Source organism: Mastigocoleus testarum BC008, assembly GCF_001456025.1.
GTDB lineage: Bacteria > Cyanobacteriota > Cyanobacteriia > Cyanobacteriales > Nostocaceae > Mastigocoleus > Mastigocoleus testarum.
The window spans coordinates 1-57,671 of the sequence record NZ_LMTZ01000091.1 but is presented as its reverse complement, the minus strand read 5'-3'; the positions used below and the strand labels follow the sequence as shown (position 1 = coordinate 57,671).

Annotated in this window: 44 protein-coding genes; 20 read left to right on the top strand and 24 right to left on the bottom strand. The window is 37.6% G+C overall.

Annotation, left to right across the window (positions count from 1 at the left end):
• Positions 1-163: 163 nt before the first annotated feature.
• Positions 164-310, top strand: coding sequence for an RNA recognition motif domain-containing protein (locus BC008_RS49540; RefSeq protein ID WP_161938130.1), 147 nt, complete (start codon positions 164-166; stop codon positions 308-310).
• A 305-nt stretch (positions 311-615) separates the two neighbouring features.
• Entirely contained in the window at positions 616-810 is a 195-nt protein-coding gene (gene rpsU / locus BC008_RS17915; protein WP_058183744.1) for a 30S ribosomal protein S21, read from the top strand.
• Between the two features lie 287 nt (positions 811-1,097).
• Here rpsU and BC008_RS17910 read toward each other — a convergent pair whose 3' ends face one another.
• The 3 genes from BC008_RS17910 to hetZ form a co-directional block, all read right to left on the bottom strand.
• Positions 1,098-3,446, bottom strand: a complete 2,349-nt coding sequence (locus BC008_RS17910; RefSeq protein WP_027841047.1) for a DUF3488 and transglutaminase-like domain-containing protein — start codon at positions 3,444-3,446, stop codon at positions 1,098-1,100.
• 258 nt (positions 3,447-3,704) lie between these two features.
• The gene (locus BC008_RS17905; RefSeq protein ID WP_027841048.1) at positions 3,705-4,685 is read right to left on the bottom strand and encodes a hypothetical protein; all 981 of its coding nucleotides are present in this window, start codon (positions 4,683-4,685) and stop codon (positions 3,705-3,707) included.
• Positions 4,678-5,868 (bottom strand): heterocyst differentiation protein HetZ, encoded by a 1,191-nt coding sequence (gene hetZ / locus BC008_RS17900; RefSeq protein ID WP_027841049.1) that lies wholly within the window; start codon positions 5,866-5,868, stop codon positions 4,678-4,680. Before hetZ ends, BC008_RS17905 begins: the two co-directional genes overlap by 8 nt.
• Positions 5,869-6,078: 210 nt before the next feature.
• On the opposite strand from hetZ, the gene BC008_RS17895 reads away from it, so the two are divergent.
• Positions 6,079-6,552 (top strand): hypothetical protein, encoded by a 474-nt coding sequence (locus tag BC008_RS17895; RefSeq protein ID WP_027841050.1) that lies wholly within the window; start codon positions 6,079-6,081, stop codon positions 6,550-6,552.
• 649 nt (positions 6,553-7,201) lie between these two features.
• Here BC008_RS17895 and sds read toward each other — a convergent pair.
• Entirely contained in the window at positions 7,202-8,173 is a 972-nt protein-coding gene (sds, locus tag BC008_RS17890) for a solanesyl diphosphate synthase (RefSeq protein WP_027841051.1), read from the bottom strand.
• 1,234 nt (positions 8,174-9,407) lie between these two features.
• On the opposite strand from sds, the gene BC008_RS50560 reads away from it, so the two are divergent.
• Positions 9,408-9,569 (top strand): hypothetical protein, encoded by a 162-nt coding sequence (locus BC008_RS50560; protein WP_201026141.1) that lies wholly within the window; start codon positions 9,408-9,410, stop codon positions 9,567-9,569.
• 576 nt (positions 9,570-10,145) lie between these two features.
• On the opposite strand, the gene murI is transcribed toward BC008_RS50560, so the two are convergent.
• The 5 genes from murI to BC008_RS17865 all read right to left on the bottom strand — a co-directional run bounded on the left by murI (position 10,146) and on the right by BC008_RS17865 (position 19,136).
• Entirely contained in the window at positions 10,146-11,027 is an 882-nt protein-coding gene (gene murI / locus BC008_RS17885; RefSeq protein ID WP_027841052.1) for a glutamate racemase, read from the bottom strand.
• 139 nt (positions 11,028-11,166) lie between these two features.
• On the bottom strand, positions 11,167-13,062 hold the full coding sequence (locus tag BC008_RS17880; RefSeq protein WP_027841053.1) for an N-acetylmuramoyl-L-alanine amidase: 1,896 nt from the start codon (positions 13,060-13,062) through the stop codon (positions 11,167-11,169).
• A gap of 1,163 nt (positions 13,063-14,225) precedes the next feature.
• Positions 14,226-16,145 (bottom strand): N-acetylmuramoyl-L-alanine amidase, encoded by a 1,920-nt coding sequence (locus tag BC008_RS17875; protein WP_027841054.1) that lies wholly within the window; start codon positions 16,143-16,145, stop codon positions 14,226-14,228.
• A 990-nt stretch (positions 16,146-17,135) separates the two neighbouring features.
• A complete protein-coding gene (locus tag BC008_RS17870; protein WP_027841055.1) occupies positions 17,136-18,596 on the bottom strand; it encodes a cation:proton antiporter in 1,461 nt (486 codons plus the stop codon).
• 126 nt (positions 18,597-18,722) lie between these two features.
• On the bottom strand, positions 18,723-19,136 hold the full coding sequence (locus BC008_RS17865; protein WP_027841056.1) for an EVE domain-containing protein: 414 nt from the start codon (positions 19,134-19,136) through the stop codon (positions 18,723-18,725).
• A gap of 244 nt (positions 19,137-19,380) precedes the next feature.
• On the opposite strand from BC008_RS17865, the gene BC008_RS17860 reads away from it, so the two are divergent.
• Positions 19,381-20,163 (top strand): SIMPL domain-containing protein, encoded by a 783-nt coding sequence (locus BC008_RS17860; RefSeq protein WP_027841057.1) that lies wholly within the window; start codon positions 19,381-19,383, stop codon positions 20,161-20,163.
• A 1,016-nt stretch (positions 20,164-21,179) separates the two neighbouring features.
• Here BC008_RS17860 and BC008_RS17855 read toward each other — a convergent pair.
• Positions 21,180-21,542 carry a single-stranded DNA-binding protein gene (locus BC008_RS17855; protein ID WP_027844293.1) on the bottom strand — a complete coding sequence of 121 codons (363 nt, stop codon included), beginning with the start codon at positions 21,540-21,542 and terminating at the stop codon, positions 21,180-21,182.
• Between the two features lie 369 nt (positions 21,543-21,911).
• On the opposite strand from BC008_RS17855, the gene BC008_RS17850 reads away from it, so the two are divergent.
• The 4 genes from BC008_RS17850 (at position 21,912) to ribD (ending at position 26,101) form a co-directional block, all read left to right on the top strand.
• On the top strand, positions 21,912-22,919 hold the full coding sequence (locus tag BC008_RS17850) for a rod shape-determining protein (protein WP_027844292.1): 1,008 nt from the start codon (positions 21,912-21,914) through the stop codon (positions 22,917-22,919).
• Between the two features lie 126 nt (positions 22,920-23,045).
• Entirely contained in the window at positions 23,046-23,831 is a 786-nt protein-coding gene (gene mreC, locus BC008_RS17845; RefSeq protein WP_027844291.1) for a rod shape-determining protein MreC, read from the top strand.
• Between the two features lie 88 nt (positions 23,832-23,919).
• Positions 23,920-24,501 (top strand): rod shape-determining protein MreD, encoded by a 582-nt coding sequence (mreD, locus tag BC008_RS17840; protein ID WP_058183743.1) that lies wholly within the window; start codon positions 23,920-23,922, stop codon positions 24,499-24,501.
• A gap of 532 nt (positions 24,502-25,033) precedes the next feature.
• Positions 25,034-26,101: a bifunctional diaminohydroxyphosphoribosylaminopyrimidine deaminase/5-amino-6-(5-phosphoribosylamino)uracil reductase RibD gene (gene ribD, locus BC008_RS17835; RefSeq protein ID WP_235595889.1), complete on the top strand. Its 1,068-nt coding sequence runs from the start codon at positions 25,034-25,036 to the stop codon at positions 26,099-26,101.
• 104 nt (positions 26,102-26,205) lie between these two features.
• On the opposite strand, the gene BC008_RS17830 is transcribed toward ribD, so the two are convergent.
• Complete coding sequence (locus tag BC008_RS17830) at positions 26,206-26,424, bottom strand: hypothetical protein (protein ID WP_058183742.1); 219 nt, start codon at positions 26,422-26,424, stop codon at positions 26,206-26,208.
• Positions 26,425-26,761: 337 nt separating this feature from the next.
• On the opposite strand from BC008_RS17830, the gene BC008_RS17825 reads away from it, so the two are divergent.
• Both BC008_RS17825 and BC008_RS17820 read left to right on the top strand, forming a co-directional pair.
• Positions 26,762-27,928 carry a pyridoxal phosphate-dependent aminotransferase gene (locus tag BC008_RS17825; RefSeq protein ID WP_027844288.1) on the top strand — a complete coding sequence of 389 codons (1,167 nt, stop codon included), beginning with the start codon at positions 26,762-26,764 and terminating at the stop codon, positions 27,926-27,928.
• Positions 27,929-28,020: 92 nt separating this feature from the next.
• Positions 28,021-28,461: a secondary thiamine-phosphate synthase enzyme YjbQ gene (locus BC008_RS17820; RefSeq protein WP_027844287.1), complete on the top strand. Its 441-nt coding sequence runs from the start codon at positions 28,021-28,023 to the stop codon at positions 28,459-28,461.
• A gap of 36 nt (positions 28,462-28,497) precedes the next feature.
• Here BC008_RS17820 and BC008_RS17815 read toward each other — a convergent pair whose 3' ends face one another.
• From BC008_RS17815 to BC008_RS17800, 4 genes are all read right to left on the bottom strand, one after another.
• Positions 28,498-29,859: a 4Fe-4S binding protein gene (locus BC008_RS17815; RefSeq protein WP_058184117.1), complete on the bottom strand. Its 1,362-nt coding sequence runs from the start codon at positions 29,857-29,859 to the stop codon at positions 28,498-28,500.
• Positions 29,860-30,811: 952 nt separating this feature from the next.
• On the bottom strand, positions 30,812-32,275 hold the full coding sequence (locus BC008_RS17810) for a glycoside hydrolase family 13 protein (RefSeq protein WP_027844286.1): 1,464 nt from the start codon (positions 32,273-32,275) through the stop codon (positions 30,812-30,814).
• Between the two features lie 225 nt (positions 32,276-32,500).
• The gene (locus BC008_RS17805; RefSeq protein WP_027844285.1) at positions 32,501-33,271 is read right to left on the bottom strand and encodes a circadian clock KaiB family protein; all 771 of its coding nucleotides are present in this window, start codon (positions 33,269-33,271) and stop codon (positions 32,501-32,503) included.
• Between the two features lie 368 nt (positions 33,272-33,639).
• The gene (locus BC008_RS17800; RefSeq protein ID WP_036266208.1) at positions 33,640-34,971 is read right to left on the bottom strand and encodes a type IV pilus twitching motility protein PilT; all 1,332 of its coding nucleotides are present in this window, start codon (positions 34,969-34,971) and stop codon (positions 33,640-33,642) included.
• A 786-nt stretch (positions 34,972-35,757) separates the two neighbouring features.
• Between BC008_RS17800 and BC008_RS17795 the strand changes: the two genes are divergently transcribed.
• On the top strand, positions 35,758-36,129 hold the full coding sequence (locus BC008_RS17795) for a hypothetical protein (RefSeq protein WP_027844283.1): 372 nt from the start codon (positions 35,758-35,760) through the stop codon (positions 36,127-36,129).
• Between the two features lie 431 nt (positions 36,130-36,560).
• Positions 36,561-37,667, top strand: coding sequence for a non-hydrolyzing UDP-N-acetylglucosamine 2-epimerase (wecB, locus tag BC008_RS17790; RefSeq protein WP_027844282.1), 1,107 nt, complete (start codon positions 36,561-36,563; stop codon positions 37,665-37,667).
• Between the two features lie 500 nt (positions 37,668-38,167).
• Here wecB and glgA read toward each other — a convergent pair whose 3' ends face one another.
• Positions 38,168-39,589 carry a glycogen synthase GlgA gene (glgA, locus tag BC008_RS17785; protein WP_027844746.1) on the bottom strand — a complete coding sequence of 474 codons (1,422 nt, stop codon included), beginning with the start codon at positions 39,587-39,589 and terminating at the stop codon, positions 38,168-38,170.
• A gap of 145 nt (positions 39,590-39,734) precedes the next feature.
• The gene (hemC, locus tag BC008_RS17780) at positions 39,735-40,706 is read right to left on the bottom strand and encodes a hydroxymethylbilane synthase (RefSeq protein ID WP_027844747.1); all 972 of its coding nucleotides are present in this window, start codon (positions 40,704-40,706) and stop codon (positions 39,735-39,737) included.
• A 1,921-nt stretch (positions 40,707-42,627) separates the two neighbouring features.
• Here hemC and BC008_RS17775 point away from each other — a divergent pair.
• The 3 genes from BC008_RS17775 (at position 42,628) to BC008_RS17765 (ending at position 44,634) form a co-directional block, all read left to right on the top strand.
• Entirely contained in the window at positions 42,628-43,398 is a 771-nt protein-coding gene (locus tag BC008_RS17775; protein WP_027844748.1) for a pentapeptide repeat-containing protein, read from the top strand.
• A 63-nt stretch (positions 43,399-43,461) separates the two neighbouring features.
• Complete coding sequence (locus BC008_RS17770; protein ID WP_027844749.1) at positions 43,462-44,100, top strand: TenA family protein; 639 nt, start codon at positions 43,462-43,464, stop codon at positions 44,098-44,100.
• 354 nt (positions 44,101-44,454) lie between these two features.
• The gene (locus tag BC008_RS17765) at positions 44,455-44,634 is read left to right on the top strand and encodes a hypothetical protein (RefSeq protein ID WP_027844750.1); all 180 of its coding nucleotides are present in this window, start codon (positions 44,455-44,457) and stop codon (positions 44,632-44,634) included.
• A 334-nt stretch (positions 44,635-44,968) separates the two neighbouring features.
• On the opposite strand, the gene BC008_RS17760 is transcribed toward BC008_RS17765, so the two are convergent.
• The 4 genes from BC008_RS17760 to BC008_RS17745 all read right to left on the bottom strand — a co-directional run bounded on the left by BC008_RS17760 (position 44,969) and on the right by BC008_RS17745 (position 48,917).
• Positions 44,969-45,946 (bottom strand): glutathione S-transferase family protein, encoded by a 978-nt coding sequence (locus BC008_RS17760; protein ID WP_027844751.1) that lies wholly within the window; start codon positions 45,944-45,946, stop codon positions 44,969-44,971.
• 277 nt (positions 45,947-46,223) lie between these two features.
• Positions 46,224-46,580 carry a nuclear transport factor 2 family protein gene (locus tag BC008_RS17755; protein ID WP_027844752.1) on the bottom strand — a complete coding sequence of 119 codons (357 nt, stop codon included), beginning with the start codon at positions 46,578-46,580 and terminating at the stop codon, positions 46,224-46,226.
• A gap of 469 nt (positions 46,581-47,049) precedes the next feature.
• The gene (locus tag BC008_RS17750) at positions 47,050-47,499 is read right to left on the bottom strand and encodes a MarR family winged helix-turn-helix transcriptional regulator (protein ID WP_027844753.1); all 450 of its coding nucleotides are present in this window, start codon (positions 47,497-47,499) and stop codon (positions 47,050-47,052) included.
• Between the two features lie 413 nt (positions 47,500-47,912).
• On the bottom strand, positions 47,913-48,917 hold the full coding sequence (locus tag BC008_RS17745; protein ID WP_027844754.1) for an isopenicillin N synthase family dioxygenase: 1,005 nt from the start codon (positions 48,915-48,917) through the stop codon (positions 47,913-47,915).
• Between the two features lie 606 nt (positions 48,918-49,523).
• Between BC008_RS17745 and BC008_RS17740 the strand changes: the two genes are divergently transcribed.
• Together BC008_RS17740 and BC008_RS17735 are read left to right on the top strand one after the other, a co-directional pair.
• Positions 49,524-50,336: a glycosyltransferase family 2 protein gene (locus tag BC008_RS17740; protein WP_058183740.1), complete on the top strand. Its 813-nt coding sequence runs from the start codon at positions 49,524-49,526 to the stop codon at positions 50,334-50,336.
• A 221-nt stretch (positions 50,337-50,557) separates the two neighbouring features.
• Complete coding sequence (locus tag BC008_RS17735) at positions 50,558-51,847, top strand: hypothetical protein (RefSeq protein ID WP_058183754.1); 1,290 nt, start codon at positions 50,558-50,560, stop codon at positions 51,845-51,847.
• 201 nt (positions 51,848-52,048) lie between these two features.
• On the opposite strand, the gene BC008_RS49535 is transcribed toward BC008_RS17735, so the two are convergent.
• Entirely contained in the window at positions 52,049-52,264 is a 216-nt protein-coding gene (locus tag BC008_RS49535; protein ID WP_161938129.1) for a hypothetical protein, read from the bottom strand.
• A 252-nt stretch (positions 52,265-52,516) separates the two neighbouring features.
• Between BC008_RS49535 and BC008_RS17730 the strand changes: the two genes are divergently transcribed.
• Entirely contained in the window at positions 52,517-53,368 is an 852-nt protein-coding gene (locus BC008_RS17730) for a DUF547 domain-containing protein (protein WP_027847085.1), read from the top strand.
• 268 nt (positions 53,369-53,636) lie between these two features.
• Here the strand turns inward: BC008_RS17730 and BC008_RS17725 are convergent, their stop codons facing one another.
• Both BC008_RS17725 and crtO read right to left on the bottom strand, forming a co-directional pair.
• Positions 53,637-54,131 (bottom strand): DUF2243 domain-containing protein, encoded by a 495-nt coding sequence (locus tag BC008_RS17725; protein ID WP_027846615.1) that lies wholly within the window; start codon positions 54,129-54,131, stop codon positions 53,637-53,639.
• Positions 54,132-54,312: 181 nt separating this feature from the next.
• Entirely contained in the window at positions 54,313-56,007 is a 1,695-nt protein-coding gene (gene crtO, locus BC008_RS17720) for a beta-carotene ketolase CrtO (protein WP_027846616.1), read from the bottom strand.
• Between the two features lie 260 nt (positions 56,008-56,267).
• Between crtO and BC008_RS17715 the strand changes: the two genes are divergently transcribed.
• A complete protein-coding gene (locus tag BC008_RS17715; protein WP_027846617.1) occupies positions 56,268-57,569 on the top strand; it encodes a PDZ domain-containing protein in 1,302 nt (433 codons plus the stop codon).
• Positions 57,570-57,671 lie beyond the last annotated feature (102 nt).

The following is a 57,671-nucleotide window of genomic DNA, read 5'->3' as shown; positions in this document are numbered from 1 at the left end:
TTTTTATCTTTTTTGTAATCATCTTGAATAAAAGTTTCAAAGTTTTTCCATAATTGCTATATACTGGAACGATAAGGATTAATTCGGTTGTGTAAATCGTATAAATCTTTGAAGCGTTTCTCCGAAGCTAAGTCTCTACAACACACCATATTGGAATCACTGAATGTCAATTTATTTTGTTAACTTATCTAAGCAGGTTACAGAAGATTATTTAGAAGAAGTATTTGTAAATCGTGCTAAGGTTAGTCAGGTTCAGTTTGTAACAGATATGGAAATGATTGGAAGACTGGGTCTTGCTCCTTTATCTTAAATAGATTTCAAGAGGAAGAGAATGCAGTAACTGAGGCATAAAATCGTGCTTTGTGGATCGATAGACAATTCAAAAGTAAATTAAGCAAGACCTCATTACAGATATGGGAGGTCTATCACGGGGTAAAATAAGCGATAATCATCGCTTTGAGAATATGAACTTCTCAAGCAATATTTATCTAGAAACTCCAGCAGCTTAAAGTTTAAGCTAGACACTGCTGGAAATATTTTTTCGCTCTGATTTTAGGTGTGATATTTTAAAAAGCTCAGGCTTTTGAACGGTAAAAAATATAAGGATTAACAAGAATGACGCAAGTAGTATTAGGTGAAAATGAAGGGATAGATTCAGCTTTGCGTAGATTTAAGCGCAAAGTATCACGTGCAGGAATTTTCCAAGACATGAGGAAAAATCGTCACTTCGAAACTCCACTAGAGAAACAGAAACGTAAAGCAGTTTCTCGACAAAGACAGCGTCGCCAACAACGTTCCCGACGTAAATAAACGTCAAAAATTAGTTATAACTTGATACTCTGGTTGTAAGATACTCTAGTTATAACTCTACATCGGCGAGGCTTTCGATTGGAATATACCTAGATGAAATGCTGAATTAGATTATGAGTTACGAAATACACTTTAATCTATCATGTAGCTTTTTCAAGTGTTTTTCCCAATTGAAACACCAGATAAAGATTCGAATGACAATCAGTGGGATCTTTATTTTTATGCAATCAATGTCACCACAGTTGATTGCATAGAAATTTTGCATTTTCGTATGATGTGATTTTTTTTTAATTTCTCTTCAAGTGCTGGGAAACATCTTTAAGATCTCTTTGCAACTGTTCGAGTTTTTGTTGTATTCGATTCAGATCGGGATTACAACAGCCATAACGCCATTTTACATAGCTCTGACATATATCCTCAATTAATGTTGTAATTGCTGGTGGATAATATGTGGAAATAATTTGAGCATACTCTAAAGAAGTTTGTGCAGAATGTTTTTTGAAACCTTTTTTTGCCATTAACTGCAACATTTCTTGATATAAGCGTTCCATCAATGGTAGTTTCTTCAGAGCAATTTGGTTGCACCAATATCTCCACAACAACCAACTAAACCAACTAAATAAACTAACTCCAGTCGCAAGGATTAAAAATGTTAAAACCCCAAGCCATCCTTGGAAAAATAAATTAATCAGCCAAGAGAAAAAATATGTTATGGCACCAAATATAATTCCAAATATGTAATTGAGCCAACCTGTTACTGGTGACGGTAACCAACCCGCAACCCAATTCCAAAACTGACGTAAAACAGTAAAAGTTTGAGTTTCTTCTATGGAAGGAGGAATTAAAGGGTGAGATGGAATTGGGTCAAATGGAAACCAGCCATATTTGGGAAAGTAAACTTCAGTCATTGCGTAGGCGTCAGTATTTCGAACAACATACATTCCAGTAAAAGGGTTAAAACTTCCAGAGCTAAAACCTGCAACTAAACGAGTTGGAATACCAATAGAACGCAACATGACAGTAAGCACTGTAGAGAAATGATCTGGATAACCACCTTTGTACTTAAACAAAAATGCTTCCACTAGATCTTCCTCTTCTCCTAAGTAAGGTAAGTTTAAAGGGTTTTCTGGAATTGTATAATTCTGTTTTAAATACTGGGCTAAGTAAAGAGCTTTTTCAGAGACTGAATTTAAAGTGTCATCTGATTTCCCAACTTGATCGCGGTTGTAGTTGGCTAAAATTTCTTCGGTACGAATTCTAACTTTTTCTGCAATTGACTCCGGTATTTGTAAATAGGATTTTTTGATCGGATCTGGATATTTTGTTGAAGCTTTTCTTAAAACAGTGCGATCGCGATAAGGGACTTCAGAAACAACAGTATAGGTCAAACCTTCAGATAACCCCACAGGAGAGCGTAAAGAACCCTCAGGGTCTACAGCTACAGTTGGTGTCGGGAAGTAAATTTCTTTAGGATAAGCCATTGCAGGAATCACATTAGGCAAATCTGACACAACCGTATAAGTCTGTACTACTTCTTTTGTTGGAGTAATGAAATTACCAAGAGAAAGAAGAGTTTTGTAAGACCAAGGAGAACGTTTTATTGTTTTTACCTGGTCATCACGAGTAATTTCCCACCCTTTCCCCGTATAGCGATCGAATGCAAGTACCCGCCAAAAACCTTCCACTTGCGATCTTACTCGCATTACTACTTTGGGGGTCATTTTACCCCGTAGATTTTGATTAATCGAAGAGTTAAAACCGTAATAAAAAGAATTATCAATTTTTCCTGGTTTTCCGATTTTTCCTTGACCGAATTTACCATTATTATCCAGGTCGTTATCTTTACCTTGGCGAACATAGCCAGGATTATAAATTCTTTTCCCAGTCAAATTTTCTTTGATTTGAATTGGGGAACTAACTGGAAAGTTACGCAATTGATAACCAGGAAATCTAGGTAAAATAGCAAAAATACCTAAACCCAATCCAACAATCAAAATAAAAAGTAAAAAATAAGAAGGTAGCGACCCAGGTTTCTGTTTAACTCTAAATTTTAGTTCTTGAGTTTTAGTTTTAAAATCTCCTAAGCCCAAACGGGAACGATAATCAAAAACTAAAGTCGGTAGTGCAATTGCTAAGAATATTAGCAATATTGGAGCAAAAGCCAATGTTTGACTCACTGAAGCTGCAACACCCAGCAAAATTAAGCCAATTGTAACTGAGTAACCCAAATCTTTACGACGGGGTAAATCAAAACTATGAAGTATTTGAAGTTGAATTAACAATTGGGCTAGTACTAGGCGAGTATCATTAAAATGACCTACCAAACGCCTAAAGAAGGTTCCTAATGCCACTAACATCCCAATGGCAATAAAAAACTTAATTGTTATATTGCGTTGATGGCGATGGTAATAACTCCAAATTGCACCAACTATTGATAAAGGCAAACCCCAAAAACTATATGTTGTTTTAGCGGCGGTATCAATCGCAATGATTGCCACAATTACCAACGCTAGGACAAGTACCCGCAAAGTCACAGAATCTTCAACTTGCTTTGGGGGTGACTTCTGACTATGCTGCTGCCAAAAATTATTCAATGGTAGACGCCAAAACCTGGTTATCCTGGAAAAATCGAACATCGTGATGAGAAGACAGCTTATGTGTATACAAGTAAAGCTGCAATTTATAGGTCTTTTGGCTCATCCGAGCGAAGGAATAAATTCGATTCCTTTGTCAAGCAAATCAATACATATTAAACTGGTATTTTGCTTAATTAATCGGTCCGAGCACCTGCCCTAATAACTGCTTTACTAAAAAATCAAAGGAAGTTTCAACATCAGGATAACCTTTTATACACAAAAATTATTTATTCAGTAGTCTAGCGTTGGTAATTTTATTTAAACAATCGGTAAAATTGCGATGAATAATGGCTTTTTGTCAAATTCTGGACAATCAAGCTCCAATGTATAAAAATCATCCAATTGCTGCTGTTTCAAATCTATACTCAAACATCCAGAAGTGGCCGAATGTATGATTTCTTCAAAATCACCGGAGAGCAACTTTAAAGTACTTGCTGCTGGTAGGTGGTACTCAATACAAAGCTTAGTGTATTCAGCTTGATACTTGTACTCAACTCTAATATTTACTAATCCTGCGGTGGTTTCCCATTCTCTTTCAACAGTAGGATGGGTAGTAGAAACTTTTAGAGTCATGTTCTCTAACAGTTCCTTAGCTGCTAGCAAAGATAAGGCCATTTTTTGAGATAGTTGCAAATCAGAGTAATTATTCTCCAAATTTGGTACAACATCTAGAGTATCTACGGAACGATATGGAGTTCTGAGTACTAATCCAGCCAAATCGTTAAGCGCCTGTGGTTCTTCTGGAAATAGATTTTCCACAGCTTGCACTAACTTAGTCCCTAGCGGTAAAGAAGAAGCCACTAATGTTTGACATCGTTCAGCCAGGATACTAAATATGTTTTCTGGTAAAGTAATTGGTAAATTGAGCTTGGACTGTTTTAACACCCAAGACCCACAGGGAACCAATGCATTTGCAGCATTGTCAATATATTCCGGGTAATCAGTTATACTACTTTCCCAAGGGAAAAGTGGCGGACGACTTTGGATTTGGTTTTTTAACCGACGTTTAAGTACGGCTTGGAAACGTTCTTGCACAGTAGGAATTTCTCCCAATTTAAAGTTTTGAGACTTAAGTTCCGACTCAAAAGCACCGCTTGTAAAAGCGGCGGCTTGTGAATAGGCATCATTAAGCCTGTTATTTCCCTTACATTCGACCGATGTGTTATCTCCAGTTAAATCGTCATTTGACAATAACCAGCAGAGTATTTGGTGTTGTAAGGATTCTGAGTCTCTATTCATGAGTAGATGCACGCGATCCGGACACTAAGGAGTTACGAATTTCCCAAGCTTGTTCAAGAATTTTAAACCAACGCTTCTGGAGTTGTGCCATAGATAACCCTAAAACTTTAGCTATTTTTTCATCTGTTTGTCCTTTCTGTTTAAGTTCGAGTAAAGATTTTTGTTTGGGGTCTAACTTTTGCAGGTACTTTTCCCACTGGTAAGGAGTTAATCCTAGATTGGTATGCAGATCGGCTTCTAGCCATTCATGTACTAATTCCCAGCGATGTAAAAGAGCAAAACGGATTAAGTGATATTTAAAACGTTGTTGTAAGTAATCTCTCTGTCGAGCCGTCAAGCCTAAAATTGTCTCAATTTCCTGAGCTGATAAGTCCTGAAGACGCAACGCGAAGTAATCTGCACAATCGGATTGTTGTCGCTCTTCCAAATAACTCATCAATTCTTCAGTCACAACCGAACGTAGAGTCTCTTCTTCGGGTTCAGGCTCGGGTTGAGTAGCCATTGTAGTTCTCAATTGCTGAACTGCTGGATCTTCCCAAAATCCATCAGAATCACTACCACCACCTTCTGCAGCTTGTTCCATATCCACACAAGTTTCCAAAGGTTGCTGCTGAGAAAATGTTTGAGCTCTAAGTATAATTAATTGCTGTTGTCTTCCTGGTAAAGGAATTCGGCGTTTACCATAACGTTCGCTAAACGCCATATATTCTGCCAATTCTAAAAGTGTTTGCGGACGATAGGTCGAACTGGTTTGAGTTTCTCGCCGAAAAGCATTTAGGGTTTCCAGATAAAAACTTTGGAGAAAGTCTTCTATTATCGTTAATCTTCCTTGATAACTTAATTGTCTTTGAGGAGGATTGATGTAGCGATAAACTATTGCACTTAAGGTACTGTGCAATTCAATTCGACCGCGATTCGAGCCCAATCTATAGTACCGCAAACACTGGTCTAATCTATGTTTAGATAAGGTTCTAGCTGATTCTTCTAGAGTCCCAGATGCTTGAATGCGTTTACTCTCATTACAAATCCTGTCGACTTCAACAGCAATTCGCATCGCCACATCGCGGCAATTTTTCTCTGAAGCTTTGGTCGAAGATTTAAGTTCTTGAAAGAGGGGTTCAAATATCGCCTCTGCGCCGATAAATTGCTCCCCCTGTATTGTTGTGGTTGCGCCTGAGTCCATAGTTTCGTTTATAAAAAGACCCTAACATACCTAAGTTTTACTGTATGAATGTGAATGCTAGATACGGAATTCATGTTTAATAAGTTAAGTGTAAGCCAGACAAATTAAAATTATCTATCTGGCTTCTATATATTTTTCCCATTTTTCGTTAAATGATTAGCATTTCCTCTCATGTTATAGCCAATACCCACAAGTAATTAACAAATTATTATGGATTTACAAGCACAAATTCAATCATTGATTAATAGTGCACCCCAAGATGGAGTTACGCCATTATTGGTCGAATCAATTGCTCCAGGGTTGCGCGCACTTGCAGAAAAACTTAGCCATTCCCAATACTATATTCTGCAAAATATGCATAAAGAATGGGTTTTAACTACGTTGAGTAACCGTACAAATCCCAAGCAAGAAAAACGAGTCGTTTACGCTTTCCCCACCTCAAAAGATGTTTCTATTGAATCCGAAATGGCATCGGATCCATCTATGATAGCTGCACCAACTCCAGTAGTTCACATTTTGTTCCAATTAATCGCATTGGAACCCGTAGATAGTATAGTGTTTTTTGAAACTCCTGGCACTACTCAAAATGCAATAGAAATTAAACGTTTAGAACTTCAAAAGCTGGTACAGCAAACTTTAGAACAGAAGAATTCCGTAAATCGGATACCACCTGACATTGCCTAAATTATCTTATATTAACTAACCGCAGCCTAATTGTGACTTGGGTAATAAATATCTCAAATTTTACGTGGCTAAAGATATTCAATATTCACCCTAAACCAACCGGTAAGTGTTAATGCCAAATTGTAGTTGCAATATTAAATTTCTGTAGTAAATCTGACTTTTACTACAGATTATTTCCTTATTTAATTACTGGAGTAAATCTTAAATTAACAGAAGTTTTATATAGGTAAAACTAAGAAGACAAAAATTGTCGCGTACAAAATTATTGTGAATTTTACAAAGTTTTAGGAAAATCACAGACACATCATTGAATATATGATGCCTACTCAAACTCTCTACTTCCATTAAAGAAGCAGAGAGATATGAGTGTACTTATTGAAAAATTAACTGGGATACCGAATATTTATCTAAAAATACGTTGCATTCTAAACATGGGTAGTATAAAACACTAGGAATCACTCAAGCGTACTTATTAATAAACTCAAGAAAAATCTACCTTCTGAAATGGCAAAAGGAAAAAGAATAATTAATATGGTTTTTCATGACTTAGAAGTGGTGTGTCACCCTTAGAGACAGACTTTTACTCTATAGGTTTAGGGTAAAGTACTGCTATGCGGTGTTGAATTTGCGGGAGTTAATTTTCTCTATTTTAATAAAGCCGACTCAATACATAGTCAGCCATATTTATTAACGCTTGACGAGATTCAGAGGGAGGAATATCTTGGAGATGTTCGACAGCTACACTAGCATGATAAGCTGCTAGTTCGCGCGCACGTTTTATACCTTGGCTATTTTTAATTAACTCAATTGCTCGATCTAAATCCTCAGATTGGGCAAACTCTCTTTCTACAAGCACCTCCAAATATGGTTGCTCTTCAAATGCAAATAATACTGGTGCTGTCAAATTACCACTTTTGAGATCTGAACCTACTGGCTTGCCAAGAGTATCACTTGAACTAGTGAAGTCTAAAATGTCATCAACAATTTGAAATGCTAACCCAAGATTACGGCCATAAGCGTACAAGTGCTCTGCTGTTTCTTGAGAAACTCCACTGAGTAAGCCTGCAGCTTTAGAACTGTTAGCTATTAATGAAGCAGTTTTATAGTAAGTTTTATTTAAATAGGTCTCCAGGGAAATACTGCTGTTGAAGCGATGTAATCCTTGCTGAATCTCCCCATCTGCCAAATCCATAATCACTTCTGATAGTAATTTGACAACCTCTAAATTATCTAGGTTAGCTAAATACCAAGAGGATTGAGCAAATAAGAAGTCTCCTGCGAGTATTGCAATACGGTTACTGAACAAGCTATGAACCGTAGATACGCCACGCCTGATATCTGACTCATCAACAACATCATCATGCACCAAGCTTGCTGTATGAATCATTTCGGTTATTTCAGCTAAACGTCGGTGACGAAGCGTAATATCTTTATCTTTCATGGTTGCCCTGGATATCAGTAGGACAATCGCTGGTCGGATACGCTTTCCACCTGCACTGAACAAATGTTCTGCTGCAGCTTTAAGAATCGGATGGCGATTTCCAACTAATTCTTTGAGATTATCTGCTAATATTTGCAGATCTGTTTCCACTGGGGAAAAGAGGGATGTGGCTGGGGTCATCGATGAGCGGGCTCTGGTTTAAGTTACGAAAGATTACATATTCTATATTCATTTTAAGATAACCTAGTAATCCAGCAAAGGATTAACTGGGTTATCTGACACAAGACTAACTGAAATTAACAACTATAATTCATAAAAAAAATCAAATATGACTAAAAATAAATGATTTTACCTTCTCTACGATTTTTTATACAGATAATTCAAAAAATAGAAATAACAAAATTCGACACCTCAAACTGTAAGTCATTTATGCTACTATACAAATATTAACGTCCAAAAAATTAACTTTTGTAAAAATATTGCTGTATTATATTTTGCTCAGTATCTTCAGTGAATACATTGATTAACGCTTGCTTATTTCAAGGGTCATGCGTCAGAGCAGAAGTAATAAAAAGCAAATCCTAAAGCTAATCGTAAGTGATTAATATTAACTTTCCCCGATTTGGCAAACGCGACTAAACTTATAAAAAGTCTGTATCATTTTTTCGTGTAAATATAATAAGATACTGTGAAGATATCAAAAGTATTAAATGAATCATAAGTAAAATGTATCTATTTTTAGGTAATAATAAAATATAGAAAGCAAAACATACGACTACTACGAAATAGGTTTTTAACCAGATGCTAACTGATTTAAGACTTTTGAAATTTTCTAAAGAAAATATGAAAATGGGCTAAGCAGTTAGCATAAAAATCAAACTCCTTATGTTAGGCTAATATGTAAGGGATTTAATTTTGTCACTTGAACGCGAGATAGTTAAGAGCTCCAGGCAGTGCTCAGTGCATCTGGTGCTAGAGAATATTTATATTCTGTTGTAATAATCAGAATAATTAAACAATTTAGTTCTAGTGGTGGTGTGTGAGTTTTGTTGGTTGCAGGGTTGTGCTGTCCTTGAATAGGAAAGCACCTTATTGGTGTCGTTTCTTGAGTTTAAGGTTGCCCCCGCCGATAGATAAAATTATATTCTATACAGTTTTAATAGTACATTAGTTTCAGTTTGCAGGTATTGTTCATTTGTGCCTAGCTATCTGAAGTACGCCTTCACTGTATTTATTATCTGTACTAGACTTTGATTTTTAATAATTTCGGGTAGAGAAGTTATTTCTTTTCTATCACAAACTTTTATGTGCCATATAATACGGCGGTAAATTGAGCAAATCTATCTATGTAAAGCAAATTTAATATTTTTCACACAAGAAGTGCTGGGAGAACAAGTGTAACGGGGAGGTGCTTATGATGATTTTTATATTGGCTTGTGGTTATCTTTTCACAGTTTATTTATTGCTAGCCTTGGCAAAAAGAAGCCAAAGGGAAGCTGCAGTGAGTGGATTTCCTACGACTAGTGAAGATGAAGCCGAACAAAACGTCTCTTTGACGTCGGAAGCATTAAAGTAGTACGTTTAAACCAATTAATAATTTGAAATATTCAAGCAGCATAGATAATTCATAGAAAAGTTATTCTAGGATTATTGAAAAAGTCATTAATCGCGTATTTAGAGGGCGACTAATGACTTTTTTGCTGTTCTAATATCAAACTTATTCTGCCAAAGCTGGACGTAGGATCAATAAGTAAGTCCAGTTTGAATAAAAGTATCCATTAACTAATTCAGGACTTACGCAAAGGAATTTTTTATTGCGAGTCTAACGTAAGTTTTATGAGATTACCTCCCTGTCGCTAGCCTGTAGCAAAGCTGATCCGCAGATAGTGCAGCTATAGTATGACCTTAATGCCATACCAGCTGCGCTACCTAGGGATTTGGTAGGCTTACCCTAGACCGCTAACCTCATAAGATTCAGCTAAGGTAGCACTGCACCACATAAGTTATGAGGGGTTAATAATAATAAAAAGTTCTTTTCTCCCCCCTCTGTAAAAAACCTACACCTGTAAGCCCCCCCTCTCCCCTTACCTGCCTTCAGTAGTTGGGCAAAATTAATCTATTTGCCTGATTCCTACAATTATTAGCTCTTATCTTAACTAGTAATATCTTGTCGTAAGTCGCAAACAGAAATATTGTTTAAATCTACTACTTCTACATTTGGTGTATAACCCAAAAGCTGTAAGCAAGATTGAGCAAATTGTTGTGGACAGCCACTTACAGCAAAGCGAGTTGGTTGTGCAGTAAGAGTATTTTTTATTTTGAGTAGATCTAATTCTTGACCGCAAGCTCTGACTAAATGAGCGGCAGGATCTACAAGTTTGACTTTATCAGGAAGAAGTGTTCGTAGTACTGGTGCTAAATGGGGATAATGAGTACAACCATATACCAAAGTATCAATTTGGTTATTTAGTAAAGGTTCTATGTAAGATCGTGTGATTTCAGTAGTATAAGGATCGTAAATTCGATTTTCTTCAATTAGCGGTACAAGTTCGGGACAACTGACTTGCCAAACTTGAATTTCGGGATCGATCTCCACAATTGCATTGCGGTAAGCATTACTTTTAGCGGTAGGAAGAGTTGCAATTACTCCTATGCGTCTACCTTTTTCTACAGCAGCTTTTGCCCCAGGTAAAATTATCCCAAGAATTGGAAAGGGAAATTCAGAACGTACTGTTTCCAATGCTAAAGCTGAGCTTGTGTTGCAAGCCATAATTGCCATTTTGACTTTTTGCTGTTGCATCCACGTCAAAATTTGACGAACAAACTGCAAAATTTCTCTCTGAGAACGCATACCATACGGTAAGTGAGCAGTATCACCAAAATAAATTACAGATTCTTGGGGAAGCTGGAAATATACTTCACGCAATACCGTCAGACCACCGACCCCACTATCGAAAATCCCAATGGGAGATGTTTGAGATTCCGAACCAGAAAAATTTCTAAAATTGTCTTCCAAAAATTGAGATGAAAACACTGGTAATTTTTTAGTTTATATTTTTGCAATAAGATATTGGGTGAAATACAGAATTAATTATGCTAAATTGCACGCTAAACTCTTGTCCAAGATCGATTTATAATACTGCACCTGTATTTAAAAATTGTAAATATACTTGTTATCGCCCCTTCAAATATTGAAGAATACCATTGGCAATAGCTTGTGCCATTTGTTCTCGATATTGAGCGCTACGCAATTTCGCAGCGTCTTCACGACCTGTAACGTAACCTGTTTCAATCAAAATTGCTGGCATGGAAGTTTTTCTCAAAACGTAAAATCCTGCCCGTCTTATTCTTCGATCTCTGACATTAACGCTCCTAAGAATACTTCGGCGGACAGTTTGAGCAAGCCTAAGTCCACTATCAAAATAGTAGACTTCCAAACCGCTGACATCAGGACGACCTAAGCCTAAGGAATTAGCATGAATACTCACAAATATATTGGCATTTGCTCGCTGAGCAACATCTACTCTACCCCGAAGGCTAACAAAATAATCAGAATTTCGAGTAAGAATAGCTCTAATACCGTTCTGCCGCAATATTTGGGAAACTTTAATACTAATTGGTAAGATAATATCTTTTTCTCGCAATCCTCCAATACCTATCGCACCTGGATCTTTACCACCATGTCCAGGGTCAATCATAACTACTAATCTTTCATTTTGGTATCGTCGATTGGGGGGAGACCAAGAGCGTCTTAATGGTGGAACCGATCTAGGAAAGCGTGAAGAATTTCTTCTGGGCAGTGGTGGTAATATTGTGCTTGGGCGTCTAGCAGCAGTTCTTTGTAAATCTAAAGTTAACAAGTCGGGACTGAGTTGGTTCAAGTTACCAATTTGAACCCCGGGGGCTGGTTGAACAAAAATAAGAACTGTTTGTGGGTCTTGCTTTTGCAAGCGTACCCGTAAGATTGGACTATAAGCGTTGAGTCGTGGACCTTGAATGTTCTCAGCTAGATTCGCATTAGTTATCTTAATACGGTAAAGCCCAGTTCTTCTATCCCAACCACCTTTTGCAGCTAAGGGTCGATCTGCTCTAATCATTAATTGTGACCCAATCGCACTCAATCCCAAAGATTTAATATTTGCTGGGGATTTATTACTACTAATCCAGGCGTCAGTTGTAGTCTTAGATGAATTACTAGAAGGATTAAGAAGGAAAGAAGAAGTTTGAGAACTATTATTTAATGATGATTTACTAATCGGACTTTTGGGTATCAGTATCAAAGCATTATTGCTACTGTAACTTGCTCGCCAATCTGGGCTTTCTTTGTCGACTTTTAAAGCTAAGCGAACTTTGGATTTTTTACCTTCTTCTTTGGTAATTTCAATATTACTAACGCCATGTCTGCCTACAGGAAAATTCTTTTCTCTGAGTGTAGGTGATAAATTTGCACCAAAAATTTCTAAATATACTGTTTTGCGATTGCGACTACGCTTGACTTTTATTTTTTTTGCTTTTTCGCCACTTGTTCTGATAAAAAATCCATCCCCAGTTACCCTAATACTTTCAATCTGTGCTGTATCTGATGGATTGCGAGAAATAATATCTCGACTACTACGACTGAGATAGTTAGGATTCAGGTTATTTTCGTAACTATTAGCAGTAGAATATTCTAACTGTTGACGTTGTAAATCTGGTAATTGAACTTTCCAGCGGTTGGGAGTGGTACTAACAAATTGGACTCGTTTCGGATCTAAGGTATAACCAGAAGCCAATTCAACAACAATCCTAGTTGTATCGCGGTTAAATTGAGCAACGCGGATATTACGAATCCGCCCACCAACTGGTTGTCTCAGTTGAGGACTAATAAAATCTGTATCAGGTAAATCAATTACTAACCTTGTTGGGTTAAATACTAGCTGTGCTTCTGGTTGAACAGCATCAGATGTATAAATTTCTAAGCTGTTTCTACTGGGATTGAAGTTCCAAGATTGTAGCTTACCCGCGCGGACTGGTGATGCTAGCATCAAGGTAGCCAAAATAGTACCAGATCCTAACCAGTGTAATTTCACCGTGCTTTCTCCTGAATCGCATTCATAAATGTTAATAGATTATATATTTATTTCCTGTAAAAAAAGACACCAGGATTTACAAGTATCAAGTGTATGATGAAGCCATACCTTATATACCTTGTACCTAAAAAATAGTTTCTAGGCTATACTTTGAGGCTACACAAATATGAATTGGTGTTTTTGAATCGGAAATTTTAAATAAATTATAGTATTATTATTTACTTAAGTTGAACTGTTTAAATTTCTGCAAGTTAACTTTCGCAAGTTAAATAAACTGATGTCTTTTAAGAACTAAAAGCCTCAACCATAAAAAAGGACAAAATTCACACGTTCTAAATCTGTAGAGTAATTTTGTAGCATTAGACCTCAATAGGTGTACCCTGAACTATACTTGTATTCGCTTGGGCTATTGTAATCGCATTATACTTACATAGACTCATTCTTTACCGATTTGAGTATATGCTCCATGTTTTTTTTATAAAGTTTTGAAAATTTACTGATAATTTTGCTAATAATGTTCACACATTTACTTATTACTCAAACACACCTAGCAAATAACTAGTTAATTAGACCTTTATCATATTTTACTATAGGAATCATACTTGATTCTTGAAAAGATTTTTACCAACAGCCCTTATAAAATAGACTTTTGAATCTCAGTATGTTTTTAAAATTCAAATCGGATTCCTATTATTATAAATAATGCATTGGATATACAAATTTTTCCAACTCAATAATTTAAGAAATCATTGGTTTTTAAGTTAGGAAAAACAAAATTTTATTAGTACAAAAACACTAACTAATTGAGGTGACTTCATGAAAGCCGCCTTAAAGGTTTAACTACTTTGAAATTAAAACTGTATAACCTTAAAAATTTTTGACTCAACTCATCTTAGATGAAGGCTTTTCCTTGAAGAGAAAAGCTTTAGTTGTGAGCATCTAAATGTTTATATTTGTAAGATTTAAGTGTGTATAAACTTACTTAAATCTGCAATACCTTTCCTCGCAAAGTAAAAGAGGAAAGGATTTCGATATTTTTATTTTTAAGATGAAATATTCCTCCCTGTTAATTGATTAAAAATAAACACTTGTGTTGAATAAAAATCAAATGTACTCAATTTGTTATCTTCACTTTTGGAATGATGACAAAATTTAACCATCTATCAACGCTTTAGGTAATCGAGTATACCACGGGCAATTCCTTCTGCCATTTTATTTCGATACCATTGCTGTCGTAGTTTTGCAGCATCTTCCCGACCTGTTACATAACCCGTTTCTACTAAAATAGCAGGCATTGAGGATTTCCTAAGCACGTAAAATCTAGCTTTTCTAACCCTGCGATCGCGTACATTGACCGTTTTTAAAATACGTTTACGAACGCTTTGAGCTAAGCCATAGCCACTATTGTAATAATAAACTTCCAAGCCACTGATATCGGGACGGCTCCGACCTAAAGAATTAGCGTGAATACTAACAAAAACATTTGCGTTCGCTCGTTCTGCTAGCTGTACTCTTCCTTTCAAACTAACAAAGTAGTCAGATTTACGAGTAAGAATGGCTTGGACACCATTTTTCTCCAAGATTTCTGCAACTTTTTGACTAATTGGTAGAATTACATCTTTCTCTCGCAATCCACCAATTCCAATTGCACCCGGATCTTTACCACCATGTCCTGGATCGACAATCACTACAACCCGTCCTCTAGGATTTGGACGTCTCGCAGGTGTAGTTCTTCCTGAAGGTGGAGAAATTTGTCTTCCTGGGGATGATATCGGGTTTGGTCTAGGAAGTGGTGGTAAAGCAATTGGAGGTGTAATACGCCGTGCTTTTCCTAGCTCTAAACTTAATTTTTTACCTCTGGTATTCAGACGACCAACCTGTGTCCGCGAAGCAGGTAAGACATAAACTCCCACAGTATTCGCATTTTCTTGCTTTAAACTTACCCGCAAGACTGAACTGTTGGGTTTGAAGCCAATCCCTCTTACTGAAGAATCTAAACGCGCGTTGGGTATGGTGATAAGAAACATAGCTGTTTTCCTATCCCAACTAGTAGTGCTAGCAAATAAATTGCGATCGCCTTTAATCTCCAGCTTTTCGCCATCATCAACCAATTCTACAGATTTAATCGTCGCTAGAGAACTATTAGGTGGAAGTATAGGTCTGACAGGTCTAACAGGTCTTCTTGGTGATGGGTTTCGGGTAACAATAGGTTTGGGAGTTTTTGAAGGTATGCGAGGGCTAGGAAGATTTCCCACTCTACGAGTTGGAAGAATGATTATTCCCCCAAAACTGCTCACTGTTGCTCGCCAGTCGGGACTGTTCTTGTTCACCTTCAATCTCATTTTTACCCGTGAGGGATCTGATTCCGATTGGGAAAATTCAACACTACTAACGCCGTAACGATTAATTTGTTGTTCGCGTTCTTTTAAATTTGGCGATAGCTGTGCGCCGCGAATCTCAAGATCGATAGTTTTTTTGTCCCTACTACGGCTTATTCTCACACTTGGTCTACCACCACTAGTGCGAAGGAATAACCCATCTCCTGTAACTCGCAAACTTTGAATTTGAGTTTTACCTTGAGTTGTACCTTGGGCAATTTGCGAACGATTGATTACAGTTCCTTTTACCGAGGAACGGCTATTTTTTCGAGCAGCAACGTTAATGTCATTTGTTGCAGAAGAATTTATCTTTTCCAGTTGTGGGGTTGGTAACTGCACCATCCACTTTTTAGGAGTTTTTCCTGTGAACTTCACTTTAGAAGGATCTAATGTGTAGCCAGGAGTAAGTTCTACAACAATTCGAGTTGTTTCTTTGTTAAATTGACCAATACGGACAGTACGAACTGCACCACCCACAGGTTTTCTTAATTGTGGACGCCCAAACTTAACTCCCGGTAAATCGATGACTAACCGCGTGGGATTGAAAATCAATTGTGCTTTAGGTTGAACAGCACCATCAGTATTGATTTCTAACTGATTTAAATTGGCATCAAAACGCCAAGACTGCAGTTTTGCTGCATCCGCAGGCGACGATAGTAGGGAAACAGTTAAAAGAGTACCAGGTATCAACCAGTGTAATTTCACAGTGCTTTCTCCTGATTTGCATTTATGAGAGCGATTACAATTTAGTGGCTTAAGATTATTACCGCTCAGACCTAATTCTTGGATAAAAATTCTCTTAATCGTAGTAAAAGACTACGAAGAAGTATTTTCAGTGCCACATGCATTGTTTCGCGCCCGCACCTAGACGCAGCCATTGGCGTCAAATTTTAGCATGACTTGGGATATTCATGTATTTTTTGCGAGAAAATGCGGTTTAACAAGCATCAGATTACACCAAAATTTGACGGATAGAGGTGACTGCTGCAGTACATCCCAATCAAAAAGCTTTATTTTGCATCTTGTTTTTGTCGGATGTACGGTTATGGCTATCGATGCACCGTGTCAAAAATATCCGCTATCAATCAATATGACAACGATGTGCGGATGCAAATCCTGAATTATCCCAAACAAATATCACCACAATTGACTTTGTGAAGAGCTAAAGGACAAAAATAAATAATAATAGTTATCTTGCCAGCTATCTTGCCAATAATTTAAAAAAACTCCTAAAATTTATATTTCTAGGGGACGAAAATGAAGCCGTATAAGTTTCTGCATTTTTGTGCTGGATTGTTGCTGGCTCATTTCTGCGATCGTTTTTATCATTCAAGGGGCTCTATTACTTCAATGAAGTTATGCAATTTCAATTTATAGAAGAAATTAATAGGAGTTATATTAAATTACGTGTTTTATCCAACTTCAATAAGAAATATATTATACATGCTTTTTCTGTTTTCCCCCAAATTTTACAGCTAATTTTTCTTCATAGTCAGTTATTCCAAATTTTAAATTTGCCTCGAGAGTAATTAATGCGGACGATGCTATAAAAGTTTAGTATCACTAAGTACGACCAAATACACAACACACGCGCAAAAAATATTTAACAATAAATTATTTGGTGCTTTTATCCCCACTACAAGGTGGGGATAAGGAAACTAATTCAAGCAATGAATCGGTTAATCTTTGAGAAAATTAACCATTACCAGAACTGGAGGAGGAATCCGATATTACGGTATCGCTTGACGCTGGAACCATTGAATTGGATGTTTCCATAACCATAGATTCTCCTAAATTTCCAGGAGTGGAAGTTGCCAATTTGTCTTCCTGGGGAAATACAAACCGTAGTAAGGGGGGGGCAAGAAAAGTCGTTAGAATAACCATCAAAATGATAGCTGCTTCTAAAGGTTCTGAAAGTACGCCAGTAGCGGAACCAATACCCAAAAATACCAAACCGACTTCACCACGAGGAATCATCCCCACACCAATTGCCAAACGGTTGACTTTTGCTTCGCCAAAAACACTGAAGCCTGTAATTACTTTACCGAGAATCGCAACTACAATCAGGAAAACCGCCATAATAAAACCTTCACGGTTACTAGGAATGGCTGGATTCAAAACTCGTAAATCAGTTTGCGCCCCTACTGTGACAAAGAAAATTGGCACTAAAATATCAGCAATAGGAATGATTTGTTTTTGCAGTTCTTTGCGCTTGTCTGTTTCTTCCAAAACCAAGCCAGCAGCAAAAGCTCCCAAGATGGCTTCTAATTGTACAGCAGCGGCAAGGTATGCCATAACAAAAGCGAAGATAAACGCTGGGATAACTAATTCACCTCTGGTTTTAAGTCTTTCAACAACCGCCACAAAGGAATTATTGAAAACGTTACCCAAAGCGATCGCTCCCAAAAGAAAAGTACTGGCGCTAATAATCAAGAAGACAACATTAGCTACATCTACTTCCCCGGTTTTAGCAAGGCTAGCAACTACAGCTAGGACAATAATTCCCAGAACATCATCGATAACTGCAGCTCCCAAAATAATTTGTCCTTCTTTGGTATTGAGCTGCCCGATTTCTGAGAGTACCTTGGAAGTTATACCAATACTGGTTGCGGTCAGCGCAGCGCCAGCAAAAATTGCCGGTACTGCCGAAATTCCGAACAACATCATTAGCCCTGCAGTACCTGCAGCAAAGGGAACAGTTACCCCGATTATTGCAACTACAGAAGCCTGCATACCTACAGCTAATAGTTCTTTAAGATTGGACTCCAAACCAATTTCAAACAAGAGAATAATCACACCCAATTCTGATAAAACAGAAATAACCTCGGACTGGGCTTGAAATAAATTCTCCGCACTTTCTGGAGTAAGTTTGGTTGTTGTCTCAAGAAAAGAAATAATCAAAGAGCTAGAACTATCAGCCCCAGATTCAGGAAATACTAACAAATGCAGTACAGAAATACCGACTACTACACCACCAACAAGTTCTCCTAATACTGCAGGTAAGCCTGCACGATTAGATAATTCACCACCAATTTTGCTAGCGAAATACACTATGACTAAACTTAGTAGTACTCCTGCTACTACCAGCGAGCTTTCTGGTGCCTCTGTTTCTGTTGCTAGTAAGGAAGACGAGAAAGTGATTAAATTCAACACCATTACTTTTGCGAAAATCCCTTTCTTTAATTTACAAGTTTATTGAAGATAATTATCGGAAATCCCTTTCTTTAATTTACTAGTTAATTGGAAATAATTACGAACAAAATTTACAACTCTCACCAGAAATCAATTATTAGTCTTTGCTAACTTCAATATAAGATCCCAATAAGACTCTGATACGGGGAGCACGGAAAGCCTTGGTAATCTTAATAAATCAAAGTCTTTAAAAAGATTACTTTCCTTGATTTTTTTCAAGGTTAATGGTTGAGAAATCCTTTTTATTACCCTGATGTCCACTACTACTCGCTTGCTATCATTCAGCGCGGGGTCTGGATAAGGTTGACTTACAACCTCTGCTAATCCAATTATCTGTCTTTGTTTGCCTGTATGATATATAAAAACTAAGTCACCGGATGACATATTACGTAAATGCTTCAGGGCTAAAGCGTTTTTAACTCCATTCCAAACTGTAGTTCCCTCTTGTTCCAAATCAGTATATGAATATTCATCGGGTTCGGTTTTCATTAGCCAGTAAGCCATAAAAAATCTCCTAAAAATTAAATGTAAATCTGGTATTCTCTATTGATTGTTTCAGGCATAAATATTTATTATTGAATGCATAATTTTTTTGAAGCATATTTTTTGAAGAAGATTTTTAAACATCGTTTTTTTAAAATGACTGACAAAATATCAGTAATTAATTACGATTGTTAATGTATTTATTAATTAATTAAATATAAAAAATTGAGCATTTCATTTTTATTTCTGAGGAGTGTTAGTTTTTATGAGTAAATGTACTTCGACAAAGTATTCATTGAAAACTAAAAATTTTTTCCAAGGCTTCAGTTTGCAAAGATTCAGTTTTCAAGGTTTTAGTCTAATTTTGCTATGGGGAGCTATTCTAGCCCAACCTGTAGTGGGACAAACTCCACCGAAAAGGCTACGAACCCTTACTGTTAGAGGACAGGGTGTTGAAGAAATTGCAGCAACACTATCCCAAATAAATTTGGGAGTTGAGGTTCAAGGAAAAGTAGCCCAAGAAGTCCAACGAGAAGCTGCCCGTCGTTCCCAAGCTGTAGTAAAACTTTTACAATCTCAGCAAGTTGAAAAACTTACAACTAGTGGGATAAGTCTCAATCCAGTTTACAGTTTCAAGGACAATATCAGACGACTCACTGGATATAGTGCAACCAACACAGTAAGCTTTCAAATCGCTACAGAAAAAGCTGGGCAAATTTTGGATCTAGCAGTAAAGTCTGGAGCGACAAGAATTGATGGTATTAGATTTATAGCTCCAGAGGCAATGATTAGTGAGGCAAAGAAACAAGCGCTCAAAGAAGCAACACAAGATGCTCGAGAGCAAGCAAATGCTGTCCTAGCATCCTTAGGCTTAAGTTCCAAAGAAATAGTTGGTATTGAGGTTGATAATGCTAAGGCTCAAGTTCCGCCCATATTTCGAGGTGAGTCAGCATTTGCACAGGCGACATCTGCTGATGCTTCCAGAACTCCTATAATCGGCGGCGAACAGAAGGTTGAAGCAACTGTAACATTGCAAATTAGTTATTAAATTATTGGGGTTAGCGTTAGCGTTAGCGTTAGCGTTAGCGAAGCGTGACGTTAGTCATAGCGTGACGTTAGTCATAGCGTGACGTTAGTCATAGCGTGACGTTAGTCATAGCGTGACGTTAGTCATAGCGTGACGTTAGTCATAGCGTGACGTTAGTCATAGCGTGACGTTAGTCATAGCGTGACGTTAGTCATAGCGTGACGTTAGTCATAGCGTGACGTTAGTCATAGCGTGACGTTAGTCATAGCGTGACGTTAGTCATAGCGTGACGTTAGTCATAGCGTGACGTTAGTCATAGCGTGACGTTAGTCATAGCGTGACGTTAGTCATAGCGTGACGTTAGTCATAGCGTGACGTTAGTCATAGCGTGACGTTAGTCATAGCGTGACGTTAGTCATAGCGTGACGTTAGTCATAGCGTGACGTTAGTCATAGCGTGACGTTAGTCATAGCGTGACGTTAGTCATAGCGTGACGTTAGTCATAGCGTGACGTTAGTCATAGCGTGACGTTAGTCATAGCGTGACGTTAGTCATAGCGTGACGTTAGTCATAGCGTGACGTTAGTCATAGCGTGACGTTAGTCATAGCGTGACGTTAGTCATAGCGTGACGTTAGTCATAGCGTGACGTTAGTCATAGCGTGACGTTAGTCATAGCGTGACGTTAGTCATAGCGTGACGTTAGTCATAGCGTGACGTTAGTCATAGCGTGACGTTAGTCATAGCGTGACGTTAGTCATAGCGTGACGTTAGTCATAGCGTGACGTTAGTCATAGCGTGACGTTAGTCATAGCGTGACGTTAGTCATAGCGTGACGTTAGTCATAGCGTGACGTTAGTCATAGCGTGACGCGACAGCGTCATATGGCGATTTGGGACTGGGGATTTGGAATTAGCATTAGCAGACCACGTTGTGGCAATAGCGTCATATCGAGATTATTAATTTGAGACTACTAATCAGAAAACACAAAATCAATTCCTCACCTAATCCCCAGTCCCTAATACCCAATACCCAATACCTAAAAATGATCTGGGCTACCGTCCATCATTGCTGCTTCCGCATCACGTTTGGAACCAAGTAGATCGAGTTGATCGACTAGGATAATTGGTGAAGAACGATCTGCACCTGTGTTTCTATCTTTCCATGTATCAAATTTTAAAGAACCTTTAATTCCAATTAAAGTACCCTTTTTCACATAATTACCAGCTACTTCTGCTGTTTTACCCCAAAGTTCCAAATTAAACCAATCTGGTTCTTCAGCGTTACGAGAACGCCTTCTAACTGCTAGTGTAAGCCGACACTTTACACTACCTGATTCAAAATATTTCATGTCGGGTTCGCCACCTACACGACCCACCAGGGTTACAACATTAATACTCATAACTCACGACTTGCAGTACAAAAATACTATAAGATTGATAAAACTAAATTGTAGCGAATAAAGAAACAATTACGATTGTGTAAGAAATTAAACGGCGAAGTACCTCCAAAAGATGATAAAAATGATTCTGCGCATAGCACAAAATTATACGGATATACTGAAACAATCTAAGAAGATCGACAAATAACCCCAAGTAAAGTTAAGGCACCCCAAAGTTATATAAAAATATGGTCTGCTTTACTAGACTCGGGATAGAAAACGTAATAGAATCCAGCCAAATTCTCTCTTACGGTCGTAGTTAAAAAGTATCGAAAATAGGGGGCGAAAAATCGCGTGGGTCTTTTCAGTAAATTTTCCTTATCGCGGGATATGGGTATCGATTTGGGTACCGCGAACACCCTCGTTTACGTATCTGGTAAAGGTATCGTGCTTCAAGAGCCTTCTGTTGTTGCCATTGATCGAGATGAAAAAGTGGCATTGGCAGTAGGTGAAGATGCAAAAAAAATGCTCGGTCGGACGCCTGGAAATGTGGTTGCCCTCCGCCCCTTGCGCGATGGTGTAATCGCTGACTTCGATACAGCCGAGTTAATGTTAAAAAACTTTATCCAGCGCGTAAATGAAGGTAAGTCTTTAGTTTTACCTCGCATCGTCATTGGCATTCCCAGTGGTGTAACAGGGGTCGAAAGACGAGCTGTAATGGATGCTGCTTCTCAAGCAGGTGCAAGAGAGGTTTATTTAATTGATGAACCTGTTGCAGCTGCGATCGGTGCTGGACTTCCAGTAGCCGAACCGACTGGCAATATGATTATTGATATTGGTGGCGGTACAACAGAAGTTGCTGTATTGAGTTTGCAAGGTACCGTACTAAGCGAGTCTGTACGTATAGCCGGTGATGAATTGACCGAAGCTATTGTCCAGTATATGAAAAAAGTCCATAATTTGGTAATTGGGGAAAGAACTGCTGAAGATATTAAAATTCGAATTGGTTCTGCATATCCCACCCAAGATGATGAAGAAGCAATCATGGACGTCAGGGGTTTGCATTTGTTATCTGGCTTACCACGGACTGTTACAATTAAGGGGCCGGAAATGCGCGAAAGTATGTCTGAGCCACTTTCAGTAATTATTGAAGCTGTGAAGCGGACTTTAGAGCGTACTCCTCCGGAGTTAGCTGCAGATATTATCGACCGGGGTATCATGCTTGCTGGTGGTGGTGCTTTGCTTAAGGGCTTAGATACTCTAATCAGCCATGAAACAGGAATTGTTACACATGTTGCAGCAGATCCTCTGAGTTGTGTAGTTTTAGGAACAGGTCGGGTTTTAGAAAACTTTAAACAGCTAGAACGGGTTTTCAGTGCTCGGTCCCGGAGCATGTAGTTTTAAATATGGTTTCAAGATATTGGGTCCCATGAAGGGATCCGATATCATAGACTTATTGCTACAAACTATCTAGCTTGAATTAACTGGCCGAAATTAATTAGATTTTATATAAAAAAGGTATATATGTTTACGTTACGTCGGTGGTGGGGACGCAGGGGTTTACAAGTAGGAATAATAACCTTGATTTTAGCAATTACCTGGATGGTAAGAGAAACTCAAGGTAGTTTTTTGTTGGAACTATATCAACTAATTAATCGCCCTTTGGAGATATTACAAAAACCAACATCCTTAGAAAAGAGTCAAAAAAATGACCGCAGAATTGAGGAATTGCAAAATCGAATAATTACACTTCAAACTCAAAATCAAAAGTTAAAAAGTTTATTGAAGTATGTAGAGAAAAGTTCTTTAACATCAAAACCAATTTTAGCTCGTGTGGTAGGACGTAGTGCGGATAATTGGTGGCAGCAAGTAATCTTGAATCGCGGTAGTGCTGATGGAATTCAAAAAGATTATATAGTTAAGGCGGAAGGTGGACTTGTCGGTATTATAGACAATGTTACTCCCAACACTAGTCGAGTATTACTAATCAGCGATTCCAGTTCTCGGGTGGGCGTTACTATTGATCGTACTGCTGCTAAAGGTGTTTTAAGAGGAAACTCTTCTACAGGAGAGGCTGAACTTGAATTTTATGAAAAAGTCCCTAACGTCAAAATTGGTGACTTTATCACAACATCGACTTATTCCCAGAAATTTCCTCCAGGTCTAGGTGTGGGAAAAATTAAGTCTCTAGATTTGAAAAGATTACCAGCATCAGTTGCTATTGTGGAATTATCTCCACCGATAAGTTCTCTTGATTGGGTGATGGTGTACTCCAAAGCAACTAAAAATAAATCAGACAAACCTCAATAAATATTGTTTGTGTACGCCTTAATCCAAAACAATGAACTTCAAAAATGTACTACGGCGACGGATAAGGCGAAAGCCACGAAAATCCTCAATGCCAAAATCGAAACGACGTAGATTTGAGCGTCAAAGAAAATCCCTATCTAGTTGGGACCCCCGTTTGCGTCAACTATTAGATTGGTCAGTCATTATTGGGTCGGTATTAATATGTTTAATGTTGTTACCCAGTCGCCTTCCAGGAATGCAATTATTGGGGATTGCACCTAATTGGTTATTAATTTGGGTGGTAGCTTGGAGTGTAAAGCGACCTGCATTACAAGGTGCATTTGCTGGAATTATATTGGGTTTACTTCAAGATGGGATGACATCACCTGAGCCAACCCATGCTTTAAGTTTAGGAATTGTAGGTTTACTTACCGGTTTATTTCAGAAACAAAGATTTATTCAAGAAGATTTTATTTCTATTGCTTTAATTGTATTTGGGATGTCAGTTCTAAGTGAAACTATTTTTGCGTCACAAATGATTTGGATGAGCAATCGTCACTTAGAAAGTATTTGGACTTACTATCAGAAGGTTGTTTTAGCTTCTGCAATTCTTAGTAGTTTGTGGGCTCCTGTTGTATATTTCCCACTTAATAATTGGTGGCAAAAAGTTAAATTAGCTGAGCAGCCTTAAAAATAATGAATGCATACTTGCTAGTAAGTATTCAATATTACAAATACAGATTTAAGTGGTGAGGTGCTACAAAGTGCTTTACTTTCTCTATTAATCAACCCTCACTCTTAGTTTTTTTTGATCGTCTTACTGCGCGCCCAACTATTTTTACGTCGTTAAATTTCTACGGATAAGCATTTAGCTGGTACAGCATAACGTAGGTATTGTATAACCATAGTTTGTATTTTGACTGCACGTAGCCCTGCCCTATCTTGCACGTAGCCCCATACTGGCTATTTGAGCATTGAGCAAAAGATTCATTTTTCCAATAATTAACAAATGATATCCAACGCGCAATCAATGGGATTCGATAATTGATCGCTAATATTTCTGTGCAAGTTCAAATTGCTATACATTCAAAGTGTTTACTAATTGAAAGACGGATCGTAACCCGATGGTTGAACAACCAAATATACCGATAGGTAAAGATAATGACGAAAAGCAGCAATTGATTAATAAATCTTTGAATGATTTTGACAATTTTGACCGAAAAATGATGCAACGATGCTTAGAACTTGCTCGTCATGCTTTGGGATGCACTTCACCAAATCCAATGGTAGGGGCAGTAATAGTTAAAAATGGAGAAATTATTGGCGAAGGATTTCATCCAAAAGCTGGAGAACCTCATGCTGAAGTTTTTGCTCTTAGAGATGCTGGCGAAAATGCCCGGGGGGCAACTGTTTACGTTAATCTTGAACCTTGCAATCATTATGGACGCACGCCACCTTGTTCTGAAGCGTTGATAGCTGCTGGGGTGTCAAAAGTTGTGGTAGGAATGGTCGATCCCAACCCCTTAGTTGCTGCAGGTGGAATTGCTCGTCTGCGTTCAGCAGGAATAGAAGTTGTCGTAGGGGTAGAAGAAGAAGCTTGTCAAAAACTAAATGAGGGTTTTATCCATCGCATTCGCTACAAAAAACCATTAGGAATTTTGAAATATGCCATGACTTTGGACGGGAAAATTGCCACATCTAAAGGTCATAGTAATTGGATTACTAATACTGCAGCAAGAAAGCGAGTACATAAATTACGGGTAGGCTGTGATGCAGTAATAGTTGGTGGTAATACAGTTAGACAAGATAATCCCTATTTAACCAGCCATCAAGCTCAAGTGCATAACCCTTTACGAGTGGTAATGAGTCGCAATCTTAATTTACCTTCCAGTGCAAATTTGTGGGATATTCGCGAAGCTCCTACTCTGGTATTGACGGAAGTAGGAGCTAATTCCGAGTTCAAAGAATTCTTACAAAATAAAGGGGTGGAGGTTGTGGAACTAACACCACTTACACCCAGTGTAGCAATGGCGTTTTTATACGAACGTGGTTTTTGCAGCGTACTATGGGAATGTGGAGGAATCTTGGCTGCTAATGCCATCACTCAAGGTGCTGTACAAAAAGTTCTAGCATTTATTGCACCAAAAATTATTGGTGGCTCTGATGCTCCTACTCCGGTAGGTGAATTGGGATTTGCTGCGATGACGGAAGCATTACAATTAGAACGTGTCACAGTCAAATTAGTAGATTCTGACTTATTAATTGAAGGTTATTTGCCTCAATTAACTTAGCTGTTATTTCAATCGATATCAACTGCTCTTGTTTGGATACTATTCTTCGACTGCTATTGTATTGTCACTTAAGTTTTATTGTTACTTAAGTTTAAGAACATACTTTAACAATACTGACGTTCGCGGGCTATATCGCGAATTAAAGGTAAGCGAGATTGGATATAGTCGCTCAAATAATCTGTTTCACGGCAATCTAAGAATGCTCGATCTGTAGTTTGTTTAAGCAGCCATTGTACCAAGCTAGCGTCATCTAATTGTAAAAGCGTCTTGGTCTGACTTGTTTCAATTACAGACCATAACAGACGCATCATTTTGGGGTTCATTATTCCTCCATTTCACTATTAGTTTCAAATCCATTCCAGGATACACAACTCTGACATAAAATTCAGGACTAAATATATAACATGCAGCAACTATTATGGAAAACTTAATATATTGATTTATTAGTTTATGAAGATTCAGAATTTAGTGTATTCTGCTTATCAAAATCATCCAGTTTCAAGTTTCCAATATCTATAATTATTGGCTTGTGGATAGAACTTATAAGTTGGTACTTGTGGGTTTTCATCTCAAAATATTAAGGAAAGAATTACACCTACAATTACCAATTTAATAGACAATTAAATCAAATGGCTGTTTTGATAAAAAATCTTAAATCATATGAAATCCTTGATTTCTCGGATGCAGATAGTACAATCTCCGATTATTCCGGTCGTTGGCGAACTTATTAAAAGTTCACCAGGAACTATTTCTCTAGGACAAGGAGTCGTAGGTTATTCACCACCTGTAGAAGCAATTGAGCTATTACCAAAATTCCTTGCTAATCCCAATAATAATTTTTATCAAGCAGTCGAAGGAATTCCATCATTAATAGATATATTGTCTGCAAAATTACAGGCTTTTAATAATATAAAAATTAGTGAAGAAAACTGCATTATTGTAACTGCAGGAAGCAATATGGCATTCATGAATGCTGTTTTAGCTATTACTTCTCCTGGAGATGAAATTATTCTTAATACACCTTATTATTTCAACCATGAAATGGCTATAAGAATGGCAGGTTGTCATCCGGTGTTAGTTCCAACAGATGAAAATTATCAGTTATTACCAAATGCGATCGCGTCTTCTATTAGCCCGAAAACAAAAGCAATAGTAACGATTTCCCCTAACAACCCAACAGGAGTAGTTTATTCAAAAAGCGATCTGCAAGCAGTGAATCAAATGTGCGGCTCCCATGATATTTATCACATCAGCGATGAAGCTTATGAATATTTTACTTACAACGGTGTAGAACATTATTCGCCTGGGAGTTTTTCAGGAAGTAGAGAATATACTATTTCTCTTTACAGTCTTTCTAAAGCATATGGTTTTGCTAGCTGGCGCATCGGTTACATGGTGGTACCCAAGCATTTACTTGGAGAAATCAAAAAAGTTCAAGATACTATTTTGATATGTCCGCCAGTAGTTTCTCAGTATGCAGCTTTAGGAGCGTTACAGGCAAAGAAAGAATATCTGCAAAAAAATATTGGTGCGATCGCTCAGGTTAGAGAATTAGTTCTGGATTCGCTGCAAAATTTAGAAGATTTATGTACTATCGCTCCAGCTAATGGTGCTTTTTACTTTTTCTTGAAAGTTAATACTTCTATAAATTCTTTTGAATTAGTGAAAAAATTAATTCGTGAATATCAAGTTGCAGTCATTCCCGGTACAACTTTTGGAATGGATGATGGATGTTATCTACGCGTCGCTTATGGTGCGTTACAAGAGGATACAGCTAGGTCGGGGATTGAAAGATTAGTCAAGGGATTGCAAACTATTTTAACTTAAATGAACACACTTATGCTTTGTTATATGATGAATGGATTTCTCAAAAAATTGAAACTGTTAACTGGTAACTGATAACTGATAACTGTAAAAAAATGCCAATTTTTAACAAAATACTCGAAGTTCAAACCAACGAAGGAATTAACATTCATAGTATTACCCCTGAAGTTGAAGCTGTAATTTCATCAACTCCGATTCAGAATGGTCAAGTTTTAGTATTTTCTCGTCACACGACTACAGCTTTAGCCATCAATGAAAATGAGGAAAGATTACTGCAAGATATTAAAGTATATTTGCGAAAATTAGCACCAGAATCAGACAAATATTTACATAATGACCTTCACCTCAGAGAAAATATTCCAGCAGACGAACCAATGAACGCCCATTCTCATTTGATGGCAATGACTCTAAGTACTAGTGAGGTTATTCCTATTATCGACGGAAAGTTAGCTTTGGGAACTTATCAATCAATTTTATTTTTTGAGTTAGATGGACCGCGTAAAAGAACTGTTTTTTGTCAAGTTTTTGGAGAATAGTCAATTAAATACTCTGTTTAAATGTTAAAATCCCTATTATTTTTTGATTCTATTGAAGGAGCGTACTTTTAAGTACCAAGAATTATGTAGTCTGAGTTTACGAATTTTTTTCGGAAAACGAACAGCAAGACTTTCTCTAAGATAAATTTGTGGACTACGTCCCCAAGTACGATAGAGCCACATTGTACTAACAAAGATAATCAAGGCGTTAAAAAGATATTGTAGCGAGATCGGTAATAATCTTACAGTTGGACGACCACCAAATACAAAAAAGAGATTAAAAACTAAAAAAGTACAAAGGGTAAACATCCTATGCTCGATTAGTTCTTTGGGTATGGCTATTTTTTTTCGCGCAAGATAATTTTTGTAGTATTTTTCTAATTTCAGTCCTATTACATAACTAGCTAAACCAAAGAAACCTAAAGTTAAAGGTACAGCTAAAATTTTGGGAATAGGTATGGGAGTATCAAAAATGTAAAACCCAGGTTTAAATAAAGTGTTGAGAAGATTTTCTTCATGGGTCCAAGCGCCAAAGTAATAGTAATCCCAGTTACCTGCATAGAGATAGTAGTAAAAATAAAAACTGAAAACTAATCCTATATAGCTGTAATAAAGCAACTTTCGGTTTGGTTTACTGATGTCAGTCCAATATGATCTTTCTGCATCAATATCAATGCAGGGAGTTTGACAAGCAACACAGTCACTTTTTTCTTCTCCTTGGGAATCGACGGTACGACACATCGATTGAGTAATGGTTTTATTTGGGGTTTGATGAGCAGCACTGGTTAATAATCCCCTCGGTTCGCTGTAGATTTTTTGTACCGGTGACATTGGACAAAAGTAGTTACACCAAGATTTACCATCATATAAATAACCCACTGCAATCGCACAAATAATGGTAAGTACAAGAAAGCTTCCTAGTACCCAACCAGTAGTATTGACGAAAAGTAATCGAGTACAAAGCCCGAGATAAAAACAACTGAATTGTAGATACAAATAATTGCGGGCTAACCAAGAATTTTTTTTAACTTTGCTCGACTTATAGGAAATTTTCCCTGTTAATGGATTAACTCGTTTGTATCGTCGCTGAATTCCCAAAGTACGAGGGATTTGGGATACAAAAGATAACGGACAAATTCGTCGCCAAAATTCGTGTCCCCAAACTAACAAAATAAAAATACTGCAAGGAACAATTGCAGCCCAGAATATTCTTGCACCAACAGGATAAGGTTGTTCTTGCAGGCAAACTTCTTGCACCTTGATGCAGACATTTGGATCTAATTTAAAAGGACTTAAAGTATTACTGGGTTCAGTTAAAGGTGGTGTGATTGGATCAAAAAATAAAGATGCAATCAAAATTAGCCAACCAAGTATCAAAATCCATCTTATTCGATGCATTTGCCTTTCTGATATCTTGCTAAACATGTTTATTCTTGAATTGAGTGGGGATGAAAACTTATAATTGAGCAGCACAAATCATCGCTCAGCAATAATTACAAGCTAAGCTAAGGTCAATTGAGAATATTACACAAATAGCTATTAGTAACCGTTAATTAAACCTAAGTAACCAATTCATTTCTTAAAACTCTATAAATACCTTGAATCAAAGCTTACAGCTAATCTTGATTATTGATTAACTAGTGAGACTGAAATTTGTAACTCATAATTCAACTACTACACAGAAGGCATTACCAAAAATGTTAAGCTACTTCAAATCCTCTTAAAATGATTTATTAATGCCTACATAATTCCTCAATTTTTGTATTATTTTTCGCTTGGTTATCAATATCAAGAATGAATCTGAAAAAGTAATCAGAAGTAAATCAGTACTACCTAAGGACTGGATAAAAAAGCTGAGACTGGCATTAGTCGAATAGATACTTGGTATCTGTAAATACAACTGGCTATTACAAGTATCATTATATATCTTTGAGGATATTTGTAAAAAAAAAGATAAACAAAACAGGACTTACGCACTGGTTACCTTGGGGTGAAAAGTCCTGAAGCGATTGATTTACAGTGCTTTAAGATTGCTACTTCAGAACCAAAAATGAAATACCTAGAGCCTGTGCTAACTGCTAAGTGCTAACCTTAGTCCCAATGACTTTAATTACGTTGTCTGTTCGTAAGTACTGGTTTAATTAACTTATTCTTAAAATAAGAAACATTTATTCTGTGTTGAGCTAATTTATTTGCCCAACCATCAGTAATAAATACAAGTTAGTAACTTTTGGCTGATTTTAGAAAATTTACTAGGTAAGGTTGAACCAAAATTAACATCTAATTAGTTAAGAACGAAATAGATATTAACTGAAAGCAAATAACCAATCTGCGATTGGGTATGAGTAAGTTATTCTTTTGCTAAAATGCAACCACTACGAGAAGGAATTGTTAAATTGAGCAGTTTGCATTCGCTGTCAATATTCCATTTAGTTTCGTTTTTGCTATACACAAGTTTTTGAGGCTGGAATTTTAGTTCGCTAACATCAATTTTTACAGTTGCTTTCTTCATACCAATATTAATTGCAACTATTACTTCTTCAGTTTCTAAAATCCGTGCAAATACATAAATATCTCCTTCTGTAAACAAAACTTGATATTTACCAGTATGCAAACAAGTATAGCGATTGCGTAGGGCTATTAGTTCGCGGTGGATTTTGAGAATATCCTGATTCCAGTTTTCATTGGAAGGAAATCCACGACGAGAGTCTGGATCGATACCACCAGGTAAACCTACTTCATCACCATAGTAAATGCTGGGAGCTCCGGGAAAGGTAACTAATAATAAAGTTGCTAATTCAACACTTGCAACATCTCCACCTGTAATCGTTAGCAGTCTAGCAGTATCGTGGGAAGCAAGTAGATTCAATTGGGTGAGTTGAATTTCCCAAGGATAGAGTTTGAGTAATTCTTGGATTTTATTCGCATATTCTGTTGCTGATAAAGCCGGGTAAACTTCATAGTCCCGTCCTTGGACATATTCCCGCATCACGCGATCGCCTGCAGTAAAAGCAATGGTTGGTCCAGTAAATAAGTAATTCATTACCCCATCAAATTGGTTTCCATCTAACCATTGACGGGAATCTCCCCATACTTCACCAACAATATAAGCTTCGGAGTTGATAGCTTTGACCCGTTTCCTGAATTCTTCCCAAAATCCGGGAGTTTTAATTTCAAATGGTACATCTAAGCGCCAACCGTCAATACCTACTTTTAGCCAATATTCGGCAATTTTCATGATATATTCCTGAACTTCAGGATTATCGTGATTAAATACTGGTAAAGCGCGATTTCCTACCCAACCAACATAATTCGGTGGTGAATCTCCAGTGTAAGCTGCAAGGGGCCATCCTTCAATTCGGAACCAATCCAACCAAGGGGAATGGGGACCATTTTCTAAGATGTCGTTAAAAAAGAAAAATCCACGACTCGCGTGGTTAAATACTCCGTCGAGAACTACTTTAATATTACGTTGACGTGCTGCATGTAGAAGTTCTCGGAAAGCTGTATTACCACCCAAGATGGGGTCTACTTGATAATAATCATGGGTATGATAGCGATGATTGCAAGCTGATTGAAAAATCGGGGTAAAGTAAATCGCATTTATTCCCAAGTCTTGAATGTAATCTAATTGTTCGATTACACCCCATAAATCCCCACCTTTGTAACCTTGGAGTGTTGGTGGAGCTTCCCAAGGTTCCCATGAAGGATTGTGAAGTAATTTTCCATCTGTTTGCTGACTTTTGGCAAAGCGATCGGGGAATATTTGGTAGAAAACTGCGTGTTTAACCCAATCTGGTGTTTGAATCTGCATAGATTAAATTTATAAGACTATCCAAGTTTATAGAACTACAGAAAGTCACTAACTTGCAACACGCTATCAGAAAAACAGCCAATGCAAATAGAGAGTTAACGAGAAACCCAATTAAAATTCAAAAAAAATATATTGCTACTCAGTAATATGTATCACGGGAAACAATTATTCAGATGATTAGTGCTAAATATTTTAGGGTACTAAATATTTTGAACAAAACCACAATCAACTGGGTTTTTGATTCCTCACTCCCAAATTTTGTAAGATTTTGCCAATATTATTCAAGTCTCCCACAATTCTTCTAATGGGATGAGGCCAAACTTTAACTAGAGTCGGAGTCGCTGTAACTTGGTTCGCTTCTGCTTGTTCGGGATGACTTAAAACATCAATCACCTTGAGAGTATAAGGATGACCCAAATATTTTTCTAAAATTTCGTGTAAAGTCTGTAAAATATGCTCTGTTGCAGGGTTATGTCCAGCAATGAATAGACGAAAGACATGAGCCTGGGTTTCTGTTTCTGAATTTTCTGGAGAAATAGTTGTTGGTCTATTATTTAAAGTTACAGGTTCAGAAAGATCCAAACGTAAGACCAGATCATTTTCTTCCCACAACAACGGAAATGAAGAACGATAAGTAGTCAACATCATGCGATCGCACAAATCTTCATGCCAGGTAGCGCTCTGCCACACTAATTCCTTTGTACCAAAAATACAATTTAATAAAGCCTGATAGCGAATTACAAGAGGACTTGCTTCAGCAAAGGTTTTTATCTGTTGGGTGTTTGGATCTAGCCAATGGTCAATTGTGGCAGTATAACAAGGAACTAAAAAGTGAGGTGGTTCTGACAAACCTAAGGTTTCTTGTAAAGTTGCACATAAATGTAAATGCCATCGACCTTGTTTATGGGGGTCAATACAATATACTAAATCTCCACCCGGAGTGAATAGCGCAATCCCTTTAAATAATTTCGGTAGAGATAATTTATCGGAGTCCAAAAGTATAAGCCAATGTCACAATTTGTGCTAACTAAGGACTTATTGCCCTTTTTTGCAAGTAGAGAGGATTTGAAAAAACAAAAACCTCACTACCTTTATTATTCCATTTGAGAAGCTGCAAATCTTCAAAAATTTAAAACAACTATATAAATAAGGAGTCAGAAGTCAGGAGTCAGAATTGTGCGCTACCGCGCACCGCTTTGCTAACAGGAGTCAGGAATTAAAAGTAATAAATTACCCATTACCCATTACCCATTACTCATTACTCATTACTCATTACTCATTACTGTGCGCTGTCGCGTCCCGCAATACCTTACGGTACGCTACCGCTAGCCGCTAACGTTACTTATTACTCATTACCAATAAGCTTAAACGCGACCGCGAAGGAATTGCGCCATTTCATTGGGGGTAGGTGACATTTCCAAAGCTGTTTCTTCAGTAATTCTTCCTTCTTCATAAAGTTTAAATAGGGATTGGTTCATGGTAGCCATACCGTCATAACTAGCTTGTTTCATTAGTTCGGTAATTTCATCATACTTACCATCAATGACCCATTCTTTGACAGCATCAGTATTAATTAAGATATCGTGGAAAGCCGCACGTTTGCCATCAGTAGTCCGACACAAACCTTGAGCGATGACTGCAACTAAAGCTTCAGATAAGGCTACTCGCATTGCATCCTGTTCTTCACCAGAGTAAAGATTAAGAATACGCTCAATGGTTTTTACTGCGCTATTGGTGTGTAGGGTACCCATAACTAAGTGACCTGTTTGAGCAGCCTTAAGAGCAGTATTTACAGTTTCCTTATCTCTCATTTCACCTACAAGGATTAAATCTGGGTCTTCCCGCAAAGCTGCTTTTAGTGCATTATCAAACTTACGGGTATGCATACCCACTTCACGCTGTTTGACGAGAGATTTTTGAGACTTGTGAACAAATTCAACTGGATCCTCAATGGTGATGATATGTTTAGGCATCTCTTTATTGATATAGTCAATCATCGCCGCCATTGTGGTAGATTTACCAGAACCAGTCGGACCCGTGACTAAAATTAAACCCTTGTGATAGTGACAAATATCTTTAAATACTAACGGCAATTTTAGCTGTTCCATGGTTAGTATTTTGACTGGTATGAGACGCAATACCATTGCATTACCCCGCAGGGAATCAAAAATATTAATCCGTACTCGGGCAAAATCGTATTGAGTCGCACCGTCAAATTCAAGTTTTTCTTCAAAACTTTTGATCTCTTCGGGGGTTAAGATTTCCTGTAACCATCCCCTGAAAGTCTCTTTATCTGTAACTGGATATTTTGTGGTTTCAATCTCACCACGGTTACGATACCGAGGTACTTCTCCCACACCGAGGTGAATATCGGAAAAACCATCATCAAAAGCTTTTTTAATTAACTGCTCCAATTTTGGTTGGGAAGAATTATTTCTGGAACTCAAGTTATTTCTGGAATTTGTAGGACTTGGTGCTGGTGGTGGAGTTCCCGGACGATGTGTAGATGAATTATTGAAAGCTGGTGGTGGAGGTGGTGGAGATTTAACTACAGGATTAACAGGAGTTCTTGAAGTAGACATATTTAATGTTTGTGTAACTTGTCGTTGAGTATCGATAGTTGGCTGCACCGTGGCTAGAAAATCATCAGACCCATCGGATGTCGAATTGGATAAATTCTCAGATTTGATATCCATATATAGATGCTGGTTAACCCAAATTTTTAAATAGAATTCAACTAAACTATGCTTTTGTATGATTTTGAGCTACGAAAATTTGAGTAACGAAAATCATACTCACGATTTACAAAAAACTGATTTAGTTATGTACAAATTCATTTAACACTCGTGCAGGATAAGTTTTCTTCAGTGAAAAAACTTAAAAATGATGATTTTAAATACTTCACGAACAAGTTTGAGACTATCTGTACGGGCACAGAAGCGCAAATAAAAATTTTCAGCCTAAACTCTTAACGCATCAATAGTTAAGCCATCAACAGTAGGATTATTGCTTTTCTCTAAGTCTCACTAAAAATAAATATTCGTAGCACTGTAAAAGCTAAATATGACTGAATTTATACGCTTTATAGCCAGGAGCAAAATCGTAGATTGTGACGTTATTAAATTATGAGAGCCTGACTTGTTTTCTATAAGAAATGTAAAGTCGCTTAAAATTAAAGATTTCAACAAATAAAAGTAAAATTTCCTCTTTCCTGAAATATAAAGGTTATCGGAGCCCTTTACGCTATTAATACTTTTGACAGATGGCAAACATGGGGTTGGCAACTAGCTGAGAAATTAAGGTTTATCCACAATTACGAAAAATAAACTGTAAAGTTTATTAAATAAAGGCTCATTTAATCAGATGGATTCTATATACTTATCAACACGGAAGAAGAATACTAAATATCGAATCAGTTTGAATTCAGCAGATATTTATTGCTGATTGTTACGGTATAAATGCATTTTTTAGGAGGACAAGTCATGTCTGTGTCAGGAACATCCGATTTAGGAAAAACCTATTCATTATTAATGGTTAAATGCTTTTTAATATGGACGTTCACTTTGGCAGTATGCTTGCTTGTTGTCGGTTTTCCACTTGTAGTTTTAATGGCGACTGTTGGATGTTTACTATCTATTGTTCTGCAATCTGTAATGCCTGTTAGTGCAGTTTTACTAGTAGCTGGTGGTTTAATTTCATTTAATGTGATGGCAGTTCTGATAGGAGCTGGTGTATTAACTGCTAAAGGTATTAATCCTAAAGAAGTTAGCTGGTTAAGCTGGTTGCATGGAGAGGAAGATGAAATGCAAACTACAGTTTATGCAGCTTGTCCTTTGACTTGTAATATCGAATAATTGAATATCCAAATTTAACTATCTGATTACAAATCATCTAACAACAAATTATCAAACAATAAATCATCAGATAACGAATCATCAGACTACAAATTAAAAATTGACAAACAGCGCATCTGCCCGGTAAAACCGGGTTTTTTCATGTTTAATAATTTTTCCATATTTATTTTCATGTCGAAAAAGTTATTACAGGAAATATAAGAGAAGAGGGAACGGGGAACAGCGCAACTAACCCGCGCTTTTCAAAACCCAGGGGGAATAGATTCACAATACAGGAAATGGGAAAATTTTCCTGCGAAGGATCTCTTAAAGTTAATGTAGATGGAAGAATATGAGAAAGATTTCAAATTTTGTGATTGCAAACTATTGACTAATGGCTATGGACTCATAACTATTGAAAGAATTACTGTCGTTCACATGATTGTTAACTAATGACCAATCAAAAGCGCGTTTGTATTATTTTGGGTACTAGACCTGAAGCAATTAAACTAGCGCCGGTAATTCAGGTTTTTCAGAACTATTCTGGTTTTGAAACTCAAGTGGTTTTGACTGGACAACATCGTGAAATGGTTGAACAGGTTATGCAATTGTTTAACCTAAAAGCAGATGTTGATTTAGAAATTATGCAACCCAAGCAATCTTTGAGCGATATCACTTGTCGCAGCTTGCGTGGCTTAGAAGAATTATTCAATACGAATAAACCAGATTTAGTAATAGTTCAAGGAGACACAAGCACTGCTTTTGCTGCAGGTTTAGCAGCTTTTTATCAAAAAATTCCTTTAGGTCATGTAGAAGCAGGACTTAGAACTGACAATTTATTCAATCCTTATCCAGAAGAAGCTAACAGAAGGCTAATTTCTCAAATTACTCAGTTACACTTTGCACCAACGTCTTTAGCTGTAGAAAATCTGAAAAGTTCTGGAGTTTTAGGTGAAGTGTATTTGACAGGGAACACAGTTATTGATGCACTTTTAAATGTTGCAGCGAAAAAACCTGCTTGTAACATACCAGGGTTAGAATGGGATAAATATCGCGTTTTACTTACAACGGTTCATCGTCGAGAAAATTGGGGCGAACCATTACAAGATATTGCTCAAGGTTTTTTACAAGTACTAGATAAAAATCCCGATACAGCTTTATTATTACCTTTACATCGCAATCCTACAGTTAGAGAACCTTTACAAGCACTTTTAGGCAATCATCCCCAAATATTTTTAACAGAACCTTTAAACTATGGCGAGTTAGTTGGAGCAATTATGCGATCGCATCTTCTCCTAACTGATTCTGGTGGTTTGCAAGAAGAAGCACCCAGTTTAGGAAAACCAGTTTTAGTTTTGAGGGAGACAACGGAAAGACCAGAAGCTGTGAATGCTGGTACAGCTAAACTTGTTGGGACTAAACCAGAGAAAATTGCAATGAACGCAACTGAATTATTGAGTAATTCTACTGCTTATGAGGCTATGGCTAATGCAATTAATCCATTTGGTGATGGTTTAGCGTCGGAGCGAATTTTGCAAAGTGTCAGGAATTTTTTATAGGGCTATTTGGTAATGAGTAATAAGTAATAAGTAATAAGTAATGAAGCGTGTAGCTAGCGTCAAGCGTACCGGTTTGGACGCGTCTAAAGACGAATGCACGCGTCTGACGACGTTAGCGCAGCCAATGCCGTAAGGCTTAACCGCAAGAGCTATAGGTATTGCGGGGGGGCGCGACAGCACACAGTAATGAGTAATGTTAGCGCCTAGCGGTAGCGTACCGTAAGGTATTGCGCACAGTAATAAGTAATGAGTAGTAAGTAGTAAGTAATTTCTGACTTCTGACTTCTGACTTCTGACTCCTGACTCCTGACTCCTAACTCCTGACTTCTGACTTCTGACTCCTAACTCCTGACTTCTGACTAAAGATTAATTTGATGATTGTTCTAATAGATACATTTTTTCTGATTAAAATTATGTAAAATTTTGTAGGGTAACAGCAGCGCTATTACCCCACAAACAAACTATATTTCATTCAGTTGAGAATTGCTTCAAGCAATTGTCTATGAATTCATTACTAAGCTTGGTACCTGCTCCTGTGGTTCTTCTTCAGGAAGACCAAGTGTCGAGCGATATAATTTTATATACTGCTCGGCAGATTTATGCCAACTGAAGTTTTCACTCATGCCACGTTTTTGGAGTTCTTGCCATTTCTCCTGATAACGGAAGCCTTCCCAAGCCCTAATCATACAGGTAAACAAATCCAGTGGTTCGTAGCGGTCAAAGCAATAACCCGTACCTAAGTTATTTCTTGGGTCATGATGGGATACTGTATCTACTAGTCCCCCTGTACGACGGACGATAGGTACGCAACCATAACGTAGGGCTAACATTTGACTGATTCCACATGGCTCAAAACGGCTGGGCATTAAGAAAGCGTCAGAACCAGCATAAATTCGACGAGCAATCGCATCGCTGTAAAGCAGATATGTTGCCATGCGTCCGGGATAGCGAGATGCCATTTCCCATAACTGGGTTTCATAAGAACGGTCTCCCGTACCTAACAAAACTAATTGGGCGTCAGTATAAGCCATGAAGCGATCAAGAACTTGTAAGATTAAATCAATCCCTTTTTGTTCTACTAATCGCGACACAACACCAATCAAGAAGGCGTTTGAGTTAACTTCTAAACCAACTTCTTCTTGTAGAGCAATTTTGTTTGCCTGACGTTTGTCTAAAGTATCAGCACTGAAGTTTTGGGCAATCTGCTGGTCGGTTTCGGGATTATATAATTCCGTATCGATACCATTAATAATTCCTGATAACTTACCACTAATAAATGACAGTAAGCCTTCTATGGTTTCGCCATATTCAGGTGTCTTGATTTGTTCGGCATATGTTGGTGATACCGTATTTACCCGATCTGCAAACTGTACGGCAGCTGCCATGGTGTTATGTCCTTGCATGTACCAAGGGCACCAGGTAATTTTCTGTAAATACCAACTCCATGGACCTTGATAAGCCAAGTTATGAATCGTGAAAATGCTGGTAATGTCTGGAGATTGATGCATCCAAACAGGAAGCATTCCCGTATGCCAATCATGACAGTGAATTATTTCTGGTTTCCAGTAATTCCAACAAAATTCTGCCGCACCATTAGAGAATAGAGTGAAACGCCAATCTTCATCGTCTCCAAAATAAATTCGACGCGGCCAAAATGCTGGATGCCCAAACAAATATAACGGCACATCAGTACCAGGTAAAACAGTTTCATAAACTGCAAAATCCTGGAACATGGCGTATCCATGCCAAACAGGTTCGGAAGGAGTTTCCATTTTGTCTGGTAAAAAGCCGTAATAGGGCATGAATATCCGCACATCATGCCCCATTTGTCTCAGAATTTTTGGTAGTGCCCCTACAACATCACCCATGCCCCCAACTTTAGCTATGGGAGCAGCTTCTGCTGCCACAAATAATATACGCATAGTTTCCTGTAGTTTCCCTATTCTGCCCTATGAAAGTAAATGTAACCCAGGGAAAACCCAGGTGCTATATTTCGCGTCTATTAGAACTGTTGTCCAACGGAAATACTTATTTGTTATATCTAAGCACATCTGTTGACACAATAATTCAAGCACCTCGTTGAATTTGGGCAAAAATTTCATTTAAAATTTCTTGGGCACCTTGTTGCCGCAGTTTTTCTGCAAGCTCTGTACCGATACTTTCTGGGTCTTCTGTAGAACCAGTAACAATATCTTTAACGATTTTCTTACCATCAACACTAGCTACGATACCGGTCAAAGTTAAGCGATCACCATCTAATTCGCTGTTAACTCCGATGGGTACTTGACAGCCACCTTCAAGATCCCGCAAGAAAGCTCTTTCTGCTAAACAACGATCACGAGTAGTATTATGTTCGATGGCTTTGAGAAGGGAAATGACTTCTTGGTCACCAGCACGGCATTCAATGCCTAAAGCACCTTGTCCGACTGCATGAAGAGAAACTTCTTTGGGCAAAATTTGATGAATGCGATCGCCCATTCCTAGCCTTTGCAAACCAGCAGCAGCCAAAATCAACGCGTCATATTCACCTGCATCTAGTTTTGCTAAGCGGGTGTTGAGGTTTCCACGTACATCTTTAAATGCTAGATGGGGAAACTTATGACGTAATTGAGCTAGTCTTCTGAGAGAAGATGTACCAATTACTGCACCTTCTGGTAAGGTATCAATTTGCTTATCTTTGTACTTGGTATGTACTACTAAAGCATCAGCAGGATTTTCTCTTTCGGTAATTGCTGCTAATGCCAATCCTTCGGGCAAAGTAGTCGGCAAATCTTTGAGGGAGTGCACGGCAAAGTCAATCTCCCGATTCAGCATTCCAACTTCTAATTCTTTTGTAAATAATCCCTTATCGCCGATTTTAGCCAGCGCGACATCGAGAATTTTGTCACCTTGGGTTGACATGGTGTGAACTTCAAAGTTCATCTCGGGGAAAGTGGTTGCAAGTTCCTTTTGCACCCAACGAGTTTGAACCAGAGCTAATTGACTTTTGCGAGAACCGATGCGAATAGTACGCCTAGCAGTAGAAATAACTGATGTCATAAGGAAATATGTCGAATCAGGAGATAATTTCACTGGATCTAGACTACCTTAGTAAGTGACCTTTCTGGGGTGAAATTTTTCCATTTTCGTCAAGTTTATTGTTTTCTTTAAGTTACATTTTTTCAATAAGTTTTGTGACGTAAAAACTAAACAATAACTTTCATGAATTTATTATTTTTTTGCCAGAAGCAGCTGTTATATTTATGGCTATTTGTAAATACCGAGATGAAAGTTATACTATTAAAAATTTGCAATATCAATGAATAACTAATAGCGAAGAAGAGTAAAAATTTTTGCCAATATGTATGCGTTAATTGATGACGGCAATCATTTCAATTTTTATCGCTAATATAGATTTAATTTAATTAAGAGAAAGAATTTGAAAATAATTTATAAGATATGTAAGTATTAGTTTTCAAGAGTTTTTCATTTAGTTCTACGTATTTATAGTCTTTGCTGTTCAGCAATTAATTGGTATTTTTAGGCTGACGTATTTTTTGCTTCTGATTATTTAGCCTCTAGATAATTTTATTCTAAGTAAATATTTTTACCAACAGAAACAGCGCGTTATACTGCCTGAGTCCAAACAAAGAATAGTTAACTTATGTAAAGCAAAAATACACAAGAATACATAAGTTTATTTGGTTTAGTTGGTCAGTTGTGATGCATTAACTTTAATTAAAATTCTTTAAGTGGGCTTTACAATTAGTACAGAAGAACTAATGAAAGTAACATTAAGTTTTAAATCACGATTTGAATTTACTTATTGAATTTAATTATTTTTGCCCCTGCAGTCCTGAAGAAGTTTTTCTGATTGAAATATTTCTGATTGAAATAACAATTTCTGGATGAAGAGTGTTTGCTACAGATATTTTGTGATTAGTATTACAAAGCACAGATGTATAAGTCTACGTGTAACGGTTGTTTCACAATCTCTAGATACCACTCGATACTGTATTAATTGTGCTATTAGCGTGATGTAACAAAAAAAAATAAGCGAAATTGCTTGTTCATTAGTTAAAAACTTATATATTCCTAAGTTAAAGAGACATTAATGATTAAGGCATAGAGTATAAGCTCAATTATTCTACGTAAATAGCGCTTATTTTTGATATTAAATACACAAGTACATTTCAGGTTTAATAATAAATAGTGATAAGCATCACTTGAGTATGAGCCGCAGATCGCTTCACCTATTTGTTTGTATAAACTAGACTTGCTTAAAGATAAAACTTTTTTATGAGTCAAGTTTATTATATAATTGATACCAAGAGGTTGTAAGAATTACGATGTTAGAAAAATTTTTGCTAGCCCTTAGCCTCACCTTTGCTCTTAACTTATTTATCAAAATTGGTTGGCCTGCTCCTAAAAATATTGGTGATAAAATTAACTCATCGGCACCTGCTATCGTGATTTTGACCCAGAGGAGCAACTGAAAGGTTATTCGGCTTAATAAAAACGATATATTCAAAACAAGTTTGCTGTTTACTTGTTGTTTTACCCAAAACAAGAAACCATCAGAAAAAATTTTTTGAATCTATTCTTGTTGATATATCCCCTAAACCCCAATTATTTAGGGGTTTTTGGATGATAAAAAATTTAGTTCCATTTGTATTGATAAATTTTCAAGTTTTTTTTGAGATATTCAAGGTCCAGATACAAGCTTGCTGCAGCGCGCAATAAATATAGCTATAGCTGCGCTACCTACGGAGCCGCTACTACGGATTAGATCAGTCACGGTAGAGTCCACAGGATATTGAATGAATATTTTGCGATACATATTCGAGTCATAATAATTTTGAATAACATATCTTCAGTCGATATTGCTTGCGAGCATTTGTTATAAAGATAGGCTAAGCTAAAGTGTCAATTTTTATGCTAGTTAATTGAAATTCTACGAAAATATATTGTCATGCTAATAATGAGAAATCGAGTTTTAGCTACGGCTATATTTAGCTTCATAATAACCTTTGCCACAGATGCACAAGCAGCTAATCCCCAACACCTGAGACAGTTAATATCAACGAAAGAATGTCAAAAATGTGACTTGAGTGGTGCTGGCTTAGTAAGAGCAGATTTAAGAGGAGCGAACCTGAGGGGAGCTAACTTAAGTGGAGCGAACCTCAGTCGTGCAAACCTCAGTGGTGCAGATTTAACTGGAGCAAATTTGAGTGCTACCGGTTTATTTGGTGTGAACCTGAGTGCTGCTAAACTTACTGGAGCAAATTTACTAGGTGCTGACTTAAGAAATACCTACCTGATGAATGCAGATTTGGCGGGTGTAGATTTAAAAGGAGTAAACCTGCAAGGAGCAGTTGGGATTCCTTTACAAAGTGCTCAACCCGAGCAGTTTTATGCTTGGGGAGTAGCAGCAGCAGAACAGGGTAACCAACAACAAGCAATTGATTATTTCGAACAAGCGATCGCTGCAAAACCAAATTATGCTGGAGCTTATCTCGCTCGTGGAATTGCTCGCTATCAAATATTTGACCGTAAGGGAGCATTCGAAGATGCGAAGTTAGCGGAGAAAATGTTTACATCCCAAAACAACCAACAAGGTTTGATAACTGCTCAAGCTTTTATTCAAGAACTTCAAGCTCCTTTAGAACCAAAGCTTAATAAAGGAAAACCAAGTTTTACAGATTTTGTCGGTAGTTTAGGCTCTGTGTTACTTCAATTTCTACCATTTTAATTATTTATTATTTTTCAATTTTCATTTATCATTTCCTCCATATCTAATCCCCCAATTCCCAACATGACTATTTCTGATGAATTATGGTCTGCAAATCAAGATTTAGCACAAGCTTGCTTGGAACATCCATTTGTTCGAGGAATTGGTGATGGTAGCTTAGAACAACACAAATTTGCTTATTATGTTGGGCAAGATGCTTTCTTTTTAGAAGCTTTTGCCCGTGCTTATAGTATTGCAGCTGCTAAAGCACCTAATTGGGAAGGATTTACGATTTTTCATGCTCTAACTAAAGGTGTATTGGACGAACTAAAATTACATGAAAGTTATGCAGCTAAATGGGGAGTGGATTTAGATTCTGTAAAACCCACAATCGCTACCCGTCGCTATACAGATTTTTTGCTTGCAACTGCTTGGGGTCAAGATATAGGTGTAACTGCTGCAGCTATGTCTCCTTGCATGGTTTTATATAGCTTTTTAGGTACGGAGTTAGCTTTTAGGGAAGGTGATGCTCCTGATAACCCATATAAAGATTGGGTTCAAACCTACAGCGGTTCTGATTTTCAGCCCTTAGTAAAACAGTTAGAAAATTTAGTCGAAAGTTATGTGGGTAATTCAGCTTTAGTAAATTCTACTTACCGTTATGCAATGCTATGTGAATATGAGTTTTTTCAAGCAGCTTGGGAAGTTAGGAAAATATCTTAGATTATCTAGTAATTTAATGTGAGTAGCATTAATTCGATGAAATGCTTATTAATGCGTGCTTTAAGCGGGTAAAAACTGTCATAATTCAATCCTTACTCCATATAAATTTTTATTAAAAAAAGAATTTGTCCCGAGTTTGTCATTTTTTATGGATATGTTTATATGTAAGCTCAGGAAATCAAGCCCAGAGTTGCAGTATCAATTCTCAGAATAACCTTTATTCTAAAGGGTTTCCTTATAATTATCCTTATAAGGAATATCCTTTTCAAACAGTTAATTCTGTTAAAGGTATCTTGTTTGAGGTTTGGTATATCTGTTCAAATAATTCGGAACTATAAAGAGAGGAATTAAACCATGAACAATAACATTCAATGGAAAAATTCAGTTAATGATATCCAATGGGATAGTCTGATGGTTGAAGAATTTCATGCAAAAGAGCAGACTGCTGCAGTCAATGATGGGAATTTGAATCTACAATTGTGGCGCATTTTATTTTTGTTAACACTTGGTCTTTGTGTTTTTAATAATTTCTAATATCTTCTATAACGCCCTTGATGTCGTACTTTCAGCCTGAAACAATTAATACTAAAAGCTTTATAAGCAGCAATTTTTCCTTCTAAAATTAATTTCAGTTATTACCCTAAGATTCACCCCATATTTTGGTCATTCTGACATTATCGTTGCTAAAAGTGTCATAAAATATATTCCCTTACTTTAAGGAAAATGTTTCCAATAAATAAGTTATGAGAAATTAGTTCTAAGAAATTAATTTCAATAAATTTACTTTCAATAAATTCATAAACAAAAATCTTGGCGCACGTAAGCGCCAAGGTAGAATAGGATTTATTTGAGGGTATTAAGGGACCAATCAAACGAATTGTACAGATGAAATTTTTTCCCGATTATGGGGTGTACTAAAATCAATTTGAGGTCCAACGGGTACAATTGCAGTGGGATTAATTGAACCGTGACTTTGATAGTAATGTCCCTTAATATGTTTGAAGTTTACCGTATCGGCAATTTTGGGAATTTGGTAAAGTTCGCGGGTATAAGCCCAAAGATTTGGATAGTCTACTAACCTTCGCAGGTTACATTTGAAATGTCCAACATAAACTGGATCGAAACGTAGTAAAGTCGTAAAAAGTCTCCAGTCTGCTTCTGTAATTTGGTTCCCGGTCAGATACCGATGAGTTGATAAACATTCTTCTAACCAATCTAAAGTTTCAAATAAAGGATAAATTGCTTCTTCATAAGCTTCTTGAGTAGTAGCAAACCCAGATTTATAAACACCATTATTAACCGTGTGATAAATGCGCTCATTTAAAGCGTTAATTTCTTCCCGCAAAGCTTCTGGATAGTAATCACCGGTTACAGCACCAAGATTATCAAAAGCACTGTTAAACATCCGAATAATTTCAGAGGACTCGTTATTAACAATCGTGTCGGTTTTCTTATCCCATAAAACCGGTACTGTAACGCGTCCGGTAAAAGATGGATTTACTTTTGTATAAATTTGATGGAGAAATTGAGCGTTGTTAATTGGATCGGGGATGGTTCCTTCTCCAGAATCAAAAGTCCAACCATGTTCTCCCATAAACCAATGGACTACAGATACTGAAATCATTTCCTCTAATCCCTTGAGTGCTCTAAAAATTAGAGTGCGATGTGCCCAAGGACAAGCGTAGGATACATAAAGATGGTAGCGTCCCGCTTCAGCTTTAAAACCGCTAGAACCATCTGCTGTAATCCAATTACGAAATTGCGAATTTTGTCTGACGAATTTACCACCAGTTTTTCCTGTGTCGTACCAGCGATCGTGCCAAACTCCATCAACTAATAGTCCCATGGAAGATGCTCCTTTTAATTAGAGTTTTAAGTATTGTGATAAAGCAGAAGAAATAAAAATTTTAGGAAACTAAACTTAGGAAACAGTTAATGCGATCATAATCCTGTCAAACGTAGCATAGAATAAGCGATTGCGACGAGGGGTTAATAAAAGTGGATGCTTAATGCAAATTGACAAGATATTTCTGCTGAAGAATTATTTGTTTATTACCAGACATTCATTTCTGGAGAGGTACCGTGGTACCTCTCTACATGATTTTTGGAGATGTTTTTAACTGTTAGGCTCCGTAGTAATAGCGTTCCTGTATGACTTTCCCATCTTTCCAAACTTGAATACAGGCTTGATTATAAGTGCGCTTACCCCATTCGCTGTGGGTGTAGTCGAGAAACCATTCTGAGATAATCAAATTATCTGCATAAGCAACATTTTTTACTTCTGCACCTCGAAATTCAGATAGCTTAGAAAAGAAATCTAACTCTCGCTGACGATTAGCTTCTTTTCCTACAGTAGGAGGATTACCATTTTCCTGCATTACTACATCTTCTGCATAGTATTTCTCAAATGCATCCATTGCTTTACCTTGAAGTACTAGGTTTTTGATGTCTTCAAATGCAACTTTCAAATCAGTACTCATAAATACCTCGCTAATTGTTGGTGTTTGTAAATGTAGTAAGTAAATGTTTGGGGACAAAGCTATTTGTCACGCTATGGTTTCAAAACTTCTTAGCTTCAAAACTTGATGTACTCAAGAACGCAGACTTTCCCTATCGTAGAAATATATTTTAAATACAGATATTCTAAATACAAACTATTTATTAGACACCGATATAACTAAGATTATCTTTTCACTGATGATTAGCATTGTTTTTTGACAAGAATAGAGTTTTTATATTCCTGTTTGCAGATTGGATTTGACAAAAAGATTTCAATGCTCAAGTACCCAAAGCTTTAAGCATAGGAAGGTACAGCTTAAGAGAATCTAAGTTTATAAAAACGGTGTTTAGCCAGAATTGTTTCAAGCCATATAGTTTGAACTCGAACTATCTCTAAAATTAAGTTAACAAAAAGTAGTTTGAGTGTCAACTATCTATTTAAAAACTTTTTTAGCTCTCAAAAGCGTTGCGCAATCTCGCCAGTAGAACTCGCAAAAGTTCCAATTCAGAAGGGTCGAGGAGTTCGAAACGTTCTTTGAGGTAAGCAATATGAATGGGAAAGACGCGATCAAACATTTTTTCTCCTTCGGGGGTAAGTACGATTAGAAAGCTGCGGCGATCGCTTTCAACGACTTGGCGATAAACTAAGTTTTTGCGTTCTAGTCGGTCTATGACACCGGTCAGGGTTCCTTTGGTAACTAAGGTTTTTTCGGCGAGTTCGGTCATAGTCATACCCTGTGTATTACCCAAAGTGGCAATGACGTCAAATTGACAGGTGGTCAAACCGAGTTTGCGAATATGGGCGTCTGCATAAGAAGCAAATGCTTGATATGTCGCCGCCAATTCACGCATTGTGGGAATGAAAGATGCTTTAGGTGGTTTATTTTGCTCGCTTACCATTAAAGTTGTGGCGATGAATCAATATTAAGTTAGATAATCTAAGTATAAACAATATTTTTGTTCAACTTCTGATTTTTTTAGATTACGTCTAAATGTGATACCCCAAGGGAGTTGCGCGGAGCGATCGCCATAAAAATTAAGGGACTTCTAACAAAAAATATACTACTCGTCAGGGCGCACGTCGGTGCACCCCTACCGGAGAAAATAAGTACTTCTGAATTCTGTTAGCGTAGCGTGCGTGACCCGCAATATCATCTTCTGACTTATGTCCTACGGACACGCATTAACGCAGTGTGACGCGACAGCGTCATAACCTATAGCTGCGCTACCTGCGGATCCGGTACGCTTACGCTAGCCGCTAATGACTTATCTCCTACGGACACGCTTGCGCTAATGACTTCCGCATAGCGGTGCTAGAGGACTTTGCGACGTAACTGTGGAAAAACTTTGGAAACTTTTCCTAACAGGTAATCACCATATGTACCACTAAATTCATGAACGCTAGCATTATCCCAACGTTCTTTCTTGTTGTCTTTTACTTGTCCATTTATCTTGATCGGTTTTACTGGTGCGCTGAAATTTGGATCGAAGAAGAATGCAAATGATAAACGATTATGGTTGGTGGGATTCCAAACTCGATGAGGTGTGGATAAGTAATGTCCTCCTGTAATCCGATCCAACATATCTCCAATGTTGCACACAAATGAGTTAGGTATGGGAGGAGCAGCTATCCACTGAGATTTTATTTTTACCTGTAACCCTCCTGACATATCTTGTCTGAGAATTGTTAGCATTCCATAATCGGTGTGCTCTCCAACTCCCCAACTAGATTCAGTTTCGGGGTTTAGTGAAGGTGCAGGATAATTGAAAATCCGGAACAGTATCAAAGGATCTGAAGTGTAATGTGTGGCAAAAAAGGATTCTTCCAAACCAAGACTGAGGGAAATTCCGGTCATGAGGGAATGTCCTAGGCGTGTCATTGCTCCCGTATAATTAAGTACCAATTCTCGCATTTGCGGTATGTTGGTTGGAAAAAGGTTAGAACCATGTAGTGGAGTACCAGCTTTCACTAGAGCATGATCGTCTTGAAGCTCAGCACCAAAGTAGATTCCTTCCTTGATATCTGGTTTACCAGATGTGAGTTCACCACCGACAGGGAAATATCCTCGCCAAGCTCTACCTCCACGGGACATATTTATTTGCTGTTTTGTCTCAATATCTTGGGCGAAAAACTGATGGCTGACTTTTTCTAATTGCTGTTGGAGTTCTTCGTCTACTCCATGACCAATAATGTAAAAGAAGCCGTACTCACGACAAGCATGTCCGATTTTAGCTGCAACTTCATGAGGATTTCCTGTTCCTGATACCAGATCGCTTACATTGATAACTGGAATATCCAAATCACTACTTTGTGGCATATGTTTTATCTCCACTAATGTGCGATTATCGCTAAAATTTTTATTCTCTTTCTACCTAATAATGACGGTCTTAAGCTGTTGTGCATTAAAAATGTACAACAGCAAGTCAAAAGTAAAAAGTCAAAAGTCAAAATTGAAGAAAGTTTGAGGCTTCGCCATCGAATAGAATGATGTACAAATTAGATGCGTAACAACTTATATTACTATCTGCAGTTTAATCATCAATATTACAGGAGCAAATTCCAAGTTAACTACAGGTTAATTCTAGTTTGGTTTTAGATCGATATATGGATAAAAAATCGTCAACATCTCCCTTCTTTGTATTGCTTTCGATTAGATTGACTTACTAGATTTTTTCAGTCTGTTTTAATGAAATTCTCAGTTTAATCTCATCTGTAATAAATTTATTGATCTCAAAATAGGTTAGTAGTTAAAATGACTACTCCATATTCCAGAATATAAGAAAAAACAAGCACATTAAACAAATTATTATTGGCAATTTAGCTTCGAATATGACTTAATCTCACAACAAACGGAATAACCATACTCAGTTTTATAGCTTTCACTTTTGTTTCGCATTTTCCCACAAAAAATACCCTTCAAACAATGAAAACACTTTGTAATAGCTTGGACAATATTCTGGTAATTATTCCTGTACTTAATGAAGAGGCTACCATCGCCAAAGTCGTAAAGTCTTTACAGTCCTATGGTTTAAAAAATATCCGGGTGGTGGATAACGGTAGCACAGATCGGAGTATTACCAAAGCGATCGCAGCTGGTGCGCAAGTAGTTATTGAAACTATTCCCGGTTACGGTAGTGCTTGTTGGCGAGGTTTACAACAATTACCGCCAGATATTGACTGGATTTTATTCTGTGATGCTGATGGTAGCGATGATCTGACTCAACTTCCTCAGTTTTTTGCTAGACGCGAGAAGTTTGACATGATTATGGGTAACCGTCGTGCAACTGATGCTGGTCGAGCAGCTATGACTCCAGTACAAAACTTTGGTAATTGGTTAGCGACTTTCCTAATTGGCTGGGGTTGGGGACATTGGTACCATGACCTGGGACCGCTACGTTTGATTAGCCGTTCCGCTTTGGATAAAATCCAGATGGAAGATCGAGGCTTTGGTTGGACGGTGGAGATGCAAACAAGGGCAGTAGAATTAAGATTACAGACCTGTGAATTACCCGTTGACTACCGTTATAGACAGGGTGGAAAGTCCAAAATTTCCGGTACCCTATCAGGTAGTATTAAAGCAGGAATAGTTATTCTGAGCACTATTGGCAAATTATATCTGCGTCGCCTACAACAGGGAAATTGGAGATATAGGATAAATAGGAGCAAAAAAAAATTTTATCACCGTTCATTGGTTAAACTCAAACGCATTTTATTGGTACATTTTTCGGTTAACTAGTTTTTATTCTTTATCGCCGCTCCTATAAATAATCCCATCTATCGAAAATCCCACATAATTATCGACATTCCTCCTAAATGAGCGACCCAAAATTCAAATTTTCAAACCTCAAAATTTCAAATCTCAAACTTTCAAATCTTAAACTTTCAAACTTCAAAATTTCAAACTTTAATATTTCAAGCTCCAAAATAGAATCAATTTTTCTTTATTTAAGTGCTCTTTTGTTACTACTAGGTGCTGCTTATATCATTCCCTACGGCGACTTTCGCCAGCCCGGAAATGTTTGGCAATTTTGGCTTGGTATCGGTGTGATGAGTTTGGGTTTTGCTCTGTCTTGGATGCTACGTAAAGTTAGTGGTATCTGGTTTTGGGGAGTCGCTATTTTGACAAGATTGTTGCTGATACCCATGTACCCAGGGGATGATGTGTGGCGTTACCTATGGGAAGGATATATCCAGAATCTTGGTTTTAGTCCTTATGAGTTTGCACCCAATGCAGCAGAACTAGTTTCTTTCCGTACTGAATGGTGGTCCCAGATCAATCACCAAGATGTTTCTGCAATCTACCCACCAGTGGTTCAGTTGGGTTTCCGTACTTTAGCTGCAATTACTCCCGCTGTAGCTCTATTTAAGTCAGCATTCATCTTGGCTGATTTAGCAGTTTGTTGGCTCCTAACTCGGAGATTTGGCTTTGAAAAAGCAATACTCTATGCTTGGAATCCTCTGGTTATCTACTCGTTTGCTGGAGGTGCCCATTATGACACCTGGTTTATTTTACCCTTAGTTGCCGCCTGGTTAGTTTTTGATTATTCAAGCAAAAGTGCTCGTTGGATGTGGAGTTCTTTGCTACTTGGGATTAGTGTAGCGGCTAAATGGATGTCTTTACCGATTTTAGGTTTTCTTACATGGCGAGCTTTCCGCGAGGTAAGTATAAAAAAAGCTGTGGTTGTTTTGCTCTGGGGTTTTTTACCCTTTTTGCTTAGCGCTATCCCATTTTGCCACACAGGACAATGTTTATTAATTCCCACAGGCTCAGTTTTTGTTTCCCATGGTCGTAGTGCAGAGTTTATTCCCCATTTAGTTGCTCAAGTTTGGGAACCTTCTCTGAAAGCTAATTGGATTTATATAATTCCCTTGGCTTTAGCTTGTGTTCTTTTGCTTTTGCGATCGAGAAATTTCCGACAATTTACTGAGTTATATTTTTTTGCTCTCCTGAGCTTATCACCAATTATCCATGCTTGGTATTTTACTTGGTTGGTTCCCTTCGCAGTCATCGTTGGTAATTGGGGAGTACGTTTGGTTAGTATCTCTACTTTTGTTTACTTTGCACTACAGCATCGCAAGGCTTTGGGAAATCATGATTGGCGTTTAACTAGTAAAGAGAGATGGTTGCTGTGGTTACCTTTCATCTTGGGTTGGTTATGGACAACTTGGAGATTATTAGTTGATTACAATTCGACTGAACTCGCTACTTCTGAGCATGTTTTACAAGATTCAGAATCTTCTTCTTAAGGGTGAATTTACAACTTTGACTTAATTTTTATCGTGAATTTTAATCGTGTTCTCACTGAATACTCATTTTTATCTGTTTTACTAAGTATATGTTAATACTACGTTCTTAATAATTCAAAATTTAATACTTCAAAAGTGAAGGAAAACCATAATCTCAGCTTTTCTCACTTAATATCCACAACACTGATATCGACAAATCTATTAACCAAATACTAGATTTCCAGAATCAAAAAGTGTTTTCACGTCAAATATCTCAGAACTTATACCAATTTGGAAAAATAATGAGACAGATAGATTTTGTAGAGACGTTGCAGAGCCTGCGGCGTCGGCGTTAGCCTCTGCAACGTCTCTACCGGAGAATCTGTTGCAATGATTTATTGAATTGGTATTACGCACGGACAACATAGCTACAGTCATTACGACGATAGGTTAGCGACAGTGTTTCCGCAAGGAAATAGTCATCTCAAACCTTCATTTTTAGTTAACGAGTGCGTAAGTCCTACATCTAAGAAACTTGCAAGCCAAAAAATATACTAATTATCAGGGTATACGTCTCATTAGGGCGCACGTCGGCGTGCCCCTACAGCCAACAGATACAAATCTAATTTCTACTAATAGAAGTTGAGGGAAAATTCAGGAGTTTAAGTTTTTTATACTAATAAATTAACAATGACTAAATTCAATCGATTCTTTATTTTATTTCCCACATTAATCATACTTACTGGATGTGGGGGGGCTATACAATCTAGTCAAACCAACCAAGAATCTACTCAGGTACAAGCATCGAATGTTTCTGCAGCACAACCCTTGGATAACAAAAACTTCGCCGATGTCTTGAAAACATATGTAGATGAGCGAGCATTAGTTAACTACCAAGAATTACAGAAAAATCGGCAACAATTAGACAAATATAATGCATCCTTGGGTGTTGTTTCTGCTAGTACTTTTCAATCTTGGAGTGAAGCCGAGCAAATTGCTTTTCTAATCAATGCTTATAATTCTTTTACTTTAGAATCAATTATCGATCAAAAGCCGCTCAAAAAGAGCATTCGTGACATTTTTGGTGTCTGGAAGCTAAGGAAATTCAATGTCGCTGGTGAATCTAAAACCTTAGATAATATCGAACACAATACTTTACGAACTAATTATAATGAACCACGAATTCATGCAGCTTTAGTTTGTGCTGCAATCAGTTGTCCTCCCCTGCGCAACGAACCATATACAGGGGAAAAACTCGACGCTCAACTCGATGACCAGACTCGTCAGTTTCTTAATGGTCCCCACGGTTTCCGGATTGATCGCACAGAAAATAAGGTTTATCTTTCTTCTATCTTTAAGTGGTTTGGTGAGGATTGGAAGAAAACCTATGGTGTGGATGGGAAGTTTACTGGTAATGATAATGAAAGGGCTGTGTTGAATTTTATCAGTAAATATGTGAGTTCAGAAGATAAGGAATATCTTGTCAAAGGTAACTATAAGGTTGACTACTTGAATTACGATTGGGCACTTAATAAACAGTAATACTAAGTCCGGGCTAATTACCCCTTTTTAGAATGAGAGAGCAAAGTGTGGGAGGTATGGGAAGTCTGGGGGGAAATCCCAAAAAATATAAAGGGGTTTTAAAAATCAGATTTGGTATAAGTAATTAATTCTCAATGAGAATAATTTAAAACAAGTAAGGGCAAAAATTTATTTCCAGGTGAAAGTACGTCGATAAGCACGAGATCACCATTACCACTTTACCAACGTGCGATCGCTAAGTACCCAGATAAAATTAATTATACATTTGTCATTTAGTCACCGGTGCAGATACCTTAGTGCGAAGTAAAATCACCCAACCAATAGCGATCGCTAAAAGACCGATACCGAGAAAACTTAAATCCCAAGCTAGTTGATGAGCGCCGGGTCTAACATGATGAATCTGCAAAATGTGATGGTTAATAATCCCCTCAACCAGGTTGAAAAGACCGGCACCAATAGTAAAAGATCCAATGAAAATAGGAGTAGATTTGGGTACATCATCTCTTTTAACCGCAAGCCAAAGTGTTACAATCCCGGCAATGGTCATTAGCCAATCAAAGGCGTGAAAAAATCCATCTCCAATTGTGTTCAATTCGAAGCCATTAACGGTTTGGCTAGTTTCAATATTGGTAAACATATGGTGCCATTGTAAGATTTGATGAAAGACAATACCATCAAAAAATCCACCTTGACCAATACCGAGTAAAATTCCCGCAATTATCAAGGGACGGCGATTGAGGGGTCGAGTGTTTTGTGCTTCCATTTCCACTTCGATGATTAACTAAGAAGGCAAAAGATGTTTTCTTGCTTTCTACCCTATTTCATTTTTAATTTAGTAACGGTTTAAGAAGAACGATCTGCACCAATAACTCCTATCTTGTGGCGGAAAGATAACTCTCCACCATACCAACCGCCAATAGAGAGCAGTCAAAACAACCACTTAACTAAGGATTAACGATATTTTCGATAGTTGATTTAATCTTGTCGCCGGCTTCTTTTAGCTTTTGTCCGACTGGATTTTGTTCGTGAAGAAAAACGCGAGCGCAATTACGCCCGGGCATTCCGGAAATTGAACCGCCTGGATGCGTTCCAGCACCAGTTAAGTAAAGACCTTCCAAGGGTGTTTTGTAATTAGCAATCTCCGGTAAGGGACGGAAAAATATCATTTGGTCCAGGGTCATATCAATGTGGTAATAATTACCTTTGTAAGCTCCTAAACGCTCGCCTAATTCCGCTGGACTTTCCACGCGACGGGCAATGATGGCGTCTTTTACATTGGGAGCATAATCAGCTAATTTATCAATTACGCGATCAGCTACTTTATTTTTCAACTCATCCGTCCAACCCGTACCCTTCAAACCAGTTCCCTCTTTTCCTGCAATTTGGTAGGGAGCAAAAAATTCAATCCACAGAGTATGTTTGCCTTCAGGTGCCATGGAAGGGTCTAATACTGTTGGTACATCAAGATACATCGAAGGATTTTCGTCGGGAATCTTGCCCATTGAGGGTAAGGCGTGGGCTTCTTCAACATGATTTACCGAGTCAGCAATTAAAACCGAACCCATTAGATATTCGTCTTTATGGTCGAACCGCTCAAAACGAGGTGCTTCAGATAAGGCACAATCAATTTTGAGAATAGTTTCATTATTGTTAACAATGCGCCGTTCGAGTCGTTCGTATAAATTAGAGTCTGCTGCATCAGTAGCTGCTTTAGGGACCATTTGTAAGAATAATCGCTTGGCATCAATATTGGAAATTACAGCTTTGTTTGCGCGATACTCCTGTCCTGTTGCAGTCCTCACACCTTCGACTCGACCGCTATTACCAATTAAAACTGTCTCCACTGAAGCGTTGCATAAGACAACTCCACCCTTATCTCTAACCAGATTTAGCAGCGCCCTAGTCAACGCCCCAGTACCGCCACGAGGTCTCGCCATACCTGGGTTGTGTCGCATTGACATCATCATTGAGCCAATACCGATGGTTTTTTGAGAAGGAGGCGCGCCAAATTCAGCAGCTAACCTGGCTAAAGGAGCGCGGAGAAATTCCGAATCAAACCAATATTCCAAACTATCTTTGGGAGAAGTAAGCATGGTGCGGATTAAATCCAAGGTTTTATCTACACCGCCCAGGGTAGACAAAAGGTCTTGAATATTTCCTAGACCGTAGTTACCCGCAATATCAACCACTGATTTAGGAGGAGCGTTAAAAACAGGAGTAATTCCTTTAGTCAGGCGTTGCCAAAAATCAATAAATTCTCTGTACTTTTCGGCATCCCTTTGATTGAAGCGAGCAATAGCGGCGCAAGTTTTTTCTACAGATTTATGGGCTAAAAAATATCTACCGTCGGGATGAGGACAAAAGGTAACGGGGTCGCAGTAAAGGTACTCCAAGCCATACTTAGCTAAGTTTAGTTCTTCAACGACGGGACCAAGATGAATAAATTCATGATCGATAGCGCAGAGGTTGAATTTAAAGCCAGGAGCTTCTTTGGGCATTGCTTCTTCGGTTGTCGCCCCACCACCAGGAATGATTCGTTTCTCTAGTAGTAAAACGCTGTAGCCTTCCTTGAGTAGGTAAGAGGCACATACTAAGCCGTTATGACCAGCACCAATAATAACAACATCGTAAGCTTGCATTAGCTGATTCTTTAATAATAAAGTAATATTTTTTATATTAAGAAAGCTAAACAGATACTATATCTCTCCGAAGAAATAAGACTTTTAATCACCTGATTGAAATCAAACTAAGCCGTTTGATATTTCTAAACTTCGATACAAAAAATATGCCGTTGCAAGTTCGATGAGGGCTTCGTTACCACCTAAATAAAAAAGTAATTCATAATAATAATATTTACACTGAACTTATTCTTGATATTTGACTCCAGCAAGCAAACCCTATGAGTAATCAACCAAACGCTGAACAAATTCTGCAAAATATTTTTCAGAATGTGAAGGTCGGAGGAGATTTAACTACGGGAGATATTACTCAAATTGGCAGTTTGTTTGTTGTCACTCCGGACAACCCAAAGAAAATCGAGTTTGCCAAAAAACTGGTTGCGATAGAAGTATTGTCAAATATATCTAACCTAGATGCACGAATTGGATTTGTAGAAGAGTCCCTAACCGAAGATACATTTCAAGGACAATTAGCAATAGTTCGTAACAAGATTGCTCCTGCTTTAGAACAAACAGCATCCTCAAGCTACAATCGGCTGATTTTACAGCAAACAGTTGCTTCGTTGCGACAAGCTCTCAATAGTCGTCCACTCAAAATAGAATCCGCCACACCCCTAGTTAATATTTTCACTGAGAGCGCTTTAAATGCTGAACTAGTGAGGTATTTTTATAATCACCTTATTGACGTGCAGGATGTAACGGAATCTTTACTTAGAGTAGTTTCTGATGCTGCATCAAGTAATTTTGACAATGAAACAATGCTCAACTACTACAAGCATAGAATTAGTCTGGAGATTAACAGACTCAAAAATCGTTCAGAGATTACCCATTTATCTGGGTTACGGGTTCTAAATAGTCTGGATATTAATCTATCGGACGTAAATATAGAATTGGGAACGTTGATTTATTTGCAGCCACATCAACTTGTAAATGACATTGAAATAGAAACTTTTCTGGAAAAAAGTATTAGGAAAGCTGAACAATTACTATCAGAACGTCAATCTTTGCTTACGGAAGGTAAGGAACTTTTGAGTAAAGCATTACAAGAGTACGAAGATATTAATAAGTTACTGGAAATTAAAGCAACCGATACTTGGAGTGAAGTAGTTGGAAAAGCAATCTCTCTTCGTCAGCTAGGTAGAACAACCGAAGCTGTGGCTGCTTTTTATCGCTACGGTGAAATTTTTTCAGCAACAGATCCTACAGCGAAACGCTATTCGCAAACAGCACAACAGTTTACAACTCAACATCAAAATTTTGGTGTTCAAGGAGGTGTTTACATCTACGAAATGGTCGATGGAGGAAAAGCGATGCTAGCTGGAATTGCTGTAGGCGATATTGTAATTGACTATGCTGGACGAAGTATCAAGGGAATGGATGACTTGGTGTGCGCTTTACGAGATGCGCTTACAGGTGAACTCGTACGAATCACTTACTTGCGAATGCAAGATGATGGAAATTTCATTCGCAAAACCCAAACAATAGTTCATGGAGTACTTGGTGTAGGTTTTGTACCTATATAGTGTAGATTTTAAAATCTCGAAAATATCAATAGACCTGTCCGGAATATTAACTTGGTGCCAAAAAAATGGTAGAACGGAGTTTTCACCGTCTACCAAAATGAA

Bases quoted from the DNA above. Each gene is read 5' to 3' on its own strand.
- ribD (WP_235595889.1), top strand. From the start codon at position 25,034: ATGATGCAACGATGCTTAGAACTTGCTCGTCATGCTTTGGGATGCACT.
- BC008_RS17895 (WP_027841050.1), top strand. From the start codon at position 6,079: ATGGATTTACAAGCACAAATTCAATCATTGATTAATAGTGCACCCCAA.
- BC008_RS17765 (WP_027844750.1), top strand. From the start codon at position 44,455: ATGAACAATAACATTCAATGGAAAAATTCAGTTAATGATATCCAATGG.
- hemC (WP_027844747.1), bottom strand. From the start codon at position 40,706: ATGACATCAGTTATTTCTACTGCTAGGCGTACTATTCGCATCGGTTCT.
- BC008_RS17910 (WP_027841047.1), bottom strand. From the start codon at position 3,446: ATGTTCGATTTTTCCAGGATAACCAGGTTTTGGCGTCTACCATTGAAT.
- BC008_RS17850 (WP_027844292.1), top strand. From the start codon at position 21,912: ATGGGTATCGATTTGGGTACCGCGAACACCCTCGTTTACGTATCTGGT.
- BC008_RS17760 (WP_027844751.1), bottom strand. From the start codon at position 45,946: ATGGGACTATTAGTTGATGGAGTTTGGCACGATCGCTGGTACGACACA.
- BC008_RS49540 (WP_161938130.1), top strand. From the start codon at position 164: ATGTCAATTTATTTTGTTAACTTATCTAAGCAGGTTACAGAAGATTAT.
- BC008_RS49535 (WP_161938129.1), bottom strand. From the start codon at position 52,264: ATGACTGTAGCTATGTTGTCCGTGCGTAATACCAATTCAATAAATCAT.
- BC008_RS17740 (WP_058183740.1), top strand. From the start codon at position 49,524: ATGAAAACACTTTGTAATAGCTTGGACAATATTCTGGTAATTATTCCT.
- mreD (WP_058183743.1), top strand. From the start codon at position 23,920: ATGCCAAAATCGAAACGACGTAGATTTGAGCGTCAAAGAAAATCCCTA.
- BC008_RS17750 (WP_027844753.1), bottom strand. From the start codon at position 47,499: ATGGTAAGCGAGCAAAATAAACCACCTAAAGCATCTTTCATTCCCACA.
- BC008_RS50560 (WP_201026141.1), top strand. From the start codon at position 9,408: ATGATGATTTTTATATTGGCTTGTGGTTATCTTTTCACAGTTTATTTA.
- BC008_RS17775 (WP_027844748.1), top strand. From the start codon at position 42,628: ATGAGAAATCGAGTTTTAGCTACGGCTATATTTAGCTTCATAATAACC.
- BC008_RS17860 (WP_027841057.1), top strand. From the start codon at position 19,381: ATGAGTAAATGTACTTCGACAAAGTATTCATTGAAAACTAAAAATTTT.
- mreC (WP_027844291.1), top strand. From the start codon at position 23,046: ATGTTTACGTTACGTCGGTGGTGGGGACGCAGGGGTTTACAAGTAGGA.
- BC008_RS17730 (WP_027847085.1), top strand. From the start codon at position 52,517: ATGACTAAATTCAATCGATTCTTTATTTTATTTCCCACATTAATCATA.
- sds (WP_027841051.1), bottom strand. From the start codon at position 8,173: ATGACCCCAGCCACATCCCTCTTTTCCCCAGTGGAAACAGATCTGCAA.
- BC008_RS17820 (WP_027844287.1), top strand. From the start codon at position 28,021: ATGCCAATTTTTAACAAAATACTCGAAGTTCAAACCAACGAAGGAATT.
- hetZ (WP_027841049.1), bottom strand. From the start codon at position 5,868: ATGGACTCAGGCGCAACCACAACAATACAGGGGGAGCAATTTATCGGC.
- BC008_RS17755 (WP_027844752.1), bottom strand. From the start codon at position 46,580: ATGAGTACTGATTTGAAAGTTGCATTTGAAGACATCAAAAACCTAGTA.
- BC008_RS17795 (WP_027844283.1), top strand. From the start codon at position 35,758: ATGTCTGTGTCAGGAACATCCGATTTAGGAAAAACCTATTCATTATTA.
- BC008_RS17810 (WP_027844286.1), bottom strand. From the start codon at position 32,275: ATGCAGATTCAAACACCAGATTGGGTTAAACACGCAGTTTTCTACCAA.
- rpsU (WP_058183744.1), top strand. From the start codon at position 616: ATGACGCAAGTAGTATTAGGTGAAAATGAAGGGATAGATTCAGCTTTG.
- BC008_RS17865 (WP_027841056.1), bottom strand. From the start codon at position 19,136: ATGGCTTACTGGCTAATGAAAACCGAACCCGATGAATATTCATATACT.
- BC008_RS17715 (WP_027846617.1), top strand. From the start codon at position 56,268: ATGAGTAATCAACCAAACGCTGAACAAATTCTGCAAAATATTTTTCAG.
- wecB (WP_027844282.1), top strand. From the start codon at position 36,561: ATGACCAATCAAAAGCGCGTTTGTATTATTTTGGGTACTAGACCTGAA.
- BC008_RS17855 (WP_027844293.1), bottom strand. From the start codon at position 21,542: ATGAGTATTAATGTTGTAACCCTGGTGGGTCGTGTAGGTGGCGAACCC.
- BC008_RS17770 (WP_027844749.1), top strand. From the start codon at position 43,462: ATGACTATTTCTGATGAATTATGGTCTGCAAATCAAGATTTAGCACAA.
- BC008_RS17725 (WP_027846615.1), bottom strand. From the start codon at position 54,131: ATGGAAGCACAAAACACTCGACCCCTCAATCGCCGTCCCTTGATAATT.
- BC008_RS17745 (WP_027844754.1), bottom strand. From the start codon at position 48,917: ATGCCACAAAGTAGTGATTTGGATATTCCAGTTATCAATGTAAGCGAT.
- BC008_RS17830 (WP_058183742.1), bottom strand. From the start codon at position 26,424: ATGAACCCCAAAATGATGCGTCTGTTATGGTCTGTAATTGAAACAAGT.
- crtO (WP_027846616.1), bottom strand. From the start codon at position 56,007: ATGCAAGCTTACGATGTTGTTATTATTGGTGCTGGTCATAACGGCTTA.
- BC008_RS17825 (WP_027844288.1), top strand. From the start codon at position 26,762: ATGAAATCCTTGATTTCTCGGATGCAGATAGTACAATCTCCGATTATT.
- BC008_RS17800 (WP_036266208.1), bottom strand. From the start codon at position 34,971: ATGGATATCAAATCTGAGAATTTATCCAATTCGACATCCGATGGGTCT.
- BC008_RS17870 (WP_027841055.1), bottom strand. From the start codon at position 18,596: ATGGTGTTGAATTTAATCACTTTCTCGTCTTCCTTACTAGCAACAGAA.
- glgA (WP_027844746.1), bottom strand. From the start codon at position 39,589: ATGCGTATATTATTTGTGGCAGCAGAAGCTGCTCCCATAGCTAAAGTT.
- BC008_RS17905 (WP_027841048.1), bottom strand. From the start codon at position 4,685: ATGAATAGAGACTCAGAATCCTTACAACACCAAATACTCTGCTGGTTA.
- BC008_RS17815 (WP_058184117.1), bottom strand. From the start codon at position 29,859: ATGCATCGAATAAGATGGATTTTGATACTTGGTTGGCTAATTTTGATT.